At 57.0% G+C, this 57,467-nt stretch carries 51 protein-coding genes and 7 pseudogenes; 20 read left to right on the plus strand and 38 right to left on the minus strand.

Features of this window, described 5'->3' with window-relative positions; genetic code table 11:
- The 10 genes and pseudogenes from JCM25414_RS19695 to JCM25414_RS11635 all read right to left on the minus strand — a co-directional run.
- On the minus strand, window positions 1-438 hold a 438-nt coding region (locus tag JCM25414_RS19695), incomplete at its 3' end, for a hypothetical protein (RefSeq protein WP_035443332.1).
- Between the two features lie 83 nt (window positions 439-521).
- Complete coding sequence (locus JCM25414_RS11600) at window positions 522-1,676, minus strand: hypothetical protein (RefSeq protein WP_369346065.1); 1,155 nt, start codon at window positions 1,674-1,676, stop codon at window positions 522-524.
- The gene (locus tag JCM25414_RS11605; RefSeq protein WP_206777960.1) at window positions 1,583-3,370 is read right to left on the minus strand and encodes a two-partner secretion domain-containing protein; all 1,788 of its coding nucleotides are present in this window, start codon (window positions 3,368-3,370) and stop codon (window positions 1,583-1,585) included. The genes JCM25414_RS11600 and JCM25414_RS11605 overlap by 94 nt, the downstream gene beginning before the upstream one ends.
- A 14-nt stretch (window positions 3,371-3,384) precedes the next feature.
- On the minus strand, window positions 3,385-5,796 hold the full coding sequence (locus tag JCM25414_RS19700; RefSeq protein WP_025841752.1) for a ShlB/FhaC/HecB family hemolysin secretion/activation protein: 2,412 nt from the start codon (window positions 5,794-5,796) through the stop codon (window positions 3,385-3,387).
- Window positions 5,797-6,167: 371 nt separating this feature from the next.
- A complete protein-coding gene (locus JCM25414_RS11615) occupies window positions 6,168-6,488 on the minus strand; it encodes a HigA family addiction module antitoxin (protein WP_025841753.1) in 321 nt (106 codons plus the stop codon).
- Window positions 6,478-6,672: a type II toxin-antitoxin system RelE/ParE family toxin gene (locus JCM25414_RS19705; protein WP_242403538.1), complete on the minus strand. Its 195-nt coding sequence runs from the start codon at window positions 6,670-6,672 to the stop codon at window positions 6,478-6,480. The genes JCM25414_RS11615 and JCM25414_RS19705 overlap by 11 nt, the downstream gene beginning before the upstream one ends.
- A gap of 492 nt (window positions 6,673-7,164) precedes the next feature.
- A complete protein-coding gene (locus JCM25414_RS26095; protein WP_277911323.1) occupies window positions 7,165-7,539 on the minus strand; it encodes an SDR family oxidoreductase in 375 nt (124 codons plus the stop codon).
- 115 nt (window positions 7,540-7,654) lie between these two features.
- Window positions 7,655-7,948 (minus strand): annotated as a pseudogene (locus JCM25414_RS26100) (SDR family NAD(P)-dependent oxidoreductase); the annotation flags it as partial.
- A 46-nt stretch (window positions 7,949-7,994) separates the two neighbouring features.
- Complete coding sequence (locus tag JCM25414_RS19715; protein ID WP_199897631.1) at window positions 7,995-8,471, minus strand: carboxymuconolactone decarboxylase family protein; 477 nt, start codon at window positions 8,469-8,471, stop codon at window positions 7,995-7,997.
- Between the two features lie 823 nt (window positions 8,472-9,294).
- Window positions 9,295-10,170 (minus strand): LysR family transcriptional regulator, encoded by an 876-nt coding sequence (locus JCM25414_RS11635; RefSeq protein ID WP_025841754.1) that lies wholly within the window; start codon window positions 10,168-10,170, stop codon window positions 9,295-9,297.
- Between the two features lie 118 nt (window positions 10,171-10,288).
- Here JCM25414_RS11635 and JCM25414_RS23390 point away from each other — a divergent pair, with 118 nt between their 5' ends.
- The 10 genes and pseudogenes from JCM25414_RS23390 (at window position 10,289) to JCM25414_RS27115 (ending at window position 16,079) form a co-directional block, all read left to right on the plus strand.
- Window positions 10,289-10,450 (plus strand): hypothetical protein, encoded by a 162-nt coding sequence (locus JCM25414_RS23390; RefSeq protein ID WP_159101759.1) that lies wholly within the window; start codon window positions 10,289-10,291, stop codon window positions 10,448-10,450.
- Entirely contained in the window at window positions 10,443-11,078 is a 636-nt protein-coding gene (locus tag JCM25414_RS11645; protein WP_025841755.1) for a glutathione S-transferase family protein, read from the plus strand. The genes JCM25414_RS23390 and JCM25414_RS11645 overlap by 8 nt, the downstream gene beginning before the upstream one ends.
- A 30-nt stretch (window positions 11,079-11,108) precedes the next feature.
- Window positions 11,109-12,210: pseudogene (locus JCM25414_RS19720) on the plus strand (alkene reductase).
- A gap of 112 nt (window positions 12,211-12,322) precedes the next feature.
- Window positions 12,323-12,997, plus strand: coding sequence for a peroxiredoxin-like family protein (locus JCM25414_RS11655; protein ID WP_025841756.1), 675 nt, complete (start codon window positions 12,323-12,325; stop codon window positions 12,995-12,997).
- 171 nt (window positions 12,998-13,168) lie between these two features.
- Window positions 13,169-13,480 carry a carboxymuconolactone decarboxylase family protein gene (locus JCM25414_RS22520; RefSeq protein ID WP_277911327.1) on the plus strand — a complete coding sequence of 104 codons (312 nt, stop codon included), beginning with the start codon at window positions 13,169-13,171 and terminating at the stop codon, window positions 13,478-13,480.
- 150 nt (window positions 13,481-13,630) lie between these two features.
- Window positions 13,631-14,380, plus strand: a complete 750-nt coding sequence (locus tag JCM25414_RS11665) for an SDR family NAD(P)-dependent oxidoreductase (protein WP_025841757.1) — start codon at window positions 13,631-13,633, stop codon at window positions 14,378-14,380.
- 174 nt (window positions 14,381-14,554) lie between these two features.
- Window positions 14,555-14,674, plus strand: a pseudogene (locus JCM25414_RS27100) (glutathione S-transferase N-terminal domain-containing protein); the annotation flags it as partial.
- A 101-nt stretch (window positions 14,675-14,775) separates the two neighbouring features.
- Entirely contained in the window at window positions 14,776-15,201 is a 426-nt protein-coding gene (locus JCM25414_RS27105; RefSeq protein WP_456303456.1) for a glutathione S-transferase family protein, read from the plus strand.
- 177 nt (window positions 15,202-15,378) lie between these two features.
- Entirely contained in the window at window positions 15,379-15,630 is a 252-nt protein-coding gene (locus JCM25414_RS27110) for a hypothetical protein (protein ID WP_456303455.1), read from the plus strand.
- A gap of 92 nt (window positions 15,631-15,722) precedes the next feature.
- Window positions 15,723-16,079, plus strand: coding sequence for a glutathione S-transferase C-terminal domain-containing protein (locus tag JCM25414_RS27115; protein WP_456303457.1), 357 nt, complete (start codon window positions 15,723-15,725; stop codon window positions 16,077-16,079).
- A gap of 59 nt (window positions 16,080-16,138) precedes the next feature.
- Here JCM25414_RS27115 and JCM25414_RS19740 read toward each other — a convergent pair whose 3' ends face one another.
- Genes JCM25414_RS19740 through msrB form a run of 4 tightly spaced genes read right to left on the minus strand, consistent with a single transcriptional unit; the run spans window position 16,139 to window position 18,580 of the window.
- Complete coding sequence (locus tag JCM25414_RS19740) at window positions 16,139-16,768, minus strand: NrsF family protein (RefSeq protein WP_051535857.1); 630 nt, start codon at window positions 16,766-16,768, stop codon at window positions 16,139-16,141.
- A complete protein-coding gene (locus tag JCM25414_RS11685) occupies window positions 16,758-17,288 on the minus strand; it encodes a sigma-70 family RNA polymerase sigma factor (RefSeq protein ID WP_025841758.1) in 531 nt (176 codons plus the stop codon). The genes JCM25414_RS19740 and JCM25414_RS11685 overlap by 11 nt, the downstream gene beginning before the upstream one ends.
- 30 nt (window positions 17,289-17,318) lie before the next feature.
- Window positions 17,319-18,110: a peptide-methionine (S)-S-oxide reductase MsrA gene (gene msrA, locus JCM25414_RS11690; RefSeq protein WP_025841759.1), complete on the minus strand. Its 792-nt coding sequence runs from the start codon at window positions 18,108-18,110 to the stop codon at window positions 17,319-17,321.
- An 8-nt stretch (window positions 18,111-18,118) separates the two neighbouring features.
- Complete coding sequence (gene msrB / locus JCM25414_RS11695; protein WP_025841760.1) at window positions 18,119-18,580, minus strand: peptide-methionine (R)-S-oxide reductase MsrB; 462 nt, start codon at window positions 18,578-18,580, stop codon at window positions 18,119-18,121.
- Window positions 18,581-18,741: 161 nt separating this feature from the next.
- Between msrB and JCM25414_RS11700 the strand changes: the two genes are divergently transcribed.
- From JCM25414_RS11700 to JCM25414_RS11710, 3 genes are all read left to right on the plus strand, one after another.
- The gene (locus JCM25414_RS11700) at window positions 18,742-19,365 is read left to right on the plus strand and encodes a cytochrome b/b6 domain-containing protein (protein WP_025841761.1); all 624 of its coding nucleotides are present in this window, start codon (window positions 18,742-18,744) and stop codon (window positions 19,363-19,365) included.
- The gene (locus JCM25414_RS11705; protein ID WP_025841762.1) at window positions 19,362-20,111 is read left to right on the plus strand and encodes a molybdopterin-dependent oxidoreductase; all 750 of its coding nucleotides are present in this window, start codon (window positions 19,362-19,364) and stop codon (window positions 20,109-20,111) included. Before JCM25414_RS11700 ends, JCM25414_RS11705 begins: the two co-directional genes overlap by 4 nt.
- A gap of 107 nt (window positions 20,112-20,218) precedes the next feature.
- A complete protein-coding gene (locus JCM25414_RS11710; protein WP_025841763.1) occupies window positions 20,219-20,572 on the plus strand; it encodes a pentapeptide MXKDX repeat protein in 354 nt (117 codons plus the stop codon).
- Between the two features lie 168 nt (window positions 20,573-20,740).
- On the opposite strand, the pseudogene JCM25414_RS19745 reads toward JCM25414_RS11710, so the two are convergent.
- Window positions 20,741-21,663 (minus strand): annotated as a pseudogene (locus JCM25414_RS19745) (LysR family transcriptional regulator).
- 53 nt (window positions 21,664-21,716) lie between these two features.
- Here JCM25414_RS19745 and JCM25414_RS11720 point away from each other — a divergent pair.
- Complete coding sequence (locus JCM25414_RS11720) at window positions 21,717-22,586, plus strand: NmrA/HSCARG family protein (protein ID WP_025841764.1); 870 nt, start codon at window positions 21,717-21,719, stop codon at window positions 22,584-22,586.
- An 85-nt stretch (window positions 22,587-22,671) separates the two neighbouring features.
- Here the strand turns inward: JCM25414_RS11720 and JCM25414_RS11725 are convergent, their stop codons facing one another.
- Entirely contained in the window at window positions 22,672-23,493 is an 822-nt protein-coding gene (locus tag JCM25414_RS11725) for a helix-turn-helix transcriptional regulator (RefSeq protein ID WP_025841765.1), read from the minus strand.
- 98 nt (window positions 23,494-23,591) lie between these two features.
- Between JCM25414_RS11725 and JCM25414_RS11730 the strand changes: the two genes are divergently transcribed.
- Entirely contained in the window at window positions 23,592-24,485 is an 894-nt protein-coding gene (locus JCM25414_RS11730; RefSeq protein ID WP_025841766.1) for an SDR family oxidoreductase, read from the plus strand.
- Window positions 24,486-25,563: 1,078 nt separating this feature from the next.
- On the plus strand, window positions 25,564-26,406 hold the full coding sequence (locus JCM25414_RS11735) for an aliphatic sulfonate ABC transporter substrate-binding protein (protein WP_242403547.1): 843 nt from the start codon (window positions 25,564-25,566) through the stop codon (window positions 26,404-26,406).
- 13 nt (window positions 26,407-26,419) lie between these two features.
- Here the strand turns inward: JCM25414_RS11735 and JCM25414_RS11740 are convergent, their stop codons facing one another.
- The 20 genes and pseudogenes from JCM25414_RS11740 to JCM25414_RS11830 form a co-directional block, all read right to left on the minus strand.
- Complete coding sequence (locus JCM25414_RS11740) at window positions 26,420-27,103, minus strand: ABC transporter ATP-binding protein (RefSeq protein ID WP_242403539.1); 684 nt, start codon at window positions 27,101-27,103, stop codon at window positions 26,420-26,422.
- Window positions 27,104-27,153: 50 nt separating this feature from the next.
- Complete coding sequence (locus JCM25414_RS11745) at window positions 27,154-27,981, minus strand: ABC transporter permease (protein ID WP_199897633.1); 828 nt, start codon at window positions 27,979-27,981, stop codon at window positions 27,154-27,156.
- 849 nt (window positions 27,982-28,830) lie between these two features.
- On the minus strand, window positions 28,831-30,321 hold the full coding sequence (locus tag JCM25414_RS21875) for a Hint domain-containing protein (RefSeq protein ID WP_025841770.1): 1,491 nt from the start codon (window positions 30,319-30,321) through the stop codon (window positions 28,831-28,833).
- A gap of 839 nt (window positions 30,322-31,160) precedes the next feature.
- Entirely contained in the window at window positions 31,161-32,123 is a 963-nt protein-coding gene (locus JCM25414_RS11760) for an NAD-dependent epimerase/dehydratase family protein (protein WP_025841771.1), read from the minus strand.
- A gap of 12 nt (window positions 32,124-32,135) precedes the next feature.
- Window positions 32,136-33,089, minus strand: a complete 954-nt coding sequence (locus tag JCM25414_RS25180; protein WP_025841772.1) for an Rrf2 family transcriptional regulator — start codon at window positions 33,087-33,089, stop codon at window positions 32,136-32,138.
- 843 nt (window positions 33,090-33,932) lie between these two features.
- Complete coding sequence (locus tag JCM25414_RS19760) at window positions 33,933-34,874, minus strand: metallophosphoesterase (RefSeq protein WP_369346057.1); 942 nt, start codon at window positions 34,872-34,874, stop codon at window positions 33,933-33,935.
- A gap of 656 nt (window positions 34,875-35,530) precedes the next feature.
- Window positions 35,531-35,965 (minus strand): cellulose biosynthesis protein BcsD, encoded by a 435-nt coding sequence (gene bcsD, locus JCM25414_RS11775; RefSeq protein ID WP_025841773.1) that lies wholly within the window; start codon window positions 35,963-35,965, stop codon window positions 35,531-35,533.
- On the minus strand, window positions 35,962-37,680 hold the full coding sequence (locus JCM25414_RS11780; protein ID WP_159101760.1) for a cellulose synthase subunit BcsC-related outer membrane protein: 1,719 nt from the start codon (window positions 37,678-37,680) through the stop codon (window positions 35,962-35,964). Before JCM25414_RS11780 ends, bcsD begins: the two co-directional genes overlap by 4 nt.
- A gap of 268 nt (window positions 37,681-37,948) precedes the next feature.
- Window positions 37,949-39,682 (minus strand): tetratricopeptide repeat protein, encoded by a 1,734-nt coding sequence (locus JCM25414_RS11790; RefSeq protein WP_159101761.1) that lies wholly within the window; start codon window positions 39,680-39,682, stop codon window positions 37,949-37,951.
- On the minus strand, window positions 39,672-43,673 hold the full coding sequence (locus tag JCM25414_RS19765; RefSeq protein ID WP_051535859.1) for a cellulose biosynthesis cyclic di-GMP-binding regulatory protein BcsB: 4,002 nt from the start codon (window positions 43,671-43,673) through the stop codon (window positions 39,672-39,674). The genes JCM25414_RS11790 and JCM25414_RS19765 overlap by 11 nt, the downstream gene beginning before the upstream one ends.
- Window positions 43,670-44,050 (minus strand): glycosyltransferase, encoded by a 381-nt coding sequence (locus JCM25414_RS26105; protein WP_051535860.1) that lies wholly within the window; start codon window positions 44,048-44,050, stop codon window positions 43,670-43,672. The genes JCM25414_RS19765 and JCM25414_RS26105 overlap by 4 nt, the downstream gene beginning before the upstream one ends.
- A complete protein-coding gene (locus tag JCM25414_RS23395; RefSeq protein ID WP_035443334.1) occupies window positions 44,047-44,340 on the minus strand; it encodes a hypothetical protein in 294 nt (97 codons plus the stop codon). The genes JCM25414_RS26105 and JCM25414_RS23395 overlap by 4 nt, the downstream gene beginning before the upstream one ends.
- 14 nt (window positions 44,341-44,354) lie before the next feature.
- A complete protein-coding gene (locus JCM25414_RS11800; protein ID WP_025841777.1) occupies window positions 44,355-45,125 on the minus strand; it encodes a cellulose synthase operon protein YhjQ/BcsQ in 771 nt (256 codons plus the stop codon).
- A 45-nt stretch (window positions 45,126-45,170) separates the two neighbouring features.
- Entirely contained in the window at window positions 45,171-45,641 is a 471-nt protein-coding gene (locus tag JCM25414_RS11805) for a hypothetical protein (protein ID WP_025841778.1), read from the minus strand.
- Entirely contained in the window at window positions 45,641-46,690 is a 1,050-nt protein-coding gene (locus JCM25414_RS11810) for a glycosyl hydrolase family 8 (protein WP_025841779.1), read from the minus strand. The genes JCM25414_RS11805 and JCM25414_RS11810 overlap by 1 nt, the downstream gene beginning before the upstream one ends.
- A gap of 475 nt (window positions 46,691-47,165) precedes the next feature.
- Entirely contained in the window at window positions 47,166-47,393 is a 228-nt protein-coding gene (locus JCM25414_RS22530) for an ATP-binding protein (RefSeq protein ID WP_081775910.1), read from the minus strand.
- Window positions 47,336-48,868: a sensor histidine kinase gene (locus JCM25414_RS19775; protein ID WP_148301078.1), complete on the minus strand. Its 1,533-nt coding sequence runs from the start codon at window positions 48,866-48,868 to the stop codon at window positions 47,336-47,338. The genes JCM25414_RS22530 and JCM25414_RS19775 overlap by 58 nt, the downstream gene beginning before the upstream one ends.
- A 123-nt stretch (window positions 48,869-48,991) precedes the next feature.
- Window positions 48,992-49,180, minus strand: coding sequence for a NepR family anti-sigma factor (locus JCM25414_RS23890; RefSeq protein ID WP_025841780.1), 189 nt, complete (start codon window positions 49,178-49,180; stop codon window positions 48,992-48,994).
- Window positions 49,181-49,390: 210 nt separating this feature from the next.
- A pseudogene (locus tag JCM25414_RS19780) lies at window positions 49,391-49,968 on the minus strand (sigma-70 family RNA polymerase sigma factor).
- 137 nt (window positions 49,969-50,105) lie between these two features.
- Complete coding sequence (locus tag JCM25414_RS11830; RefSeq protein WP_081775911.1) at window positions 50,106-50,645, minus strand: sigma-70 family RNA polymerase sigma factor; 540 nt, start codon at window positions 50,643-50,645, stop codon at window positions 50,106-50,108.
- Between the two features lie 135 nt (window positions 50,646-50,780).
- On the opposite strand from JCM25414_RS11830, the pseudogene JCM25414_RS19785 reads away from it, so the two are divergent.
- Both JCM25414_RS19785 and JCM25414_RS11840 read left to right on the plus strand, forming a co-directional pair.
- Window positions 50,781-51,520 (plus strand): annotated as a pseudogene (locus tag JCM25414_RS19785) (PhyR family response regulator anti-anti-sigma factor).
- A gap of 34 nt (window positions 51,521-51,554) precedes the next feature.
- Window positions 51,555-53,375 carry an ABC-F family ATP-binding cassette domain-containing protein gene (locus JCM25414_RS11840; protein WP_025841782.1) on the plus strand — a complete coding sequence of 607 codons (1,821 nt, stop codon included), beginning with the start codon at window positions 51,555-51,557 and terminating at the stop codon, window positions 53,373-53,375.
- A gap of 16 nt (window positions 53,376-53,391) precedes the next feature.
- On the opposite strand, the pseudogene JCM25414_RS19790 reads toward JCM25414_RS11840, so the two are convergent.
- Window positions 53,392-54,392, minus strand: a pseudogene (locus JCM25414_RS19790) (Gfo/Idh/MocA family protein).
- 129 nt (window positions 54,393-54,521) lie between these two features.
- On the opposite strand from JCM25414_RS19790, the gene secD reads away from it, so the two are divergent.
- Both secD and secF read left to right on the plus strand, forming a co-directional pair.
- Entirely contained in the window at window positions 54,522-56,072 is a 1,551-nt protein-coding gene (secD, locus tag JCM25414_RS11850; protein WP_025841783.1) for a protein translocase subunit SecD, read from the plus strand.
- A 4-nt stretch (window positions 56,073-56,076) separates the two neighbouring features.
- Window positions 56,077-57,015: a protein translocase subunit SecF gene (gene secF / locus JCM25414_RS11855; RefSeq protein WP_025841784.1), complete on the plus strand. Its 939-nt coding sequence runs from the start codon at window positions 56,077-56,079 to the stop codon at window positions 57,013-57,015.
- A gap of 64 nt (window positions 57,016-57,079) precedes the next feature.
- Here the strand turns inward: secF and JCM25414_RS11860 are convergent, their stop codons facing one another.
- Complete coding sequence (locus tag JCM25414_RS11860; protein ID WP_025841785.1) at window positions 57,080-57,457, minus strand: hypothetical protein; 378 nt, start codon at window positions 57,455-57,457, stop codon at window positions 57,080-57,082.
- Window positions 57,458-57,467 lie beyond the last annotated feature (10 nt).

Raw genomic sequence — 57,467 nt, forward strand, 5'->3', positions numbered from 1 at the left:
AAAGGCGCCGCCCCTGGCTGAAAGCGTGCCGTCACTATTGTCGATATCACCCGATACGGTCAGACCGAGTGCCCCGGACGAGGCGATGATCCTGCCCCGGTTATTGGCAACAGACCCGGCAGAGACCGAAACCGCACCACTCCCCGCACCGATCTGGCCGTCACTGTTGTCGAGCGCGCCACCCGCCCTGATCGTCGCACCCGTCGCGCCATAAAGCGTGCCGCTGTTGCGCAGGGTGTTGCGCGACGACAGTCTGAGCGCACCTGCCTGGGCACCGATCTCTCCGGAAGACGCGAAATCATCGAATGACAAGGTCAGGTCGCCACGCCCAGCTAAAAGCGAGCCTGTCATTGCAACATTGCCGACCGCCGCAATATCCAGCCCATCGGCAGATTGCACCAGACCGGCACCGGTCATCGTTGCTGCACGAACCTGCACAGTGCCTGTGTTGACCGTGCCTATCTTGCCATCATTATTAAGACCTGATCCCTGAGCGGATATGTCGAGATTACCGTCAGACGCTATGATCTGCCTGAAGGCCCGTTATCGAGTCCACCGTCGGCCTTGATTGACATGGCGTTTACAGATTGCACCAAGCCCTGGTTCTGAACATTACCCGAAGCGGTGAGATCCAGCGTGGCATCCGAGGCTAGGGAAGCACCCTGTGCGGCGTTATATCGTGCCAGTGTCGCTGTCAGAGGCCCGGACGCATAAATGACACCCGCCCCGTTATTCGTCAGCGTCTGTGCCGAAACGGACAAGGCGCCGCCCTTTGCCGAAAGCGTGCCGTCACTATTGTCGATATCGCCCGATACCGTCAGACCGAGCGCTCCGGCAGAAGCGATGATCCTGCCTCGGTTATTGGCAACAGAGCCAGCAGAGACAGAGACAGAGACCGCACCACTCCCCGCACCGATCTGGCCATCACTGTTATCGAGCGCGCCACCCGCCCTGATCGTCGTACCCGTCGCGCCATAAAGCGTACCGCTGTTGCGCAGGGCGTCCTGAACAAACACGCCCAGCGAACCGTTTTGCGCTCCGATCTGCCCGGATGAGGACAGGGCACCGGCAGTCAGCGACAGATCGCCCTTGCCTGCCAGCAGTGACCCACCGACCGACGCCAATCCGTCTATACGCAGCGTCAAACTGTCCGCAGACTGCACAAGCCCGGACCCTGCATAGCGCGCGCCATTCAGAGAGACCGCGCCGCTATCCAGCGTACCGAGCTGACCGTTATTGGTCAGACCAGGGCCCTGTGCCGTGATTGACAGACCACCCGTTGTAGCAACCATCTGACCGTGGGAATCATTGACCAGACCACCCTGGGCGGCGAGCGTCATACCCTGCGCCGACAGGAGCTGCCCGTCATTCTGAACGGTACCCGAGGCGGTAAGGTCGAGCGTGGCATCTGATGCCACAGACGCCCCCTGCGTGGCGTTATACTGTGCCAGTGTGGCTGTCAGGGACCCTGATGCATAAACGACACCAGACCCGTTATTCGTCAACGCCTGCCCCGAAACGGACAAGGCGCCGCCCTTGGCTGAAAGCGTGCCGTCACTATTGTCGATATCGCCCGATGCCGTCAGTCCGAGCGCCCCGGCAGAAGCGACGATCGTGCCTCGGTTATTGGCAACAGAGCCAGCAGAGACAGAGACCGCGCCACTCCCCGCGCCGATCTGGCCATCACTATTATCGAGCGCGCCACCTGCCTTATCGCCGCACCCGTCGCGCCATAAAGCGTACCGCTATTGCGCAACGCTGTCTGCACCGAGAGAGACAAGGCACCGGACACGGCCTGAAGCGTGCCGGAATTTCTCAGAGACTGAAGAGCCGCTCCCGACAAACTGTAAGCCTGAATATTGCCCGAATTGGCCAGGGATAGACCAGTTTCGAAAGACAGTTCCTGTCCGGCGATAATGCTCCCAGCATTACCAAATTGCGTCGCCGTAAAGTGCATGGCGTCACGCGAGGCTATACGGCTTGTTTCGTCGTTGGCGATCGCGTTGGCGGTGATCACAAGAGCCCCGCCCTGGGCCGCAAGTTCACCGCCGCTCTGTGCAAATTTGCCGTTTGCCCGGAGTGTAATCGAACTACCCTGTGACGCAATTTGTCCACTATTGGCAATATCTCCTGCGCTCTGCAGGTCGAGTTGCCCCTGCGCCGCCAGAACACCGCCAGTCTCATTACTGATAAGCCGCCCTGATGCAGAAAGAGCCCCGCCGCTCGCTGCGATCGTACCGCTGTTGCGCACGTCGTTATGTGCCGCAATACGAATGCCGGCGCCCCCAGCCGCTTTCAGGGAGCCCGTATTGCGCAGACTTGCAGCCGAAAGCGCGAGCCCCTGCTGTGAGTCGATCAGACCTGACTGGGTGATAGCCCCGGTCGATGTCAGTTGCATTGAGGTCCCCGACTGGATCGATCCTGCCTGCTGCATCTCTCCAGCTGCCATTTCGATCCGGCCGGATGCACTCATCTTCCCGTTCAGGACGAGTTGACCATCCGCTGTAAGGGTCATGTCACCGGCATTGGCAGCCATTGTGCCATTGACACGAACACCTGCGCCAGCCTCATTGACCAGCATGGAGATCTGTCCGGCATAGAGCCCGCCCAACGCGGTACTGTCGATTGCAAAAGCCGGTGCCGGGCTTCCATCCTTGTCGAGCGGATGAACTTGACCTGTTTCGTAATCGATACGGTTCTGTCCGACGACAAGACGCGCGTTCTGGGCGTTGACCTGGGCATTGAACGTCACGCGACGGCTAAGGATGTCGAGAACCGGGACTGCGGTAAAATTACCCCCCTGCCCTTCGAACGCTACATAACCATCCTGCACCTTGAGCGCAGCGAGCTTGCCTGTTGTGTCGATCTCGGAGTGACCGGAGGCAAGCGTCACCCGGCTCGTATTGACGAAGCCGCATCCGTTACACGTGATGCCATTGGGGTTGGCTACAACGACATTGGCTTGCTGCCCGGCAACCTCTGTGGTGCCCAGCATCTGACTGGCATGGGGGCCCGTTACCTCATTGAGGATGACCTTTGCACTGGTCCCGTTCAGGTTGGCATTGCCGTAAACATACCCGCCTAGCTGCGTCTGGGTCGCCTTTGTCGCATTGTTGAGGATAAGGCCCTTCTGCTCGACCCCGTATTCCGTGAACATGTTATGCGACAGACGTGCGCCGTTGGGCGTGGCGATGTTGAGCTGCTGCACGCCATTGGCGGTTCGGTCCAGATTGGGCGCAGGGGCGCTCGGCATCGTGTGATTATCAATCACGATTGACGGCGCGGCTTGTTGAGCGCTCGCTACGGCGGGAAACAGGGCCATATCTGCGGAAAGAAAAACCGCCAGGAGTTTGCGAAGGTTTTTCTTCATGCGCGTGTCATTCATCAGAAGCGCACTCCTGCCTGGAATGCAGCAATCCAGCCCTCGTCAGGGAGAGGGCCATGAGCAATGGCGTGTGTTGCAGACGCCCCCCAGAACACCGGGCCGCTGACCTTGCGCAGCCCGAAGCCGGCACCGGCAATGGATCCCCCTCGCAGTGCTGGCGGCAGATTATCTGCTCGGTATCCGAGCTTCACGAACCCGCCATCAATGATCCCGTAGAATTCTGTGCCGTCGACAAACAGGCGACAGAAGCCCCGGTACACGCCACAGTGTTCATGAAGATCGAGCGGGGCCAGGCGATAGGAGATGTCGTCGCGGACATAGAGCCCCTTGTTCCCCACCAGCATCTGGCTCAGGAAGCCGCGTACCGTGTAGGGGCCGCCGAGCTGCAATTGCTCCGTCGCGAATTGATTGCGTGAACTGAGTTCGCCATGAAAGGAGACGTGCCAGGATAACCCGAACGGAAGAGGCTCGTAGCCATCAATATCCAGTGCTGGCTTGACGTATCTTGTGTGCGGCTCGCTCTCTATCGGATGCGCGAAACTTGACCTTGTGCCTGCGCCGTCTGTGCCGAAACGAACACCGAGCGTAATATACCAAAGCCCGCCAAGGGCTTTGAGCGACTCACTGGCCTGGGTCACGACCGAGGCCTGGCGTGCACTTTGCGTATTCAGCCGGACATGGTTGAGCGTTGAGTTGAATGATTTGAGTTCGTAAAGCGCCTGAAGGGTCGTTACCCCGACACTATTGCGCGCGACAACGCGTGAAACGCCAAAGCGGAAATCACGGCGACGCCCGCCGAGACGATAATCCTCACCCAGTGTCTGCAGGTGATAAACATCATCAGACATCCAGAACCCGCTGAACACCGACCATTTGCCGTAGGGGATCGAACCATCAGCTGAAAAATACTGCGTGCCTCGGTGACCTGCAGATCCCACCAGAGAGTGGTCATATTCGACTGACCACATATCCAGCAGGCCCAACGCATCCTGAGCCGTCAGTAGTGCATGACCCGTTTCATGCCCGGTCTGGTATTGTCCATTATTATCTGCCCAGACTTGCCCGTGCAGGATGCCGGGATTTTGCTCCTGGATGACAACTGAAGAGCTCCCCGGCTTGTTACCGGGGACGATCTGCATTTTCGCCGACCAGTTCGGCATACGGTTCATCTGGTCCAGACCCTGCTCGAGATCGCGCAGGTTCAGCAAATGGTCCCGCAACCCAGGGAACCCCATGAGTTCATGATGCCGCGCTTGGATACCGGCAAACTGGATCGAAGAAAGCGTCCCTTCTATCACCACGATGCGCAGCCTGCCGGACTGCAGGGACTGCTCGGGCAGATAGGCACGGGACGTGACATTACCCTGCTGCACATAGGCGCGGTTGATATCGTCGAGTGCGTGATTGAACTCGCTGACCCCGAGGCAGCGTCCTGCGTAGCGCTGGATCACCCCCCTCCTGGCTGCATCGCTCAAATGCGGCGCATCCTCGATTGAAAGCGACCACACCCGGACGCAGCTTCCCCCGCCTTTTATGGGAGACGGATTACGAAACTGGGTGTTGCTGTCTGGTGGAGGCAGCATATCCAGCTGCTGCTGACGCTGTCTGAAACGCTGGAACTGATCCTGAGAGGATCCGGGACCTGCTGGCATGATTGCTGGCGGATCTGCCGCATTTGCGCCTGGGCAGCCGCAACAGGGAAGCTGATCAGACAAAACACACCCGTCAGGGCAGGACGGAGGGCGCGCGATGCAGACATGACCACAAAACCAAATCAGAAGCTCAAATGCAGAAAAATCAGTGCGCCGAAGCTGCGCCATCAATCGCTCTGTCGCGCTCAGCGCGCCATCCAGTCCGTTCAGAGCAAAGTTGATCGTCAGGACACCATCGAGCAGTTTGCTGATTTGCATATGCCCTTCCTTTCCATGACGAAGGACGCGCACCTGCTGATCGTTCAGTTCCAGAACCGATAGACAACCCGTCGCAATGCAGCTCTGCCAGACAAGGGTCAGAGGGGGATTGCTGTCTGCAATCAGATGGGAGGGTTTGACCAGCGACAGTCCCAACGGCGTCATGAGCGTCAGACGCCAGGGACGGCTTGCTATCGGCATCTTGGCCGCGTCCGGCGTCGCTTTCGCCAGAATCACCCCTCCGATGGGCACGTCTTTCTTATCGGCCTCCTGCTTGAAGAGACGTTGCTCGACCGTGCAAACATTCGGCGCACCATTCAGAGAACCGGCGGGATAGATGCAACGATAGGTCCAGTCGCCGACCGATCCAGAAACAGTCGCAGGAGAAGCCGCCGGCGACGCCGGGCTTGTCTCTTTTTCTACGGCAGCAAGACATGGGGCTGCCGCAAACACCCCTGCAAATACGGAGAGGAGAGAAAGACGCGCAATACTGCGTTTCATTATAGATACACCTGCAACATTTCTGTTGCCATGCGCCTTACGCTTTTTCCATTATAAAAACAGTATTAAAATCTGCCCTAACATCAATCCTAATTGATCTTTAACGATATTGTCGAACATTAATGAGTATTGATAATTTTATTGACGATAACGCTGCATGGTTGAGGTTTTCGAAGGAAGCAGTAGAGCCGTCGATAAGTGCCAGGGCCCGCTCAGTCTCGTCATGACAAAGGATGGACAGGCTTCCCGGCAAGGGGCTTTCTGATGTCCCGGTCCTGTCTGCGCCTGGCGAGACGTTGAAGCCTGACAGTCTGGCTTGAGTAGTCGGTTGCCCTTTGCGCGGGTAACTGCTTTTTCCTGCATCATATCTGCTATATTGAGGTCTCGGACATTTCCAAAAGCCCGAAATGTTGAACGAGCATATCGCTCGCATACGCTCTTGCGTGGGCAAGGTCGAAGGCTCCTTGCATTCTCATCAGCGTTTCGGCACGCACGCTAAAGGCCTTCTCGAAGCGGATCGCCATTTCTGCAGTTAGTCCGCACCTTCCATTTAGAAGGGCGCTGATCGCCTGGCGGGAAACACCCAGATGCTCGGCGACAGTGTTGATCCTGATATTCTGAGGCTCAAGAAGCTCGGTTTTGATCCACTCCCCGACGTGGACTGCGAGCGAGCTATGCATCTTAAGCGCCATGGTAGTCCTCCAAAGCCATATCGCAGAGTTGCCCCTGCTCATTGAGACGAAAAGCAAGCCGCCAGTTTTTAGTGGCGGTCATGGACCAGGTGCCTGCCCGCTCTCCGATCAAAGGATGCAGGCCAAATTTCGGAGGCACCGTGAAATCATCGAGCGACTCCGCAGCGTCGATGAAGGCGAGCACTTTTCGTAATCAGCCTAGGTCGCCGACCAGCCCTTTAGCATTTCCCGTCTCAAAAACGGGTCGGAGGCCTCTGTGGTTGATACTCTCGATCTCCATGCGCGTAAGGCAATACATTATATTGACGATGTAAAGATGATCGTTACGTCGAGCTCATGGTTTATTAGGGTGATAAGATCGAGGACCAAGGAAAATGGCTGTTTGCCGCCATTTACCTATTTCCGTTTTTTCTTATTATCGGAAGTAGGGGCAGGGGACTGAACGGGGGTTATAAGGCCCAAAAGCCTCTCCTCTGAGGCATGTCTCCACCCTGGTGTGTAACCGCCAGAATTTTTGCCGACATAGCATTATCACGCGTCGTGAGGCGAGCCACGCTCAACTACGCGTGCCGACGAGTGACTCTATCAGGGGAAGACGATACGAGACTAAGCTATGCGGATTTTGTTTCACGCTTGCTACGATGCAGTATGTTCGCGGAGCCGCTTCCGATATCGATCATCCTTTTCCCAGACTGCTACCGCCGTCGATGAAAAGCGACTGGCCTGTAATGAAGCTGGCAAGGTCTGAGCAGAAGAAAGAAATCGCTGCTGCGATTTCTTCGGGGCGGCCAAACCGTCCGGCAGGCACACCTGCAAGATATCGCGCCTCGCCGTCGCTACCGGGCTGATTATTTGCACGAAACAGCTCTGTCTCCGTTGGGCCCGGGGCAACAACGTTCGCTGTAATGCCGTATGCAGCGTATTCGATCGCGATCGTCCGCGTGAGGCTCTCGAGTGCAGACTTTGCCGCCGCATACCCGGCACGATAGGGCAATCCGCGCGTGGTGAGACTGCCAATATTTACTACGCGCCCAAACTTGGCATCGCGCATCCCTGGAAGCAAAGCCTGCGTAATCTGTAATGCCGGGCGGAGGTTGGACAAGCAGCGCCATAAAGTCCAGGTCCGTGACGCTCTCAAAGCGCTCGTGTCTCGCAATGCCGAAATTATTGACGACGCCCAGCACGTTCCCACGGCTGACGACATCTCTGGCCAGCTTCCGGATCGCGTCGCTATCAGTCAGATCGCACGAGATGAACTCGCCCGGAAATCCTCCCGCAATTGAACGGGCTACGCCGATAACGTGCCAGCCCGTGTCAGCAAGCGCCTGCGCTGCCGCCCGCCCGATGCCTTTCGACGCGCCTGTGATGAGAATGGACTTATCCAATGGAAGCCTCCCTGATAAACAAATTTGAGGTTCAGCCGATGAGCGCGGGGGCGTATCGAGACACCCCCACGACACCTCGGCCGAAGGACGTCCTTCGGCTGTTTGCCGAAACGTGCTGCGTTCAGTCTGTTACTCGCAGTTTGCCCGGAGCGGTCCATTCGGCACCCGCCATGAAGCTGTCCAAAGGTGTGTGGGCGAGGTGGTTAGTATAATTCGAGATCAGCTTGGTGGCTGCAAGTACCAGTACGTCGAGTACGGACTGATTAGTGTAGCCAGCAGCCTTGAATGCGTCGACATCGGCTTCGCTTAGGACGCCACGATTGCGTGTCACCAGCGCCGCGAATTTGCGCAAGGCTTCAAGCTTGGGGTCAGCAAGGGCCTTCCCCTCACGGATCGCCTCGATTGACGCATCGTCGACTTTTGCCATGCGCGAAAGGTTGGTGTGACCTGCCATGCAATAGATGCACTCGTTTTCATAGATGATCGACAGATAGGCAATATTCCGTTCGACGGGAGAGAAGCTCGTTTTTTCAGCAATCCCCCACAAGGTAGCGTATGCCTCAAGCGCCGCAGGGCTCTCGGCTAGAACGCGATGCAAGTTGGGGATAAAGCCCTAGGCCTGCTGTACCCCGTTGAGAATGTCTGCTGATGCCTTCGGTGCATTTTCGATATCATGCAGCTTGAACGCATTAGTCGTCATTATGAAAACTCCTGTATTCTTGCTTGCCAATATGACAATCAGGAAACGGAGATTTCGTATTTTCCTCTCGCTTGGGGAGCGGGGTAATGGCAATAACGCTTATTCCCGAATGGAATGGCCAAGGCCGACTGTAGCGGATTGAAGAGAGCAACATATCGGGTCAGGCACCACCCATCGTTGACCTGTCGATGTCGAACTCCGCCTCAACGTCCCAGCATAGCTGGCACACTTTCAGGGCTGCGCGCTCATCTCCACACTGATCCGTCCAATTATTTCAGTATAGTTATGGGTCTCACGAGAGTGATTTTGCTTTGCAAATTGTAGGAGTATGGTCCGTAACACCGAAAGCTGCGCGGCCGCCAAAACCAGAGACTTCGACTGGAGGCAAACATCGGTTTGGAATGATTGGGTGAGATTTCAAGGCCGCTTCGACAAATGGGGAATGTCGGGACATCGGTATTCTTCCCGTATGGATGATTGCAATTAGTGCATAAGATACCGTTATCTCTTGTAGTCTCCCTACTTTTCGAAAGGCTGCTTTGCTGAGCGAGTTGCATGGCGCAAACGGCAAACCAAATCGATCCGAGGCTGAGCCGCCCTTGGAGCTTCATCAGAAATCTGCTTTGCTAGCATAGCTGAGCCAACGCGATCGCAACGCCAGCCCTTGTCTTTCTGAATATCGCAAAAGACAGTATGCGCACCAAACGGCGGCATCTTGCTTTCATTCCATCAAGCCCTGAACAAAATCTGCAAATTGCCTTGCCTTTGCGGTCATCATTCTCCCCATGGGGAAGACAGCCCACAGGTCGATATCAGGCAAAGACCACGCCGGAAACAGGCGCGTTACGGCGCCGCTCTCCAGTTCAGGGGCAAACATCCAGTCCGAGGTGATGGTCAGGCCCATATCAGCGAGTATGGCTGCCCGCAGGCCCTCGGCAGCGCTGACCCTAAGACGCCCCGCGACGGACACCGAGACGGCCGAGCCATCCCTGTGAAATGACCAGACATTGGGGAGCTGACTGTAAACGATCGCGTTGTGATCAGCCAGATCGGCAGGAACCAACGGCATGCCCGCACGCGCCAGATAGGCCGGTGTGGCGAGCACCGAACGTTTTCCCGTCGCCAGCTTGCGCGCGACCGCTGAGGAATCGGCCAAAGCCCCCATACGCAACGAGATATCAACCCCCTCGGCCACGAGATCGATCATCCGGTCATCAAGCAGAATATCCACATCGAGCTGCGGATGCGCATCGAGAAACGCTGGTAGCCGCGGTATGATATGCAATCGTGCAAATGTTGTCGCCGCCGATACACGCAAACGCCCGGACAGACCGTTCCCCGCACCACGCGCGGCCAGCTCCGCTTCGTCGGCTTCCTGAAGCGCATTGCGTGCGCGTTCATAATATGCCTGCCCTGCTTCGGTGGGTGTAAGGCCATGAGTGGAGCGTATGAGCAGGCTGACCTGTAGCCTTGCTTCCAGCTGTGCCACGATTTTCGACACAGCGGGCTGACCGACATGAAGCTGCCGTGCTGCTGCTGAGAATGAACCCGTTTCGACCACACGCACGAACGTGGTCATCGCCTGATATCGGTCCATCCTATTCCTCCGGGGAATGATGCTTATCGCATCGAGCCATCTGCCATGCCCAGTGAAACAGAGGCAAACCAGACCTGCAACCCGGTCAGCATCGGGGAAGGATGGAGCAGGCTTCAGGATGATCGTTCATTTCACCAACGCCGTGTCAACACGACCGGTGTCGCATTTCATCTCGGCCTATCAGCTCACGGGTGACCTGCCACAAGCCATGGTCGCTGCCCTTCTCCCGGCGCTCTCCGCTCTCCTTGCAAAACCTGGTGGAGGAACCGCTCATGATTGAGGTCTACGCTTTCGCGACGCCCAACAGCGTCAAGGTCACCATCGCGCTGGAAGAGCTCGATCTCGCCTATGCGCTACACGGCATCAATATCCGGCAAGGCGAACAGGGTACCACGGCCTTTACGACGCTTAATCCCAACCAGAAGGTTCCCGTACTGGTTGATCACGACGCGAGAGATGAGAAGCTCGTCCTCACAGAGTCTGCAGCCATACTCGTGTCCCTGGCTGAAAAAACCGGCTGCCTCCTCCCTGCAACCGGGGCCGAACGGGCGCGCGTTTTCGAGCAGCTTTTCTTTCACGCCTCTGCCCTGAGCCCCGCCTTCGGCCAATCGGGTTTCTTCCAGCGTTTCGCCAGCGAGAAACTGCCTTTCGCGATCGAGCGCTTCGACAAAGAGGCAAAACGCGTCCTGCATGTGCTCGACACCTTGCTGGCGCACCGGGATTTCGTGGCAGGCGATCATTTTACTATCGCTGATATTGCCCATTTCGGTTGGCTCTGGCGGCGCAGTTTTCCCGGCCTCACCCTCGATGACACCCCTCATATCGCCCGCTGGTACGAGCGGATTGCGGCCAGACCTGGCGTTCAGCGCGGTATCGCCCGGGTGGAGACGCTCGCCGCCCAAAACTGATCCTTTTCTGATCGCTCCGAGGTTATTCCCATGAACAAACTTTTTACGCCCTTCAATGCCGGGGCGCTGTCGCTCGGCCACAGAATCGTCATGGCACCCCTTACGCGCATGCGGTCGGACCATACTGGCAAGGCCAATGCCCTCATGGCGCTGTATTACAGCCAGCGCAGCTCACCCGGCGGTCTTATCATCTCAGAGGCAACACCTGTTGCGCTCGAGGGACACGGCTATGCCGGCGCGCCGGGCATCTATGACGACTCCCAGATAGACGGGTGGCGCAAGGTGACCGAAGCCGTTCATGCACGCGGTGGCAAGATTGTCATGCAGTTGTGGCACGTAGGGCGACAGTCGCATCCTGATCTGCAGCCGGGTGGTGCAGCCCCGGTCGCACCCTCTGCAATCAAGGCAGAAGGCGACGCCTATACGCCCAGTGGCCCTGCCCCGTTTTCCATGCCGCGTGCCCTTTCGCTGGAGGAAATTCCCGCGGTGATCGAGCAGTTCAGAAGGTGCCGCAAGGGCAAAGCAGGCAGGTTTTGATGGCGTGGAAATTCATGGCGCCAATGGCTATCTGCCAGACCAGTTCCTGCAGGACGGTACCAACCACCGCACCGATGAGTATGGTGGCCCGATCGAGAACCGCGCCCGCTTTCTGTTGGAAGTGACCCAGGCAGTCATATCCGTCTGGGGGGCAGACCGCGTGGGTGTTCGACTGAGCCCAAGTGGCACCTACGGCTCGATGTCAGACAGCAACCCAAGAGAAACCTTCGGTTATGTGGCGAAGCAGCTGGACAGGCTCGGCATCGCCTATCTGCATGTGGTTGAACCCCGCATCAAGGGCACGGAACTCATCGCCGAGAGCGAACCTGTGGCCGCGCGTGATCTGCGTGAGAGATTTCGGGGCACGCTGATCGCGGCAGGTGGGTTTGACAAAAACAGTGCCGCAGCCGTGCTCGCATCCGGTGATGCCGATGCCGTCGCCTTCGGCCGGCATTTCATCAGCAATCCCGATCTGCCTGCGCGCCTGCGCGGGGACCTTGCTCTGACAGATTACGACCGCTCGACCTTCTACGGCGGCGATGCTCGTGGCTACACCGATTATCCCTTCTTCGACGCCTCGACAGCAGAGCAATAACCACCGTGGTTATTCCACCAAGGAATGACCATTAGTCGCCCCTGCCATCATCCCTCCGGTACGGCGACCTCCTATCGTCAGATCCGTCACCAGATTTCGAGGAAACGAACCCATGACACTTCAGGCAAAGCTCGACGCCTTCAAGACCGATTTCGAAGCCGGAAAGCCCCCCTATAACGTTCCGCATAGCGTCATCGAAACCATGCACCGTGCCACCGCCGAGCTGGTTGCGTCCGGCGCTGCGGAAAAAGCCCTCAAAGCCGGAGACAAGGCACCCGTTTTTACGCTGAACGACCCCGAGGGTAACCCTGTCTCTTCTGCTGATCTTCTGGCCAAGGGGCCTTTGGTCATCAGCTTTTATCGCGGTGTGTGGTGCCCTTACTGCAACATGGAATTGCAGGCTCTCGAAGCGGCACTTCCCTCATTTCGTGAGCTTGGCGCCCATCTGATCGCAATCTCCCCGCAAACTGCGGTGAACAGCCGAAAATCAGTCCGCCAGAATGAACTGCAATTTCCGATCCTGTCTGACACGCATAATGACGTCGCCGCGCAGTTTGGCCTTCGCTTCACCCTGCCTGATTATCTGATTGAGCTTTACAAGAATCTCAAGAATGATCTGCCCGGTTTCAATGGTGACGACAGCTGGACGCTGCCCATGCCTGGCCGCTTCGTCATCGGTCAGGACGGCGTCATTCTCTATGCCGAGGTCAACCCGGATTATACGCGTCGCCCGGAACCTGCCGACATGCTTCCTGCCCTGAGCCACGCTACCCAGTCGGCCGACTGATCGCTCCATCCATACCGCCCCGGCTCGCGCAGGGGCGGAGTTTTTCACTGAGGATACGGAGAGAGATATGCGCTCCAATGACATGGGCAATAGCTTCACTCGCCATTTGATGGGTGACGAACAATCCGCCAAGCTTATCGCGGCATCACAGTCAGGGACTTTCGGCGCAGCATAGCCGGGTATGCAGTCGATCATGTCTTTGAGGACATCTGGACACGTGAAGGGCTCGATCAGGCGCGTCGAAGTCTCATCACCATGACCGTCATGGTTGCGCTGCGCCAGCCCCATGAATTCGGCCTCCATATGGGTTTTGCGCTCGATCACGGTATGAAGCTGAAGGAAATTGAGGAGGCTCTGATACAGATGCTCCCTTATGTCGGCTTCCCCGCCATTTCCGGTGTCATGCCTGTCGCTGCGAAGATCATTGCTGAGCGTGGACTCGACAAAAGCGAAGAGTATGAAGGCCATCGCGGTCTGCTCTGAGCCCTCACCCAAGTACTGTACCCTGCCGGTAGAACGGGCCTCGTCTCGCGCTCCCGATGACATCCAGCCTGCGGCGTTCACGAACCTCTCCGCGCCCCTCTCGCGCTTCGTGAGTACTTCACGGCAATCTGCCTTCGAAAAGGAACAGTTATGACGAAACTGCATCGAAAAACAGCCCTTGTGACCGGAGGAAGCAGCGGGCTCGGACTTGCCATCGCAACGCGTTTCATCGCTGAAGGCGCATTTGTCTATATCACCGGTCGGCGACAGGCCGAGCTTGACCGGGCTGTCGCGGCATTGGGTAGTCAGGCCGCCTCTATACAGGCCGATGTCAGTCTCCCCGGCGATATCGAACGCATGGTGGAAACGATACGGCGTGAACGTGGGGCTATCGATATTCTGGTCGCCAATGCCGGTATCGTTCTGCCTCAAACACTCGAACAGGCAACACAAGCCAATTACGATCGGACGTTCGATATCAACGTGAAAGGCCTGTATTTCACGATCAGCAAGGCACTTGGCCTGTTGCGGTCTGGCAGCTCAGTCATCCTTGTCTCATCCATCGCTGCCAATAAGGGTGTGCCTGGCTATGGCACATACAGCGCAAGCAAGGCTGCAATACGCAGCCTGTCCAGAACCTGGACGGCCGAACTGGTTGAACGCGGCATACGGATCAATACCCTCAGCCCCGGACCGTTCGACACACCGATCATGGACAGCCAGGCCGATACGCCGGAAGGTGCCGAAGCCGTCAAGCGTGAATGGGCTGCAGCCGTGCCCATGAAGCGATTGGGGCAGCCAGAGGAACTTGCTGCGGCCGCGCTCTTTCTGGCTTCTGATGAAAGCAGTTATGTTGCAGGCATTGACCTCATTGTCGACGGTGGTGCGGCCGCGGTCTAGGGCTCCGTGATAACCACAGGATTGCGATCACCAGTACGGTGGAGCGTCAGCAGGACCCGCCCATACTGCCAATCAGACTGACATGGTTTCGCAAGGGTGAGCTATCATGATCCGTTTTTATTTCCATCCCACGCCCAACCCGGCGAAAATCGCCTCATGCTCGAGGAAACCGGTTTGCCCTATGAGGCCATACCGGTCGATACCCGCAAGGGTGATCAGCATGACCCGGCGTTTCTCGCGATCAACCCCAATGGCAAGGTGCCTGCCATTATCGACACCGAAGGTCCTGCGGGCCCGGCAACACGCGTGTTCGATTCCAATGCAATACTGCTCTATCTTGCTGAAAAGACCGGGCAATATCTTGGGACCCCCGCGGACCGGCCTGAATTGCTGTCATGGTTGATGTTTATCGCATCCGGGCTTGGGCCTTTTTCCGGTCAGGCCGTGCATTTTCAGCATGCAGCGCCCGCCGGGCTGGACTACGCGTCAATCGGTACAGGCGCGAGGTCGAACGACATTACACAGTTCTCGACCAGCACCTCACGGACCGCCGTTACATCGTGGGCGATACTTTCACGATTGCCGATATGTCTGCCTGGGGCTGGCTGGAGCGTGCGCCCCGTGTGCTCAAGGAAGATTATCCGCTCGAGCGCTGGCCTGCACTTGATCGCTTCATGCACGACATCAACGCCCGCTCGGCCGTGTCGCGCGTGCAGGCGCTCATGAAGAGGCACGCATTCAAGACAGATATGGACGATCAGGCACAAAGGGCCCTCTTCCCATCCAATTTCCCTATCCACAATCGGGAGCAGCGCTCATGACCGCTTCGGAAAACTATACACCGCCCAGCGTCTGGACATGGGACAAACAGAATGGCGGCAAATTCGCCAGCACCAATCGCCCTGTCGCCGGGCCGACGCATGAAAAGAACCTCCCCGTAGCATCACCCGCTCCAGCTGTACTCACTGGGTACGCCCAATGGGGTAAAGGTGACGATCATGCTGGAGGAACTCCTGGCCCTGGGACATGAGGGGGCGGAATATGATGCCTGGCTGATCAATATAGGGGATGGCGATCAGTTCGGATCGGGCTTTACAGCCATCAACCCGAATTCCAAGATCCCGGCGCTGGTCGACCAAAGCGGGGGCACCCCCCTCCCGTTTTCGAATCAGGATCGATCCTGCTTTATCTTGCCGAGAAATTCGCGGCTTTTCTGCCTCGGGATGTTCCATCGCGTACGGCCTGTCTGAACTGGCTTTTCTGGCAGGTCGGCAGCGCACCCTATCTCGGCGGCGGTTTTGGCCATTTCTATGCCTACGCCCCTGAGAAGATCGAATATGCAATCAACCGGTTTGCCATGGAGACCAAACGCCAGCTGGACGTTCTCGACCGGCAGCTTGCCCGGCATGACTATATAGCGGGCGACACCTATACAATTGCCGATATGGCAATCTTTCCCTGGTATGGCGGCCTTGTTGAAGGCTGGCTCTATAATGATGCTGCACAGTTTCTGAGCGTTCAGGAGTATTCCCATGTGCAGGCGTGGTCAGCCCGGTTGCTCGAACGCCCTGCTGTCCAGCGGGGCCGGATGGTGAACAGGCTCTCAGGCCCGCTCTCTTCCCAGCTTCGCGAACGCCATGACAGCTCGGATTTCGAGCTTAGAACGCAGGACAAGTTCCAGAAAGACAGCGCAATCTGACCGATTATACCCAATCGCATCGGGCGATGCACAATGCATCGCCCGGACCTACCAGCGTATCAACCAGGGCAACACCAGACGCGTGCCGCAGGCACCAACGCACAGGCCAATGAATACCAGACGACGAGATAAAGCGGGTCATCAAAGGGGCAGGCAAGAGCAAAGACGAGCGCACCAAAAGCCGCGCCGGCAATGCCAGTGACCCACGCCGTTCCGCGCACATCAACCGGTGCGCCGCGGCGCACGATAACACCCAGCGCGAGGACAGCCGGCAGAGCAAGCTCTACGATCTCGCGTGCACAAACCATGCCGTGCGCCGGATCCAGCCTGAGCCATAACGCCTCTGGCCCAGCCTGAAGCGCATCCACAAGCCAGCCAAGGGCAAAAAGAACAACAGCCGTCACGCCCAGCCGACGCAGCCCCTGCCGGGGCGAACGCGTCGGGTCGAGCGAGACCAGCGCCGAAGCGCCGCCCAGCCCGACGATCAGCAGCAGCCCGATTGCCTTCCACCAGAAGCTCATCATGTGCATGGCATGGGGCATGTCAGGGCGCATCAGGCCAAACCCGAGCACTGCACCAATCTCGACCCCGGCGAGAACCGCGAGGGTCAAGGCATCGCGCCAGAGCGAGCGCCTCCGGACGGGGCGAAGATCGGTTACAAACTGCTCGATCAGGGGATCATTCACCATCATTGCCTCCCATCACCAGAGTGCTCATACGACTTAACCCACGATGGATATTGACCTTCACCAGCGTCGCGGATTGCCCTGTGCGACGTGCTGCCTCCTCTATGCTCAAACCCTGCAACTTCACCAACCTGATCGCTTCTGCCGGCCCCGGCTTCAACTGCGCCAGAAGCTTTTCCAGTGCATGAGCCGTGGTCACCTGTTCCTCGTGATCGCCCACAGCCACCGTCTCATCAAGCAGGGTCGTCTGTGTACGCCTGGCGGCCCGGAGGCGATCAATCCATTTGTAACGGGCAATCGCCGCAATCCACGGACCAAATTTCTGGGAAGGATCGAAGGTGTGACGCTTCTCGTGCACCGCCATAAGGGTGTCCTGCACGGCATCATCGACCATTGAAAGCGGCAGGCGTTTGAGGAAAAAACGGCGCAGCCATGCCTGTGCCTCGCCCAGCACCAGACGATAAGCCTGTGCATCTCCTGCCTGCGCGGCCTCCATCCAACGGCTCCAATCCGCTTCTGTCAAAAATCTGCTGCCTTCACGCGTGACCGGAAATCATTTCCTACCGCTATCATTTGACATACGTAAAGACCCAGGTGTCGTAGAAAGCGCGAGGACTGGCTCTGTCCGCCAGCTTGCCGGGAAGCTGGCACGCAGAGCGTCCAGCCGCGGGGCATCATAGGTCTCAATATAGATGTTATGCGGATAACGCGCCGCGAAATTCTGATGCTCCCTCTCCGCTCCGGTAAACGCCTTGTCAGGCTGAACACGCGTTGCGATGGGCTGGGCAAAGATGTGGGCGGCATCGAGCTGGGCGATATAGGCCTCTGCCTCACGTGCCTGTTGAGCTGTGCGCGTGAAGATGACCGAACGATATTGCGACCCCGTATCGGGGAATTGCTGGTCGATCTGCGTCGGGTCCAGTGCCACGGTGAAGAATATCCGCATTAGCGTACCAAAGCTGACGAGGGTCGGATCATACTCGACCTCAACGGACTCCGCGTGGCCGGTATTGCCTTCGCTGACGCGTTCATATTGGGCTGTATCACGCGCGCCACCGTCATATCCGGCTCGGGTCGCGGTGACGCCTCGCACATGCTGGAAAATGCTCTGCACCCCCCAGAAACACCCTCCCGCAAAAACGACACTGGATGGGGTCATCCCCGGACGGTAATCATTGGGGGATCCCATAATTTGCCCGATGGGTTCGTCGTTACCGGTCTTTATCACGATAACGGGCTCAGGCAAGGTCGGATAGGCAGACGCCCGCGAGGTGACCTGGTGCAGAATGCCATAAAGGCTGAATGTGGCGAGCGCGACGCCAAGCACGTTTTTTCTGATCATCATACGAACTCTCAGACTGGCCTGAAGGTAAGGGCTGCACCGTTCATGCAGTAGCGCAATCCGGTCGGTTGGGGACCATCATCAAAGACATGGCCAAGATGACCACCGCATGTCGCGCACCGTACCTCCGTGCGCTCCATGCCAAGACTGTCATCCCCAAGCTCCTGAACAGCATGGGGCAGCGCTGCCGTGAAACTTGGCCAGCCCGTCCCGCTCTCGAACTTGCTGCGTGAGTCGAATGCCGGAGTTGCGCAGCCCGCGCAGGCAAAACGCCCCTGTCGGTGCTCGTTCAGGAGCGGGCTGGACCAAGGAGTCTCGGTGCCAGCCTCGCGCAGAATCTCGAATTGCAACGGTGTAAGCAGGTGCCGCCATTCAGCCGCAGTATGCGTCACGGGATAAGGTTCTGCACCCCAGGCGCGGCCCGACAGAGCCAGACAGACTGAAGCTAGGAAGAATTGTCGACGCGATGTCATGAACTTCGCCCTTTTGCTGAATTTCACATCATCCTTCGTGCTGCACCGCGCAGAGGTTACGGGCAGCCGCATCGTTTTTTTCAGCCCGTGCCGTAACCTTTGGAGACCTGCGCACGAAGGAATCCCTACCAGCTTCCAGAAGACTCGGGGAACGAACTGCCATGTCACGATCGCGACGCGCACCTGCACCGATCATACGCCTCACCCACTGGGCAGGCGCGCTCGCCATGCTCGTCATGATCGGCAGTGGCTGGCAGATCTACAATGCCTCCCCTATCCTGCCTTTCGAATTCCCCGCTGCCATCACCCTTGGCGGATGGCTTGGCGGCGGCATTGCCTGGCATTTTGCTGCCATGTGGGTGCTGATGGGGGCGGGGCTGGTTTACGTCGTGTATGGCGCCGTAAGCGGGCATTTCCGCAATGACCTGCGCCCCGCAGGACCGGGATCTGTGGTGAGGGATATAGGGCAGGCCCTGCGCCTGAAGCTCTCCCATAAGGCCGGTCACTACAACGCCGTGCAACGTGTGCTTTATACGGGCGTGCTTGTGGTTGCTGTTCTGACGGTCACAACGGGCCTCTCGATCTGGAAACCCGTGCAACTCGGGTGGCTGACCTGGTTATTCGGCGGCTACGACATTGCCCGCTGCATCCATTTCGCCATGATGAGTCTGATTGTGGGCTTTCTTTTGCTCCATGTCGCGCTTGCTCTGATAGTGCCTGTCACCTTGTGGGGCATGGTGTTCGGGCGACGCATGGCAGATAGCGACAAGGGGAGCGCATCATGAGCCCGCCGAAAATCGACCGCGACGGTGTCGCGCCCGAGTTGCGCAAGCTCGAACGCAGGCTTTTCCTGCGGAGCAGCCTTTCGCTTGGTGGACTTTCCCTGCTGTCAGGCTGCGCACTGGACGATAATGCCTCAGTGGAACAGGCCCTCAGCTTGATGTCACGCTTCACCGACCGGATGCAGGCGCTTCTTTTCAGCCGTCAGCGCCTCGCAAGGGAATTTGCTTCGTCGCGCATCACACATCCCTTTCCATTCAATGCCTATTATGACGAGAGCGACGTAAGGCTCGTCGAGACTTCATCCTGGCGGCTGGAGGTGAGCGGGCTTGTTTCAGACAAGAGCCCTTGGTCGGTCGCCCGGTTTCGCACCCTGCCGCAGAAAAGGCAGATCACGCGACATATCTGCGTGGAGGGCTGGAGCGCTATCGGAGATTGGTCGGGGGTTCCGCTCTCTGTATTCCTGCAACATGTCGGGGCCGATCTACGGGCAAAATATGTGAATTTCCGCTGTTTTGACGATTACAGCACGAGTATCGATATGGCGACGGCACTTCATCCGCAGACAATCATGGCGCTGGATTTCGGTGGGAACCCTCTCCCACCCGCCTATGGCGCCCCGATGAAAATCCGCATCCCTACAAAACTCGGCTATAAAAACCCGAAATATCTCGCCTCTATCGAGGTCACGAATCATTTCCCGGGCGGATATTGGGAAGACCAGGGCTATGACTGGTTCGGCGGTTCATAAAAAATCACGCAGGCATGTAACCTGCGGCAAACCTGATGCGAAAGAATAGATATCGGAAGCTGGCGCGTCCATTGTCCGATCCTTTGAACCGATCCAGGAATGTAATCATGTCTTTTCGTACACTCGCACTTGCCTGTGCCTTTTCTTCGACAGTGCTGCTGGGAGCCCCTACCTTCGCTCAGGACACCATGTCACAAGGGACGATGTCGCAGGGTGCTATGGCACATGACAGCATGTCCCACGGCGACATGTCCTCAGACAGCATGAAGCAGCATGCCATGACGAATGACGAAATGGCGCCCCACGGGATGTCGAAGCGGTCCATGGGCAAGCATGGCAGCATGATGAAGTCAGAGGGTATGGGAAAGAAGAACAAGATGGGCAGTGCGATGAAGCACGACCCGATGGAACATGACGCGATGAGCAATGACTCGAAAGGCGACATGGCAAAGCCGAACTAAGGGCCAGACGCCTGTGGCCAAAAGCCACAGGTCGTCCCTTTGGGGCGTAATCGAGTTCTGGTCCTAGCGAAATGCCAAACAGCGCCGGGGCACGTTAGAAAAAGATGACATCAGAAAGCTTTCGCCTTCGCTGCCGATAAGCTGTATCCCATAGGATAATACGAGTAGCTATAGTGTCAGATGTCCACGCAAGGCATCGATAAAAACTCGAACCTTGGAGGATAGGCTGCGATGTGCCGCATAGACGGCATGTACCTCCACCTTCTCCGCCTCATAGTCTGGGAGCAGTCTCGCAAGTCGCCCTTGCTCGATTAAGGGGCTTGCCAAGAAGGCAGGTAGACGTCCGACCCCTCCCCCGTTTTCGAGGACGACCTGCAGGACGGCAGGCTCCGGTATGACGGATCGAACAGCGACAGGTACGCGATGCTCGCGATCAGAGCGATCCCTAAAACGCCAGATCGACGGTTGATCGGTCCACCCAAGCAACTCGTGATCGGCCAAGTCGTGTGGCGTTTGGGGCCTACCTCTTTCCAAGAGGTAGGCCGGGCTCGCGCAGGGCCATAATTCGATCCTCCCCAGCTTGCTGGCGAGCAGGTCAGAGTCAGCCATTGCCCCTATCCGGATTGCCACGTCGACATCCTCCTCGCCAGATCGACGATCCGGTTCTCAGCTTCAAGATGGACGCGCAGATCAGGGTAGTCTCGCAGAAAATGCGGCAGCATTGGCGCCACCAGTCCGATTGCGAATGTCGTTGCTGCGCTGATTTTTAGAACGCCTCGAGGTTGCCCCGTCACCCCATCGAGGGCCGCGGTAGCCTCATTCAGATCGTCCATGACGCGTCTAGCATGGATCGAGAGTATGCGCCCGGCCTCTGTCAGTCTGAGGGCATGCGCGCCGCGTTCGAACAGCTTCGCCCCTATTTCTATCTCCAGACGGGACAATGCCCGGCTGAGCGATGATTTAGGTGTTCCCGTGACGCGCGAGGCTGCGCTGAGGCTCATGGTCTCCGCGATGCGCAGAAAGCTGCCGAGATCATCTGAGTTCATGGGGTCGTGTTCCAGATATGGAACAATGCGTCTACGATGCCGCATCTGCCTTGTCCAACGGGAACGGCTTATTGTGCCTCTCCAGTAAGGGGGCCGAGATGTCAAAACCAGTTATTCTGATTACGGGCGCAACCGGACAACAAGGCGGCGCCACGATCCGCGAGATGCGACGTCGAGGGCATTGGCACGTTCGTGCGCTTGTTCGGGATCCGCGGTCGCCAAAAGCAGTCGCTCTGGCGAAGCATGGAGTTGAGCTCGCCCATGGTAATCTGGACAACGAACACTCCCTGCGATTGGCGCTTGATGGGGCTGGGGGCGTTCTATCTGTCCAGTCGCCCATAAAGATTGGCCCAGCTGGCGAAGAGCGACAGGGGAAGAGGCTCGCCAGCCTCGCGAAGGAAAGTGGCGTGCGGCATTTCGTGCAATGCTCCGCAGGCGGGGTAGAACGACGAAGTGGCGTGCCCCATTTCCAGAGCAAATGGGCGATCGAGAAGCACATTGCCTCACTGCGCTTGCAGGCTACGATTTTGCGTCCAGCGGCCTTCATGGAAAACTTTTCCAGTCTGATCTTCCGGATCACGATGCTTTCGATGATGAAGACCTATCTAAAGCCGGATCAGGCCATGCAGCTTGTCTCGGTGCAGGATGTTGCCTGGTTCGCTGCGGAGGCGTTCGAGAAACCAAACCAGTTCCTCGGTCGAGCGATAGAACTTGCAGGCGATAGCGTGACGGGCCGCTCCGCAGCGTCAATCTTGAAGGGAGCTAGGATACGTCCCAGTCGCGGCTTTACGATCCCCTCTGTCATGCGAAAACGCCTGCCCGAGGAATTTCGTTTGATGTTCGAGTGGATCGCCCTAGACGGGTTCAAGGCCGACATCGTAGCCTTGAAGCAGGAATACCCACAATTAAGGACTCTCAACAATTGGGCTCGACACGAACAGGATGGCGCAACTCGCAGAAAGAAGTGAGCATAGGCTACTCGCGCCTTTTCAACCTAACCCGCACAAACGCGACTTCGCACACGTTGGAAAGCAAGCCTCAATGCGTCGCGTCTCAATGCGGAACAGCCATCAGTTTCTGAATGCGCATCAGATCCCGAGCGTTTGAGGGATTATAAACGATAAGTCCAAGGTCGGGCCGGCCCTCCACCGAGAACCCGGAGTATTCCAGCTCGATAAGACCAACGACTGGATGCTGCAGGCGCTTCGTCCCCTCACCCTGAGGCAGGACATCGTTATTCTGCCAAAGCATCAGAAATTCGGGGCTGCGCGCCCCTAGCTCCGTCACGAATTGCTGCACATCGGTTGAGGCGCCTGCGCGGATCACGTCTGCACGAAAGGCGGCAACAACAGATCTTGCGAGTTGAGACCAGTCTACCTGCATCTCGCGTATATGAGGCGTGCAGAAAACGATTTTAAGAATGTTGCGCTGGTCGGGAGACAGCTCACCATAATTGGTGAGCACCGCAGCCGCGGCTTTGTTCCAGGCTACGATATCCCAAAGCGGCGTTTTGACAATAGCTGGGCTATATTCAAGAGCGTCGAGTACCCGTTGCAAGCGGGGCGTAATCCCGTCGGATATTCTGTATTTTACCTCTGGGGGATGACCCAGCGCCAGCATGTAAAGATGCCCGCGCTCAGACTCCGTGAGAAGCAGACCTTTGGCTATGCGGTCGAGCGCATCGGCTGACGGCGCTCCACCCCGCCCCTGTTCCAGCCACGTATACCACGTCGCACTAATGTTGGCGCGCTGAGCGACTTCCTCTCGTCGCAGTCCCGGGGTGCGCCTGCGGGTATTGGAGAAACCAAGCGCTACAGGATCAAGACGCGACCGTCGATCCCTGAGATAAGCGCCAAAAGATACTGAATGAGTCACGGCTAGCCTGTTGGTTATTATACCAGGATAATGTCACTACTGTAACAGGATGAATAATGGCGTCATGAGGGAGGTCAGACAATCAGGAGATTGAGATAATGCGGGTTTTTCTCACGGGTGCCAATGGGTTCATAGGTACCAGACTTGTCTCGGAACTTATCGATGCCGGACATCAGGTGCTGGGTCTGACGCGTTCGGACGAGGGCGCGCGACGATTGATCGCCGCCGGTGCAGATGTTCACATGGGTGATTTAAAGGAGCTCCGCACTCTGCGGATCGGCGCTGAAAATTGTGACGGTGTCATTCACACTGCTTTCGACCACAATTTTGCAAACTACGCTGCCAATTGCGAGCAGGATCGACGCGTGATTGACGCTCTCGGCGACGCGCTGAGAGGTTCCAAACGTCCATTTGTCATCACGTCCACAACCCTATTCGGGGAGGCGATCCCCGGTAAGGTAGCGGATGAAGACGTGTTCAACACCCGGCATAGCAATCCTCGCGTCATTTCCGAAATTGCGGCGCAGGACTTGATTGAGCAGGATATGAGCGTATCGCTGGTACGCCTGTCGCAAATCCACGACAGGTCTCGCCAAGGCCTCGTTACGTTTCTTGTGCAACTTGCTGTCCAATCGGGACGATCGGCCTATATCGAGAATGAGGCTTGCCAATGGTCTGCGTCTCATCTGGCAGATACAGTACAATTGTTCCGTCTTGCACTGGAAAACCAGGCTATCGGGATGCGTTATCACGCAACAGCGGAAGAAGGCGTGACTGTTCGTGATATAGCCGAAGCCATCGGAAAGCGGCTAAAGTTGCCGGTGGTCGCATTGTCCAGAGAGGACGCGGCGTCTCATTTTGGATGGCTTTATGCATTTGTCTCCAAAAACATGACCGCTTCCAGTCTGAAAACGCAGGAGCGGCTAGAATGGACCCCCGAAGGACCAGCTCTGCTCAGCGATATCGCCAACCTTGAGCTTGAGAGCGCTTGATACGATTGCGCTGCGCTCAGGATCGTAGGCTTGCTCCTCGTCTTCCCCCTCTCTGCTGAAAATGTGGCGAAGCAGTCTTACGGCATGACGATAACGGAGCGCTGCAGGATATCGCTTAACGGACCCTATCTTTATGTCGAACGGTGCTTCTTCGAAGACCGTAATGGACCGTAAGACCGAAACATCACGTCAGGGTCCGAATTCGCAAGGTCAGGCAGCTTTGGCTAACTATGCGGTCCGCTGACATGCGGACTGATTTAGAGAGAATTGAGAGCACAATGGGGTGGCTTCAGCCTCTGCGCCTGTAATCCGAAAGTTTTCTCGGCGTCTTTTAAACTACCGGCAACACACATTATTGATTCAAAGTCATGATGATCGTTCAGTTGTCGATCGTATGCGCTTGATAACGATATTTCCCTAGATCTCATGAAAACCGAGACTAAATTTTTCGTCTTGGTCATCAACACACACAATGATACAGCCACCTACCGTGCACGGATTCCAACGCTGGCGCGGTATATCTCGGTTCTTGCCCCGGCTATCCAGACGAGATCTCATCCGTAGATTTGTCTCGCAAAATAGGCACACCAACGATGAAAGGGTAGAAAATCGACAAGTGCCTTCCAATGAGAGAATGATGAAGCGGGAGGATACAAGCAATATTTTCAATCTTCCGGGACGCCATAAAAGGCGTAGGCTGACTAGATAACCGTGAAATCCGATGGGTCAGCACGCTTAATCAAACAAACGATCAGTTCTCGTCTATCCTGACTAGGCAGCCCGACTAGACAGATATACTCATTGATCGCAGACGATTGACCAATAAGGCGAACGGATAATCGAAGGCTTATCGCAAGGAGCGAATGGCAAAGCGGCGGTGCAAGGTTGGACAGAATAGCGCGGCATCCTGCAAATAACTGATCATTGTCGAAGTCACAGATGCAGCGCACTATATCGAATATGTTCAATCTCGATTCAGAACAGGCAGGAGAATCCCCATGCACCTCACGCGACGCGCTGCGATGACCCTGCCTGCGCTACGGCCCTACTTCCGAGATCAGGACGAGCCGCTCCTTTGTTGCGGGTCGGGTATCAGCGCTACAGCACGCTGATCCTTACGAGGCATCTAGGTCTGCTTGAGAAAGCCATGGCTTCTTTCGGAATAACCGTGAGTTGGGCGGAGTTTGTTGCCGGCCCTCAATTGCTTCAGGCATTGGCAGCGGGGGCGATCGATCTAGGACAGACAGGCGATGCGCCGCCTGTATTTGCAGAGGCTGCTCAGCCGGGCGGACTGGTCTATCTCGGCTACGAACCTCCTGCGCCTGATGCCGAAGCGATCCTCGTGCCCAAGGACAGCCCCATAAAGCAGATCGCGGATTTGCGAGGTAAACGTATCGCGCTCAATCGCGGGTCCAATGTTCATTGGTTTCTGCTTGAGGCTTTACGGCGCGCCGGGCTGGGTTTTCATGATGTCCGTGTCAGCTATCTGACCCCACCCGCTGCCCGTGCGGCCTTCGAAAATGGTCACATTGATGCCTGGGCAATCTGGGACCCTTATCTCTCCAGTGCGCTCACCGACCAGACACGCATTCTGACCACCGCCGAGGGTATCGTGAATAATCGCGAGTTCTTCCTGATCAGCAAGGCCTTTGCGCAGCAACCTCATCATATCGTGGCTGCCGTCTCAACCGCCATTGCCCAGACAGATGAGTGGGCAATGGCCAACAAAGCTCAGGTAGCAGCCTTATTCGCCAAGGAGACAGGGCTCGCGCGCGACGCAGTGAGCCATGCGCTTTCGACACGAAATTTCGGTTTCCACACCATGGAACAACCGATGATCGACGAACAGACGACGCTTGCCACAGGCCTCAGCAAGGCAGGACTTATCCCGTCTCTTCCTGCGATAAGCCCCTATCGTTGAAGGTATCTCGGGGTCAGGACGTCACTCCGAGTGCATGAAGGAGACGCTCCCGCAACGCCTCGAACGCGGGATCAGCGTGACGTCTTGGCCGTGCAAAAGGAATATCAACCTCAGCGCTGATCTCGCCACGCTCAAGAACAAGAGCACGATCCGCCAGCGCGAGCGCTTCGTCCACATCATGTGTGACCAGAAGGACTGCGCAGTGATGTTTCATCCACAGATCAAGAACAAGCTTTTGCATACGCAGCCTGGTCAGTGCGTCGAGTGCCGCGAACGGCTCGTCGAGCATCAGCAGTTTTGGCTCGCGAATGAGGGCACGGGCCAAAGCGGCTCGTTGGGCTTCACCGCCTGACAGCGTGACTGGCCATGCCTTGAGGCGGTGTCCCAACCCGACTTCAGTGAGGATTGCTTCGGCCTGGGCGTTCCATCCCTTGCCTTCGAGCCCGAGCGTGGCGTTGTCAGCCACGTTTTTCCACGGCAGAAGCCGGTGTTCCTGGAAGACGACAGACACGGCAGAAGGTCGATCGATATCCCCCTCTTCCACCGTATCCAGACCGGCCAGTGCGCGCAGCAGGGTTGTTTTTCCCGAGCCGCTATGACCGAGAAGCGCCACAAACTCCCCCGGTGCAATATCAAGATTGAGGTTCCTCAGGACCGTCGTATCACCGAAGCGCCGTGTGAAATGGCGAATGCTCACCTCATTCCCGACAGGAACGAATTCAGGCTTCAATAAATGGTTCGCGCTCTTCAAATTGCGCCTCCTCGCCCTGCAGCGCGACCGCGCCACGCGAGAAGGCGGCTTTCGGCCAGACGCACGATCTGGTCTGAGAGAAGCCCGAGCACGGCATAGACTGCCAGCCCCACGAGAATGATGTCAGTGCGCAGAAAGTCTTCTGCGTCCATCATCATGTGGCCGATACCGCTATCGGCGTTGACCTGCTCCGCCACAACAAGCATGAGCCACGAAATACCAACGGCAAAGCGGATACCGACCAGCAGGTCAGGCAGAGCACCAGGGAAAATAATGTCGCGGATGATTTTCCAGCGTGACAGACGCAGGGTCTTGGCCAACTCGATCAGCTTGGGATCGATGCTACGTATGCCCTTGTAGAGGTTGAGATAGACCGGGAATTTTACGCCGAGCGCAACAAGCAGGATCTTGGGGAGTTCACCGATGCCAAACCAGAGAATGAACAGCGGTACCAGAGCCAGGGCCGGTAAGGTGCGCGCCATCTGCATGGGGGCATCGACGATGTCTTCGCCGAGCCGCGACAACCCGGCAACGAGCGCCAGCACGATGCCCACGGCGATGCCCAGCGCTAGCCCTGCCCCAGCCCGCCCGAGTGAGACGAGCAGATTTTGGGGGAGCGTCTTGTCGAGCGTAAGCGACCATGCCGTATGCACGATCTGAACCGGCGAAGCGAGCAGGCGTGTCGGGATAATCCCCGCCTGCGCCCCGACCTGCCAAAGCACCAGAAGGATGGCAACAGTCAGGTAGCGCCGGCAGAACCGCAGCAGCCCGCCAGTATTGAGGACCCGCTGATGCGAGGCAGCGCGCGCGGGAAACAGGTTCATGACCAGCTCGACCATTCCACATTCCTTGTATGTGATTCTTGTCAAGCATAGATATTAATATCGTTTTTGTCAGTTTAATTTTTAAAACATCGATCCTGAAGGTAATATGGCTCACTAGAGAGGCCTCGCTACGTCTCACACCTAATCTTTCTTCAACGGTCATGAGCCGTTTGCATAACATGCGCGCCACGCGCTACCGGCTGTTCAAGACGACCGTCGCTGTCAGAAAATAATTCAGCCCGCTTGTCCAGACCGAGATTACCGGGAAACCTATCACCGCGGGGATGGCGTTCGGCTTTGATATCATTGATATGATACTCTTCAGCCCTTCATATACTGGCATCGCCCATTGTGGCTTTGGCCCAGGAAACATAGCCTGGAGATGACTGACGCAGAGCGTCAGATGGTTGAGAATAAGACTGTCGGAGTTCTGTCATAGCGCGACGCGACCAACCGTCAGTCCCCGAGTGGACAAACATAATTTCAGTGCGGTCGCGCTTTTTGCCTTTTCGCTTGTCGTATCTTACTGGTTTACCGCGGGATCAGCTCTCCAGAGTGCGAGGTCTGATCTCTCTTTCCCTTAAGAGATCCTTGACCCAGCCAGCATCCACCGTGCCATGGGCAGGATGTCCAGCAGAGCAGAGATTGCGGTGTAAACACTGATCTGCCGAGCTGGCACAAAGAAGCTCAACAGTCGTCTTGTTCTGGTCGGTGACCGCGTGTCCAGCGAGATCCTGAGTTGATGACGTGTCGCCACCAGAACCAACAAGACTCTTAAAATAAATATCGGCTCCGCTTCACTTGCTTCCTCGCGTACTCAGGTCAGCCGCGTCAACAGAGATCAGCGGCCTATGCGCGCCGGGCGACTAGGGGCGAATTCCGAGGCTCGCGGCATATGGTTTCCAGATAAGGCACGGCCTGAAGCGAGATGACGCAAGACTCATGGTCTCCATCAATTGTGAATTGAGCACTTCCATCTGTCCAATACTCATTACTGGAGTGCTGGCGCTGCCACCCACAATGATGGACGGAGTTATCATCAAGGTCGATAGTATAGGATTTACTCTCCCCCCACACCATAATACTTGAGACCAATAGGCCGAGATAGCGGCGATCATCAATAAACGGGCCAACGATGTCACAGGGCCTGTGTCTGGATGATACGATCGTGTAAACGCCATCGCCATGCTTCAAGGAGAATATATAGGTCGAGCCTTTGGAGCGTATTGGATAAAAATCTACGCCGTTCTGGTCTCTCAGTATGAACGCTGAAGATGAATCCGGTACCGCCGCGCGCGCCGCCTTTGGAGGGACGTGTCCCGCAAACTTCTCCCAAAGCGGTTTGACGATCGCACTGTCGACGCAGAGAGGCGCGCAAGCATCGCTCCATGTTTTATTTCTGCGCTCGATAGGGGCGCCGGCTTCGAGAGAGCGGCCGAGCATCAGCGCCCTGTTCCCCGTGTCAAGGAAGGATTCACTCAGCGCTCCGTTTGCATAAATCAGATCGTGCGCCTGGGTTTCAATGTGGAAGTAACTATATTTCTGTATTGTCCGATCGTAAAATATTGTTGCGTTATTGACGAGCATCCTTGCAGGCACAAACATGCCGTCAAAATACATTGAATGTTCTGGCGTCACATAGAGGTCTTGATACGGAACCCCTGAGCCGAGGGAATCTTTACTGATACAAATAGGATAACCCGCTTCGTCTGGCGCATTTTCGGCGGTGGCTACGTTTTTGACCCCTCGTCCTACCCATATCAGTCGTTCGATCGCGTTGCTTCCGTGACGCAGAACTATGATTTCATCGCCCGGATTGAGGCTTTCGATAGACCTCTCGCCAGCTGGCGTTGCGATAAGCGTGCCGGAGAGATAACAAATGGGGGGCACCTGGGTGCCACTTGGAATTTGAGTATAGCCAGTCAGGCTCGAATAAGCTCCGAAACCCTTGATGTATTTCGAAGCAGTCACGGTCTGCTCCCACAAATCTGTGCTGGCATGAGAGTCACCAACCATAAGCCGTCGTTGACCAACCGGTGTCTTGTTGATCGGCCAGGTTCCGTTGATGAGTGAGGTGGTGCCGAAGAGGATTGGAGTCTTGCTATTCGTATCGAAGAACCCGAAAACGCCAGGCATGGACGTCTTATATTCAAGGAAGGTCTGTATCGTTCCGGAAACTGACCGACCATCAGGATAGTCTATTTGATATTTCTTGTTATCAAAATCGATCCTGAGCGTACAATCCTGATATCCGGTCAGTGTATTGTTCCTTGAGGATGGAAAGGCATCCGGCTTGGATAAAATCCATTGCTTTATGGTCCATTTCTGAATGTTAGACATATGTTTATCCAGCCATGATTTGCCGACAAGCGGTCTTCGTCCAGAGTTGCTGTGTAGTAACGACACTCATTTTCTGACGCGTAAGGTGCAATATAATGACATATAGACCCGAGTAGACCGAAAGTATCTGATGTCTTGGTATTGTGCAGTTTCTTCCGTCTGCCGATATGCGCGGAAATTAGGCGTTACTTGCCCTCAAGAAAAGCTTGTCTTTCTTAGGAGGGCTAAGCCGAACTTACGTCCATCTCAGACATAAGACGTCCAGAGCCCCCGCGACGACGTAGGTGGAGAAGTTTTCGAGCGACGCTCATGCGTTGTGGATGGTCATGAAAACGCCTGCAGGCAGCACCAGCAGCGCGTGAGCGCAGATGAGTCCAAGTGCACACTGCAGACGCTCACCTGAGGAAGGCGTTTTCTTGCAGCATGGCCACGCAGGCCACTTGCAGCTACTGGACGATGCCGTCTCATTTAACGTCGTTTTCCAAGTCACCCGCTGTGACTTCAAGGCCGAATTTTCCGAAGCCTTGTGCGGAAACTGCTTTGTGTGGTGGATGCAGGATGAAGAACTACGCTGACGGCAGCTTGCCTGCGATCCCGACCACCGCGTCAACATTTCAAAAGACTGATTTTTTCGTCCTGATAGCCAGTCTCAAGCGTAGAACCGCTAGCTTTCTGATGTACTGACCTGCCCTACCCGACCTGATCGTCGTGCGGATTCCGTGAGCATGGTCAATGGGAGGTGCCAGAACGGTCGGATCCGCAGGCTGAGCTTAGGAGACGATCTTTTTGCGCGGATAAAATCCGCCCGCATCGAAGCCATCAGCCTGCGGTCGAGTGTTTTACTGGCTATGCGCGGTCGCTGCCTGGGTCTTTACCCTGATCGTCCGTTTCCGGACGCTCAGGATACCAAGGCTGATCCGGGTCTTGAGAGACAACAACTCTTTCGCCTTCCAGTTGGAAGATCCCGAAAGTTCGTTGTGATAGTAAAGAGCTTCTTCTCCATAGCGCTCAAGGGTCTGCGCCGTGTCGACCAACTGCGGGGGCGGTCCGCCAAGCCAGCTTGCGAAAGCGGCGAAAAACATAGCGGCCGCCACAGGCTGGTCGTCGACAATGTTATAGATACCTGCAGGCGCTGAGAGTGCGGCTATTGTCGCATCTGCGGCATCCTCGACATGAATGAACGAGAACGAGCCGCGTCCGGCGCCGAAAATCGGACACTGACCGCCTCTGATGCGCTCACTCAACGGGCCTTCATTCCAATACCATGTGCCGGGGCCGTAAAAGAAACCGTACCGCAGGGCGACAGCCTCGAGTGAGGCCGAACTCAGAGCACGCCGCTCAAGTTCAGCATACATTCTGGCGCTTTGACCGATATGGCCCGGTGCCTGAACGCGCAGAGCGGAGTGCTCTGTCGCCAATTGGCTCTCTCCATCAAGATAGAAGCCCGAGGATTGTTGCACATAGCGTCTGACGCCGTGCGCCTGAGCTGCAGCGAACAGGTTTTCTCCACCCTCCAGCCGCAATTTCCGGTCGAACGGCAAGCGGTCGGGCATTTCGGATGGATCGGACGGTAACGAGGTAAGTTGGTCGATAACGTAGTCAGGCCGCGATTCACTTAGAGCGTCGAAGACGCTCATGCGATCAAGGGCGTTGCCGATAACCGGCGTGGCCCCCAGTTTCGCTATATACTTTGCGCTCTCGGGCTTGCTTGCCAAGCCGTAAGTCTCGTAGCCAGACTCAACGAGACGCCGCACAAGCGGACGGCCCAATGCGCCGCTTGCTCCTGCAACAAAAACTCTCATGACGCAGACCCTTTAACGGTTGGCAGGCAGGACGAAAGGCGTGTCACTGTTCTTGACGAAAAAGGCCAGAAACTTGGCAGGCTCGGTCCGACTTGCATTGCGACCAACAAGATGTACGTCATCTGGACCTTCGAAAAAGACCTGTCCTTTGCCCAGCGTCACCTGTTCCTGGCCACGAACCTGCATGACGATCTTGCCTTCAAGTACGTAAACAAAAACCGACGCATTATGACGATGGATCGGATCGCTGCCACCAGGAGGGTAATCGACAACGAGCATTGCACCTTCCTTGCCCGGAATTCCGGCAAGCTCGTGCGACATGAGGGGCGTCACCTTGGTCTCGGCACGAGCAGAAGCGCCCGCTATAAAAAGCAGGCTCGCTGCAGCGTAGAGAAATTTATTCATGATTGCCTCCAGATATCGTTTTTTTTTTCTAAGCGATTTGTTTTTTCTGACTGCGCCGACGCGCCGCGTTTCGAGGCGTTGTTCGAACCATGATTGCGCATCGTCGATGAATTGCGGCGGTGCCTTATCGCGAACCAGCCCCGCCAGATCGGCGAGTGTGGTCTGCGCCAGTTCATGCCTCATGGCTTGTTCGGCTCGCAGCATGGCAGCATGGATGCCGCAAACACCCTGGGTTGCCCAACGTGGCGGCTCGTCCGAAAAAAGCGCGCAGCGCCCACGGATTTCCTGACAATTGAAGAGATTCTTCCGCCCCTCGATTGCATCCACCACTGAGAGGATAGTGATCTCATGAGCGGGCCTGGCAAGGCTGTACCCACCCCGCAAGCCGTCGGAAGCGATGAGGATGCCCGCCTTTTCCAGCTTCGGCATAAGCTTTGCCATGAATGCTCCTGGGATGTCCTGCAGCTCGGCCAGGTCGAGACTGCTGACAGGTTCGGTTTTCTCGACAAGCCAGATCAGGCTGTGAAGAACATATTCGGTGCTTGCGCCATACAATGCCATAACGCAGATCATATTAGTCTGCGTTTCGATTCGCAAGCTCTTATGTCAGACGCTCCTGACAAAGGCAGCGTTATCGGAGGCTCCGCTGGGTAGCCCTGGAACCGAATAAAGACTGGAAGTCATTTATGCTGACGTGAGAGTTTGGGGTACGGTTATCCGAGCCCGAAGGGGAATTTCGGGACTTACTTCCCCCGAGCAACAGGCGATGCCCACCTGACCGCGCCGCACGATGAGTCCGGCCTGTCGCACACCAGACGGCGATAAACTCCTGATTTGCTCTTTACTGACGCCCACGTCACGAGGCTCTAGCCGAGGACCTGGCCTGACTGAATGGCTGGAGAGCGGTGCTTTCGCACGGGTCACTCTATCCGCTCACGCTTTCTCTGCCTGTTCGGATGTAATTGCAGGATCTAAATCTCGGTATAAGTGACCGCGCTTTCTGCGCGCCTGAGCTTATAGCGGCCCGAGCAACCGACATGACCGAGTGCGTTTCCCTACAAGCCCGGGCATCCGCGCTGTCTAGATGAAAATGGCTCAAAGAAACTATCTGCTCGAAGGGCAGTCCCATTGGACGCTGAGACAAACGAATTTGAGGACATCTCAGTCTATGAGCGTCCGACTTATGTACGTCTTGTACATGCTGAAATATGGGTTTTCAGGCTTGGTTCCGGGAAGGAGTGCGCAGGCAAACCCGCGTGATCTCTGAAGGGCAACCCAGGCGCAGGGCAAAGCCAGGCCATAATCCCGTACCATTGCTCACATGGAGCGTCATGCTACCCAGTCGATAGCGGCCTGACACAAACCCTTGATTGGCACGTGCCACGAGGCGATCCAGCCCCCAGATCATCCCACCATGCGTATGGCCAGAAAGCTGAAGACCGACGCCGCACGTCGCGGCCTCCCGCGCCTTGTCGGTTGGTGGTCCAGCAGCACGACCGGGGCGTTTTGTGGGCATCCTTCAAGCGCAGCTTCGAGATCCGGAACAGGCTCGTTGTGGCGACCAGCAGCTCTGTCGGTGACCCCTGCGACAACCAGCGCCGCGTTACCGCGTCTCACAACGATATGGCGATTAAGAAGCATGTCGAAACCGAGTGCTTCTAGCGCGCGCATCCACTCCTGGTAGTCAAAAACATATTCGTGATTGCCGGGAATGGCATAGACGCCGTCACGGGCGCTCAGATTTGAGAGAGGTGCAATATCGCCACGTCGCATTGATACGGACCCATCGATGAAATCGCCTGTGACGACGATCATATCGGCCCCGGCTGCATTGGCCCGCGCGACGACGGCGGACACCCAGCGTGAAGGGAAGAGCGTTGTGATATGCAGATCGCTCAGCTGGATCAGCATATAGCCGTCGAAAGCCGGGGCGAGGCCCTGCAAGGTAACTTCTATATCGCGTATGGGCGGCACGATGAGCGCATTACGCACACCCCATGCTGACAGTGCGGCGGCCACGCCACCAATTGCGATCCTCGTCACCGTACCGATGCGTATGGGGTGCCAGGAGATCAGCGCCATGAGCAAGGCTGCCAGATCGACGGCCAGTTGCAGCACCGTGAGAAAAAGCAGTGCGCCGAACGCCCAGTTGAAAAGGATCACGAGAGATCTGGGCATTTCCGGCACGAGAACGGAGCCGGAGGAGAGACGACACCATTGATGATAGAGTGCCGCTCCGATGATGAGCAGCGCCGCGACGCCACGGGTTGGTAGTGACAGTGGCAAAGGCCAGAGCCAGTTAGCAATGGTAACGAGGAACAGCGTACTGAAAATGATGAGGCGCAATGCTTTGATCCCTTGAATCCAGAGCCGTTACCAGCTTGGGCGGTCATTTTGGTAAACGGCCAGGTCTGCCTCGCCTGTTTACGAAGTTGCGGCCCTTGCGCTTCATGACTGTGTTAGAAACCAACGTGTCAACGCGATGATCGAAAGCGTACACGCTAACTACAATCGTATCGCTTACGCCTTTTCAGCCAGGGCTGGTCCGCGGCGCGTCTGTGATGTCGCCTTATTCTAAAGCACGTGGTCTATCACTGGAATGAGGCGGAAAAAGACAAGCTGGCGACATATCTGCCTATCATGTTGATGGTGCGACCATGCGGACCAGGCTTACGCGCTTTCCCAGGTTTCTTTGCGGCGTTCACTGTCCTACCCATGGCATATCGACCGGCCTTCAGTCAGCGAGGAAAGTGGCATCATCTTATCCAACGGGAGCACGCGCATTGCTTGAAGGGTTAAAGCCCCCCTTCTCTGCCCCCAGTTAACGGACCATCAATGCCGGGCAGCCGTACGAAACGGGGGCAATATCAACCGGGCGCACGCTCGATCATCGAGCTGCTTTCCGGCAATGGCAGGCCTTTCCGTGCTCACGCCTCGCGACGCCGCATCGGAGAGACCTTCCTTCTCAAGGTGAGAACAGGTTAAGAGTGAGTGGCTCGACTTCAGGCGCCTGCACCATCCTGCGCGGCCAGAAAGACGAGTTTGTCGAGTGAGGAAAGATCACGGTCGAGACGCAGGGTGATGACCTCGCCGGTTTGCAGGAACCAGCCCGTGAATAGACCGGCGTAGAACGCCGCGAACCACTGGCCGGAAGGGCTGCCAAGCGAGCCAATCCGCGGGGCATCGCTGATCTCGAGAAACAGGTTGCGCTTTTCTTGTGAGAGCCGCAGCGCAGCCTGCCCCCAGCCCATCATGGACAAAAGGGCATTGCACTCGAGTTCGAAATCCTCGGTCGTTTCGCAAGCCGGAAGCGGCAGGCGTGTCGAGAGACGATGGCCGACGCTGTGAAGAAGCGCGTCGCGCTCCTCCGGTCCTGCCTGGACATCGAGTTCAGTCGCGAGAGCGTGTAAAAAGAGAGAATAATCAGGCGCGGTCATTTCGTCCCCAGAAAGCTGTATTTGGCAGCGACAAATGCTCTGACTTCGTTCCAAGGCCCAGCGCGCTGATAATCCGCATTCAGGCTGAGCTTGAGGTTGGGTGTCATGCGATAATCCACGGCACCGTAGACGCCACCGGTCAGGCCATTGGCTGAATTGCCTGACTGGTAAGCATAGAGCGGCGCGATATTGGCAAGCAGGGCCTGGTCCTGACTGTTGTTCGGAAAGGTTTCGGCGCGGTTGGAGTGGTAGGTCTGATAGCCTGCGCGACCAATCACGCGCCAGTCGACCTGCTTGTAAGACCCGGCATAGGTGACCGGAAAGGTGAAGGCAAGAAAGTTCTGAGGCGAGAAATAGCCACCATTGCCGAAGCTGAAAGCATACTCGTTTCGGTCATATCCGAACCAGGTCAGATCCATGCCGACATGCACGTTTTGCTTGCCGTAATCCCATACCTTGACCTGTCCACCCGCACCCGCTTCGTAGCCGGTGTTGCTCTTAGTATTGCGCCCGGTGAGATACGAGCCGCCGCCACGAACGTAGAAGGAGGCGTTTGAATTTCCATAGGCCAGCTGGGCATAGACGCGATTGCGCGTTACGCCGCCCCAGGTTGCCCCATTTGCATCCTTGAGCCCGCTATAGGAAAGAATGCTGTCTTCCACGCTTCGGCGTTCAACCCCGACGCTCAGGATCGTATTATGCGCGATCTGTGGCGCCACCTTGACACCGCCAAGGAAATTGCTGACGGCGAAACCGAGTGGTGAAGATCCGACGTCCAGATTGAGCCAGTGCCAGTCATAGGCCGCGCTGAGCGCAACACCTGTAGCGTTGAACGAGCTGCTCTGGTTGATTGCTCCCCCCTGAATTTCGCTGAGCGGATTATAGCCGATATAGCGCGGCCCGTTGACATCGCCCGAGTTATAGGAACGACTGCTCAGGAATGTCGGGGTGGCCCCCAGGGTAATATGCCCCCCGCCGACAGGCAGCTTGCCTGACATCTCCGCGGTTACATTACTCAACCCGTTAAGGCCGGAGCCCGATCGCGTATCGATGCCCGGAGAAATGTTTACCGATGCCGCCATGGCATCGGTAATCTGATTGAGGTCGGCATCCATACGTTGAATCATCGGATCTGCGACATCCGACGCAAGCGTCACGTCTTCGGCGGCAAAAGGATTGGCGCGCTGATACTGCCCGTTACGGTTCGGGCTGATCTGTTCCATGCGCAGCAGACGTGCCTGGGCCAGTTCACGAACGGCGGCGCGCGTATTGCCCCGCGCCCGGTCAAGTTCAGCGGCCGCATACCAGCTGCGGGGGTCCGTTGGGGCGATTGCGTTCATCTGTTGCAGGTAGCCACTCGCCTCTGAGTAGCGATGCATGGAGATGGTCGTCTCGATAAGCGCCAGACGCGCATCGAGATCGGTAGGATCATGCTGAACAGCCTTGAGATTGATTTGATAGGCCTGGGCATACTGACCGCCGGAGCTGTAGAGCCGTGCCAGTGCAAGATTGGCTGCCGCGGGTGGGTTGCTGCTGTTGAGGGCTGGTGCCAGTGCCTCATAGGCACGAGCACGATTACCGCGCTCATTCAGATGATCCGAGGTAGCAACGGCAAGTCCTGTGTCGAGCCGGGCGAGAACAGCTTCCTGCTCCGGGCTAAGCGTCGTGGCTCTGGCTGATGCTGCCAGTCGTCGTGCGCGCTCGAGGTCACGCATATGCAGAAAAGCAGATGCATAAGCCAGTTTCTGCGACGGGGTCAGACGCCCCCTTAGCCGAGCAAGCTGCATGTCCAGAAGCTGTGAAGCACCAGAAGTATCACCCTTGTCGTAGAGCGCAGTAGCCGCCTGCGCGCCAGGGTGCCGTCTTCATCATCAGCATCGAGAAGATGAGCAAAATAAAAACGCGCCGAATCCCGATCAGACGGCGCGTTCGCGACATCATCCCGAAAAGCCGCGGAACGAAGCGCTGTACGAAGCTCGGGCGTCATGGCCGCAGGCGGCAAAAGCGGCTGAAGTCGCCGTATCGAAGCGTCGTCTCCCGTCTGTGCGGCAAAGAAAAGGGCCGCCTGAATCGCGCCAGGATCATGAGGTGATGCAGCTGCATAAGTGGCGCCATGACCTGCTCGGCATCAGAGCGACGATTTTCCGTTAGCAGTGCCTGAGCATAGTGCAGACGGGACCATGTCGAGAGCGCGTTCTCCTGATCGGCGCGCTGTAGAATGGTCAGCCGTTCAGCTTGAGAGGGGGCCTGCGCTGCCTCGGCTTCAAAAAGCAATGCTGTGAGTTGTGCATTTGAGACAGGACTTTGCTCAAGTACCGTTCGCGCTTCGGCAAATTCGTGCTCATCCATCAGCGCATGCACGAGGCGCTCACGATAAGAGACGCTACGGGGCTGCTCGGTCAAAAGGGTTCTGTAAGCGTCTATCGCCTCCTGACGGCGACCCGTCCGCGCCAGAATGTCGGCCCGCATGGCTCTCAGCCAGCTCTGCTTGGGTGACTGGGCGATCAGTGGATTGATGAGCGCAAGCGTCTCGGCGTAACGTTCCTTACCAAAGAGATAGTTCGCCTTTGCGTAAGTGTCGCTCAGCACAGCGCCGGACGACGCGGCACGCCAGCGCTCAGCAGAGGCAGGATCTGCCGCAATGGCACGACTCAGGAAGGTTTTGGCCTCATTATCACGTTTAAGACGCAGCAATGTCACACCCAGGCCACCGAGCGTGTCGGCATCATTAGGCGAAAGCGTGAGCGCCTGCCTGAACGACATTTCTGCGCTCGAGAGGTTATTTGCGCGCAAAGCGTCCCAGCCCTTTTGTCGAGCGAGTTCTTCCGGCCGCAGAGTGCCGGAGATCTCACGCCCGTGCAGCGCCTGCACATCCTTGTCTTCAGGATGCGCGGCCAGATAGCCGCTGATGATCGGATCGGACGCGGTAGTAGGCGGTAGCCAAAGCACCGATTGACGTGTCGTCCGGCCGATTTCCTGCTTCTGTTCTTCGTTAAGCCCGGGTATTTTGCTCAAGGCTTCAAAACGCTTGATACCCGCGACGCGGGTCTTCTCATCCCACACCAGCGACTGCGCGTAAGCGATCTGATATTCAATATTGTCCGGCGAGCCCATGACAAGCTTGGCAAGACCCTGCTGTGCTTTGGCGCGCTGGTCAGGCACGCCGGCGAGCGTACGGTAATATTCCAGCGCATAAAGAGCCGGCGGGCGGTCAGGAAACGCCCGCATGTAAACTGCAGCAGCCTGGGAGGTGGCCCCTTTGCGGGCCAGCTCTCGCGCATTTTGAATGTCGGAGCCGGGCGCGGCACGAGACTGCAGATCCATATCCAGCAGCCTGCCGGCATCAGGGTCACCTCCCTGATCCCGGATCTGCTTCATGAACTTGCGCGCGCCGGAAATGTCGCCGTCGCGCAGGCTCATTTGCCCCTGTAGCGCAAGGACATCCGGGTTGTTGGGAGCAAGCTGAAGCGCCTGGTTGAGCGCGATGCGCGCATCGTCCGTTCGGCCATGGTCGAACCAGTATCGTGCCCGCTTGATGACCGCGGGCAGGATACGATTGGCATCCAGAGCCTGCAGGAGTGGCGGTGACGTCTGAACGCCCTGCCCCGTCGCTGCGCCGCTCTGAACCGTTTGCGCCGCTGCATAACCCGGTATGGACATCGCGCATACTATAACCGGAAGCGCGACTCTGGACTGTCTGCTTCTCTTATTTGTCACGGCGCAGCTCCTTGGCACGACGTCTGGCATGAGCAGTCAGGATGCGGAAGAGAATCAGAACGCCGAGGCCGACGCCCACCACAGCGAGCAGGATGACCCTGAAGGGATGATTACCCAGATAAAGGTCTGGCCAGAACCAGAAAGGCAGTGATCCCACGGCATAGGTCGGCAGATTCCGCGTTGCGAGAACATGGTTTGCGTTGAGCAGGGAAAGATCGCCCTGGATCATAGGCTGCATTTTCGGATCACGCATTGTCTGGATCAGACGTTCGAGCCCTTGCGGATTTTCGCTGAGCATCAGGAGCATGGTTGCGTCGCTTGAAAAGGGCGAACGCCGCTCGATCAGAACGCCACCATCGCCAAGTGAGGTAGTAGCACGGAGACTGTGCAGTGCCGCCTCGGTGCCCCCCGTCGAATTCTCGCTCAGGCTACGGGAAATAAGGCGGAACGGCTCCAGAAAGGCAGAGCTGGCATAATTCAGGGTGGAGCCGTTGAAGCTGTATGGCGTACCACGCAGGAAACGCTCGACAGCAGACGACGAAGCCCCTGTGTCCATCACGATGAGGTTACGCATCTCGGTCTCGCTCACGGCATCGCTATGCAGCACGCTCACCCCTGAGACCGGGTATTGCGTAATGGCCCCTATCATGCCCATCAGGTCGAGAAAGGCACTTTCCGTCCCTTCGAGCTGTGTGGCGGGCAGAACAACCGCCGTGTCAGAAAGGTCAGCCATGCGGGTGAACGGAAAGCCGGAATTCGCGAAATAGGCCAGGTTTGGCAGCTGCGTGTAGTGATAGGCTCGCGTCAGATCGATCGTCGAATCAGGATCGATGCTCATGCGCAGATCCTGCGTCATGCCACTGCAATCACGACGACCGATCGGGCGTCCCTCAAGGTAGAAGCCAAGCGTATTGGCACCGTACAGTGCCCAGGGAGGAATGGAGACACTGGCAGATTGCGATCGTGAGGAATCTGGCCAGAAGCGTCTCAGCAAGTCGGGCAAATCGGATGGCGGCGCGAGAGAGACGCTTTTCAGATAGATCCCGTTCACGCTCACATCGACATGGGAGCGTTTTCTGTCAACTTCGGTTCCCAGTGGGCCACGCACCTTGAAATGAAGGCTCAGAGGGTGGTCGCGCCAGGTATAGATATCCGGCGTCGTACGGAACGGGACCGAAATTGTGCCCGGCACATAACCATAGCCCTGCAGAACCGAGAGCGAGACCAGATCCCCAATACGTACGGGCTGACTGCGTGTGAGAAAGCCCGGCGCGTCGTATGCCTTGCGTGATGCCAGCGTCACGGGGGGGGCGAGGATGCGTGAGCCATGAGGAAAGCCGTTGCTGCCGAAGACGACCGAGCGTGCAGCAGCCGAAACTTCGTCGTCGGTTCGTCCCGTAACGATCAGCACGGCACCGAACGGGTCGTTGGGATTGACCGTCTCCATAACCGTCGGACCGGAAATCGACGCCTGCCCGGCAAGGTAGTCTCCAAGCACAGTGGAAGGTCCAACGAGAATTGCGTTTCCCGAGGGTGGCATCTGCCTCATGACCGGAAAGCTAGCGCCACGATAGCTGCTGAGTGACCCAAACCAGGACGAGAGCACGGCGGCTGCTTCCAATGTATGGGTGTTGCTCTGCTGCGCGAGAACGAATGGCACACGCGCAGGCGTGAGCACAGCCTCGTTGAAGAAAGGCGCCGGGAGGCTGGCCAGGTCACGCGAGGGAGGCAGAGGAGCCGAGGTGATGGAGAGGCTCGACTGTCCGAGGATCTTGGCCCAGAGGACGGCACTCGTCTGATCGCCGCAGCTGAGGGTGTACTGCCCGGCGAAATGGAAGGTCAGAACGTTATGTTCTCTGAAGAACAGCGGGTTGACCTGAAATGTCATCGGTCCGAATTGCGGCTTGTCCCTGTCGGGATGCACAACACCGATGAACTGGTCGTTCAGGAAGATCGTTACACCGCTACCAGCAGGCAACATGTCGGGTGACAAGGCGCCGTAGAGAGACAGGGTCGCTCCTGTCACGACCTCAGAGGGCGCCACACCGAAATTGAGGCCCTGAATCGGAATCCACGGTGTCATGATCAGCGTATCGGCACTGCCGAGCTGGGTGAAGCTCCAGGACGTCGTGTGAGCGCTCTCCAGCTCTTCATGCGCTGGAAGTGCGGGTGCGGAAGCTGCGTCCGACGTAGTCGCGGGAACCGCTGTGTTTGCCGAAGGCATTGCACCCGTCGAAGTGGCGGCAACCGCAGGTGCAGCACCTTGTGTCTGTGCTGGTGCGGTAGGCAAGCGCGTTTCAGGCGATGCTACCGAAACTGATGATTTGGGCGCAGGAACAGGGGCAAGCGCGCCGGGTAACGGCATCTCAGCGGGGTTCGTCTGTGCAAATGCAGACGTAGACCAGAGAGACAGGGAGGCGACCAGAAATAGCGGTGCAGCGCGCATGATACCGATATTGGGCTTGACCACGACGGCGGTCTTTTGTGGGACCGGCTGGATGACCCGAGGCTTGAGCGCGATGTTGGGCCTCTTCTGCTTGAATGTTTTTGGATTGAGAAGCCCCACGATGCTGTGCAGAATGAGACCAATCGAGCGTGGCAGACTGTCCGGCTTATAATCGGCCCAGCTGGCCCACGCGTCACGTCGCCCGAAGATGACACGCACGATCTGCGCTTCCTGCAAAATCGACGTCGCGGCCCAGCTCAAGGCGAGAATGCCAGTGTCGGTGCACCGGATAATCTGAGCAGGGAGGCTGTACGTTTCGCTTCTGTCACGAACAAATACGGAGACAGGGGCTCCTTTCGTGAAGCCGGTATCAGACGCGTTTCCGTGCAGAAGGCAGCCACCAAAAGACATGTTTTCACTCGTATATTCGAAGAGGCGCCCATCGGCCGATCGGACGGTTACAGGAATTATCATATCGACGCGTGGCGTATTGCGGATCTGCATCGACTCTCGTCCGATAGAAATTGCGGCGAGTACGATAACGATACTGATCGAGATCCAGACGATGTTCATCAACAGGGCGTTCGTAACGATATAATCGTTATGATTGTGCAGTAAACGGAATGCGCCGATGCCGAGTGTCCCCAGGAGAATGATCGCGAGATAGAAATTGGGATAGATCGCCCCCCAGTCGAGATAGGATCTGTCCAGAATTCCACCTTTTTCGGTGACGTTGAATTTTCCGCGGCGCGGAAAAATGAGCGTCATGACGGTCACGCGCGCGAGGAACGGTGCGAGTGTCGTCTCGTAAACTTCGCTCCAGAGAGAATATCGCCAGTTACGATTCGTTCTTGCGGAGGTAAGAACGCTATGGATCAGATGAGGCATTGCATAAATGGCAATTGCGAAAGGCGACGCGTCTATCAGGGTCTGATTGAAGATCAGATAGGCGATGGGCGATGTAAGAAAGATAAGCCGCGGAATTGCGAACAGGAAGCTTGCAATGGCAGAAAAATAGCAAAGACGCTGAGCGAAGTTGAGGCCCGGCCCGAACAGGGGATTATCCAGTCGGAAGATCTGCAACATGCCGCGCGCCCAGCGCATACGCTGGCCGACGTGGAGAATGAGACGCTCAGTCGCCAGCCCGGCTGCAAGCGGTTTGGCAAGATAGGCGGTCGACCACCCCTTGCGCTGAAGTTTCAGCGCCGTATGCATGTCTTCGGTAACGGTTTCAACAGCGACGCCACCGACTTCCTGAAGCGCCGTGCGTCGGATGACTGCGCACGAACCGCAAAAAAACGTAGCGTTCCAGAAATCATTCCCATCCTGAATCAAGCCGTAGAAAAGATTACCCTCCGGCGGCACGAAGGCGCCGTGAGAGAAATTCCGCTGAAATGGATCTGGGGAATAGAAATGATGTGGCGTCTGAATGAGAGCGAGGCGGGACTCAGTCAGGAACGGGCCGACAGTCTCCTGGAGGAAAGTGCGCTTGGCAATATGATCGCAATCGAAGATGGCAATGAGTTCACCCTTCGTCAGGGTCATGGCATGGTTGAGATTACCAGCTTGGCATGATTATGCTCGGACCTGGCGATGTAACCCGCGCCGCAGGACTCTGCAAATTCTCGAAACTTTTCGCGATGTCCGTCGTCCAGTAGATAGACGTTGATCTTGTCGCTCGGCCAATCCAGCCCCAATGCTGCCAACACGGTCTGTCTTACAATCCTGAGCTCTTCATTATAAGTCGGGATGTAGATGTCGACACTCGGCCAAAGCGACGTATCCGGCGGAAGCGGGACGACCTGACGTCGCAGCGGATGGAGAGACTGGAAATAGCTCAAAATGAGCATCATGAAAGCATAGATCTCTGCCGTCACGAGAACCGTGCCCAGAACCGATTGCGTCCAGGAACTGAAGTTCAATGTTTCGGTGAGACGCAGCTTAGATAACGCAGCGAAACAATGACTGACAGACCTTTCAGAACAAGCGTCGCCCTCGGCCCAGGATAGCGATTTACAAAGATAAACAGGCCAATACCGACGAAACAGACAATGGTCTGCCCTGCCAGATTGAGATGAACGAACGCCGCCAGAATGACGCATAGCAGCGCAAAAGCGACCAGCAACGACCGCATGAGAGCCTGGCTCGGCGATAGATGGGCGCTGTCGACCCAGGTTTCGAGGGCCGCGATACCGTTTCTGACGTGCTTCATTCCCGCCCCCGTTCTTAGTGGAGATTTTCGACGGTCTGGATCAATCCTGTTCCCACGGCCTCGATATCGACTGCAGCGCGTGAATACGGGGCGTATTGCTGGACAAGTTTCTGGCTGGCAAAAGCCTCACCGATATGCTCGTCCCTGCAGATCGTGCCGAGTAACATCCCGCCAAAACGCCGAATGATCTTGGGCATTGCCATCGCGCTTACCCGATTGAGCGGATCGAACCGATTGACGACGACGCGATGCACAAAAGAAGCCGGCTGGCCCGGCTCGATCCCATAGCAACTTGCGGAGTGAATCTCGGGAATGAGCGAAATGCACGATGCTTCAGGTGTCATGACCGTCAGCACGATATCCGCAAGTGGCAGAATGGTTGAAAAGGCAACCGAGTAACCGGGGGACGTATCAACTATGACGATCGTGTCCGGCAGCGCCGCCAGCGCCGCAATTTCGTGCGACAATAGCTGAGGGTGACGCCGGACAGCGTGCTCGAACTCGGCCTGCAGGTGAATGGACTGAGACCCAAACGGGTACACCAGTACATTGCTTGCACTGCGTACGGCAGCATCATCCCAGCTCTGGCCCGCCTCGATGCTGTTAACCAGGCCATAACGCAGCGCCATCGGAATTCCGAAATGCAGCCGCAATGCGTTCTGCGGATCGAGATCGATAGCAATGACACTGGACTGGCCAGTGCGTCGCAACTCATCAGCAAGATGCGCTGCGACCATTGTTTTCCCTACACCGCCTTTGGGGGAGGCTACGCAAATGAGAGTCATTTTATCTTATTCTTGTCCCCGATAGGATCAGAACCGATTTTTGTTCTAGCGCCGGAACATTCCGCGAAGGCGTGGTTGAGCTTCACTCTTTTCTGGTGTCGCCGAACGCAGAAGCATAAATACCTCGCGAAGTGACATTTTTCGCCAAGGCAGAGGTGCTTCTTCGACATCCACATGAGGCACGGGTCGTTCCAAAGGCGCCTGGACTGCCGCTTCAGAGCGCGTGAAACCGCGCATTGTTCGGGGCGCCTCTGCAGCTGGCGGATGATCCGCCGACCTGGAAGACGCTCGCGCAGCCTGCTGGGGCGCGATCGCTTCCTGAACGCGCGGCGGCACAGATTCCATCGAGGTCATTTTGGTTTCGACACTTTTAGCCGGCTCTTCAGCTGTCGTATCAACGACCGGCGGCAAGGTATTCATACGCGCAAACGCGTTGAAATCCTGGAAACCGTCGTCGTCTGGCGCGGGATGGTCGCCCGAAAAGGAGTCTTCTAAGATTTTGAATCTGTCCGGCATTACACCATCTCCATAGCTGCGATTCGTGCTTGCAGGGTCAGAGAAGCAGAATAATAATCACTGCTTTCCTTGATGCTTGGCAGGTTTTGCAACGCATCTGGTCCGTTCAAGGCGAACATGAAGACCGCCTTGAAGCCTGGGGGTGCGTTGTAATTAGACCGTTCACCCGTCTTGAGGTCTATCCACCCCGGTAGTCCGTTCATGGTGTAGTTCTGACTCACCGCATACAGCGCCTGTGTCAGGCTGACTGGCATATAGTTCGCCCATTTCAGATACAACGGGATACGGATCGCATCATATGAGAAGCGCGCTGGGAAACCCGTCGCGGGGAAGATGCGCTCCGACTTCCGGTCAATCGACAGCCAATCGGGTGGAAGTCCCCAAAGGCCAAATCGACTGGACTGGACCAGTTGCTGCCCGGAATCGATAAGCCCAGCCCAGGGACCGGACGGATCAAGACGTGCCGCTCTCTGCAAGGCGGGAATGTTGTAATAGGACAGGTTGATCACGACGCTCTTGGGTCGGTCAAATCCTTTCGCACCAGGGAGGAGGACAATACGACTACCTACCTTCCGTACGCATTTCTGGCCAAGATCTTTGATGATTGCCTGAGCCTGCTGCGCATAATCCTCACGGCCCCACAAGATTGCCGCGCGACGAAGCGCCCATGCAATCATGAGATCGCCGTCAGATGCATTGTTTGTATCCGTAATGTGCGGAGCTGACGGGGTCCAGCGCCAGCTGTGCAGATAGCCGTCCTTGTGTTTGAGGGTTCCCTGCGTCCAGGCCCACATCGTCTCGAATGCGGAACGGTCATTGAAAGTCGACGCGAAGAACAGACCGTACCCCTGCCCCTCCGAGTGTGAAATCCCGTTATTGCCCGTGTCGACAATGCGTCCGTCCGGCTGTAGAAAGCGAGACTTATAAAGCTCCCAGTCCGGGTCAGAAGACGACGACGCCCTCGCCCTTGTTGCGCCGACACCTGTGAACAGAGCACTCAGCGCGAGCGAGTCACGACAGAAGTGACGTCTGGCCTGTAAACGGCGCATTAACGATCTTTCGAATAGAGCAGCATTGTTGCCGCGGTTTGTGTCACGATCTTTTCCCTAGGATCAATGTGACGTCAACACTTTGTGTGTTTCGTTAAGATTTTTCGCGAGCTTGTCACTAAAATGCCATTTAATCTATATTTCCGTTAATATACGCCTTGGCGATCGTCCCAGAGGTTGACGAAATCACCCGACATTTTCCGCGACGAATCGTCACGCATCTGGAGAAGTTTCGAACACAGAACGCATGATAAGCAGGCTGACTTAACGGAAAGTATCTAGCCGAGCGATTTATATGGATAATTACGAAGCTAGCAGAAACCTGTACCCGAGCCTCAAGGTAGCAATGTAACGCCAGCATAATCCTGACTCGTCATCCACATGTGTAGATGGTGGCACCTTGCTGGCGGCAGGGCATATTTCCAGCCGGAAGCGACAATAGCGCCTGTCACTCTCACTGCATTTTTCTTTGTTTTCAGGCGAGCGGTCGGCGCAGCGTCTGCACAGGGAAGGTCAGGCGATATTCTGTCCCGTCGTCTGACGATATGTCCAGGGTTGCGCCCAGCTGACGGGCAAATCCGCGCACCAATTGCAGCCCTATGCCTTCGCGCTTCTCCTTATCCTCCTGCGTCGTATTGGAGAGGCCTATACCGTCATCTCTGACAACGAGGGTTGCGGTCTCGCTGTGTCTGTGAAGTGAGATATAGACAGACCCCGAACGTCGCTTGGAAAGGCGTAACGAAGAGCATTTGTGACGACTTCTGTTACGATCAGCGAAAGCGGCACCGCCTGATCAGGCGTAATTGGAACGTCCTGAACATCGAGGGAGAGGCTGATTCTCCCCCGGTTTACTCTATTATTCGCTGTAAAGATCTGGCTCGCCAGTTCTTCAAGAAACGCCCGAACGTCAAGCGTAGATAATCCACCCTCGGGATAGAGGTGTCGATGTAGTGTCGCCAATGACCTTACGCGATCACGCACAAGATGAAACTCTTCACGCGCCTCGGGAAGTTTGATGCGGTTGGCTTGCAAATTGAGTAACGAGGCAACGATCTGCAGGTTATTCTTCACCCGATGATGGATCTCCTTGATCAGGAGATCCTGTTGTTTGGCTGCTCTCTGCAAACGTGCCTCATGGCGGTCAAGACGACGCGTAGCGCGACTGAAAGCGCGCTCCATCTGGCGAATTTCAAGGGGAAGAGATCTCGGCAAGTCAGGCTGGAAGGTGCCGTGCCGCCGCCAGTCGGCAACACTGAAGGCAAGTTTCTCCAAGGGTTCGACCAGATAGCGCTGCGCGGCCAGCGCGACGAGCAGTAACTCGACGACGAGGATCAGAACGATAAGCGTGACCCGCGCTAGAAAAAGCTGCAAGGCTCTCGCTTCCGCCAGACTTCGCACTGACACGGAAACAATACTCGCGGGCCCGTAACCCGGTGCAAGCGTGTAGTAAGTGCCCCCGACCTCGAAGTGATCAACGCGCTTGTTGGACTGGAGGTCCCGATCAAGTCGTGCAGTAGCTTCCGGCAACCACGGGTTGGCGATTTTCTGGTTTGGCGTGAGTGCAACCGGTACTGCCCCAGGTGTATACACCCAAAGATCTGTCGCTCCGCTATCGGGGTCCGAAGGCGGATGGGCGTATTGAGCCAGCGTTACAAGCTGCGGATTTACGAGAGAACGAAACGCGACGAGGCGTCCAGACACCGTTCCTCCCGAGCGATCGATATAATTCAGCGGAACATTGATACGAATGATCGGACGAGGCCCCTTGAGAATGACCTCGACACCGCTCTCGTTGCCCACGTCTTCTCCCGAGTTGGCTGGTCGCACCAAAGACAGACGAGTTTCGTCACACACGATCTCACCCGACGCGACTTCCTTCGACGCTGCGACGACTTTACCCGATTGATCTACCAAAGCGAGCGAGCAGTAGTGCTGCTGGTTGATAGACTCAACGAGTAAAAGGGCGCGCGAGGCAATCTCCTCGTGAAGACCGATCCGTGCCAGAATTTCGAGCGCCCCATGCGCACGGCCAAGGTCGGCAGCAATCTCGTGACGCGCGCTGATCGCGTCCGCCTGAATTCGCTCAAAGCTGTTATTGGAGGTGGCTACGTAGGTGTGCCAGGCAAGCACCCCGGCTACGCAGGCGAGAGGCAGCGAAGTGCAGACGATTAAAGCCATCACACGAGAGCCGACAGTGTCGAACAAACCAGGTCGCAAGCGTGAGCCCTTGAACGAAGAGAGAAAGGAGACGGTCACCCGCCCTTCTTTCGGTTAGTCATCGCGCCAAGCTGCGGCTGGCCATCATGACGACCTGTCGTCGCGGTCTTCCTCAATGAGACGAAGCAGTTCCTCAGGGATTGGTTCGCTGGCAACATCGTCAAAGAGCTGATGCAAACCGCGCTTGAGCCATATGTCGAACGGGCTGTCACTCTCGTGAGAGTGGGTCTCCTGGCGGGACTTCTCCGGCGCGCCGTCCTTTCCCCCAGTCATATCATCACCCCAACAAAAGAAATCGACCCATGCGTTTCTAACAAAGGTTCGGCTCACGAGTTGCACGCTGGAAATTTAATCAGGGCAATTTGAACAAAAAGAAAGCCCCAATTGCACTTGAGGGGAATGATCCACGATCATTCCCCTCAGGATTTTGCATAGATGTCGCACTATTGAGTCTCTGCTCAAAAGAAACGTCTACTTTACCATTCAGAACGTGAAAAGATCGTCAGACTTCAGACCCTTACGCCGGCGATCATCGAGCGTAGCGCGAAGCGCTGCAACCTTGACGCGGAGCTTATCATTGGCGGGCAAATCTCCGGTCATCCAGGCTTCGAGCTGACGGCGAGCGCGGAACACGCGGCTTTTGGCAGTTCCGACAGCGCAACCCGTTGCTTCTGCGAGAGCCTCGTAGCTCATGCCTGAACAACGACCATCACAAGAGCCTCGCGCTGGTCTGAAGGGAGGCGCGACAGTGCCATGGACAGATCTTTGAGTGCCAAGCTGTCTTCATGCGTTGCATTACTGGCGAAGGAAGATGCAGGCACATCGTCAATGTCAGTTGTCTCGCGACGCTTACGCAGATCAGAAATGAAGCGATTGCGAAGGATACGATGCATCCATGCAGAGAAATTCGTACCCGGAATGAAGCTGTCCTGAGCAGCCAAGGCGTTGCAGACTGCGTCCTGCACCAGATCCTCGGCAGCAGAGCGGTTCCGCGTCAGGGAAAGCGCCTGAATACGCAGTTTGGGGAGAATCTGGATAACTTGGTCGTGGAAGCTGGTCATGCGAAAATCCTTCTTCGCTCAGTGCTTTTCATCCCACCAATGAATGGCGCGAAAGATCGGTTGCATCAGATTGCAATTTTTCGAACTTATTTTTTCACAACCCTGCAATCCGTTGTCGCAAGCGAACCGGTTCGCGATCAGACGGGGGGAGCATCGGAGGCGTGCATACCTGGAAGCGCTGCGAGTTCCGCCAGCTTCGCCCTCGCGCGCGAAACACGTGCTTTCATTGTACCAACCGGACAAAGGCAGATCTCGGCGGCCTCCTCATAGCTCATCTCCTGCGCGCCCACGAGAATGAGTGCCTCACGCAGGGTCTCGGGTAGTCGCCAGAGAAGCACGGAGAGGTCGTGCACATGATCGTGATATCCTTGAGCGCCTTCTCCACCCTCTTCGCTACCCTGCGAAATTTCCGAAAGGATTTCACTCTCCTTCACCTTGCGGCGCTTCTGCTCGTAGAAAATATTGCGCAAAATGGTGAAGAGCCAGGCTTTGATATTTGTCCCCTCGACAAATTGAGCGCGCGCGCCCAAGGCGCGGAGAACTGTATCCTGCACGAGGTCATCCGCTGATGTGACATCTCTTGTCAGGTAGCGAGCAAAGCCGCGCAGGTCGGAGAGATGCACAGCGATGCCGCGTCTCACAGGGTCCAGACTGCCCGACTTGTCGCCCCTGTTCATGGGGTGGTCCACACTCAGAGCGCGGTCTCCTCGATATGGGTCACAGCATTCCTCTTTGCTGAAGCGTGGAAAAGTGCCATCCTGACGCGACAGGCCGCGTCTTGTTCGCGAATTTTTTCGGAGCTTCGTTACTCAATGGTCGATGCAGAGCGCCAAGACCTTATACAAGCCTTGCCCTTTGCGCGACGTTTTGCAAGGGCTCTTGAAGGCAATCAGAAACAGGGTGATCAGCTGGTCGCCCTCGCGTTGAGAGATATGGTCACCCGCAAGGGCGGGCACGATATCAACAAACGCTTTCGTCTCTACCGGTCTATTATTGAGTGTCACAGACAGGACAATGAGGTGCTGAATAAGCCTTCCTCTCTATCTTTGACCCAGAAACTGGTGCTGTTGCTCACCTCGCTGGAAGAGGTGCCGCTCAGTGCTGTCGCGTTGATCCTGGATCGGAGCGAGAGTGAAATTCTCGCTGAGATCGCTCAGGCGAATGATGGTTTGCGTTCTGTCGCTGAAACAAGTGTGCTCATTATCGAGGATGAGCATTATTGCCATGGATATTCAGGATGTCGTCCAGCAATGTGGGCATCGCATCGCTGGCGTGGCGTACACGGAAGCAGATGCGGTGCGTATCGCCAAGGAAACGAAGCCAGCTCATTCTCGCCGATATCAATCTCGGCGGTGGCGGCGATGGTATGCATGCGGTTGGTCGCATCATGAAAGATCACCAGGCACCCGTCATTTTCGTGACCGCCTATCCCGAGCGCCTTCTCACGGGTGAGCAGGAAGAGCCCTCTTTCATCATCACCAAGCCTTTTGAGCCAACCACGCTCGCCATCACGACCTACCAGGCCGTGACCGGAGGACTGAAATCGATCTGACTTGCATCGTGCGGATCGGTGCGACACATAGCTTATGGCTGCACCGATCCTTCACCTTCGCAATATCGTTTATTCTCTTGGGGGGCGTCCGCTTCTGGACGGCGCCGAAATCGGGGTTGCCCCCGGCGAGAAGCTCTGCCTCGTTGGGCGTAATGGTTCAGGAAAATCAACGCTCCTCCGCATTGCCGCAGGGGAGATCCTGCCTGATTCAGGCCAGTGCTTCGTTCAGCCCGGCATCAAGATCGTCTATCTGCCGCAAGAGCCTGATCTTGCGGCTTTTCCTACCAGCTATGACTACGTCGCTCAGGATCTTCCACCCGAAGAAGACTATCTCGCCCGCAGCATGCTCGCCGAGCTTGGCCTGACCGGAGAAGAGAGTACGTCCACGTTGTCGGGCGGTGAAGCGAGGCGCTGCGCCCTCGCCCGCGCGTTGGCCGCTCGACCTGATCTGCTGCTCCTGGACGAGCCCACAAACCATCTCGACCTGCCCACCATTACGTGGCTGGAGCGAGAGCTTGCCTCGATGCGCTCGGCCATGATCGTGATCAGCCACGACCGACGTCTTCTTGAGACGCTCTCGCGCGCCGTGGTCTGGCTGGAGCAAGGCATCACCCGCCGACTCGATCAGGGCTTCGCGCGTTTCGAAGACTGGCGCGAGGAAGTACTCGCTCTGGAAGAGCTGGCCGCTCACAAGCTCGACCGCGAGATAGCGCGGGAAGAGGACTGGATGCGCTACGGCGTCACTGCGCGACGCAAGCGCAACGTGCGTCGCGTGGCAGAGCTGGCCGGTCTGCGTTCCAGACGCAAGGAAATCGCCAGCCAGTTCCGGGGCGCGCTCAAACTGACCGTCTCCGAGGCCGAGAGCACCGGCAAGCTCACAACTGTCGCCGAGAATGTCACCAAGGGCTTCGGCGATCGCATCGTGGTGAGAGACCTCGATCTTCGTGTGCTCAGAGGCGACAGGCTGGGGATCGTCGGCGCAAACGGCATGGGCAAGACGACGCTTCTCCGGCTCCTGACCGGTGAAGATCAGCCCGACAGCGGACGTGTGCAGATCGGGCCGTCAACATCGCTCGTGACACTGGACCAGCGTCGCGCAAGCCTCGATCCCAACCTCACCCTTGCCGACACCATGACAGGCGGCAGCGGCGACATGGTTCAGGTCGGCACCGAGAAGCGTCATGTCATCGGATATATGAAAGACTTTCTGTTCCGGCCCGAGCAGGCACGCACGCCAGTCGGCGTACTGTCTGGCGGTGAGCGCGGGCGCCTCGCGCTAGCCTGCGCCCTCGCCCAGCCGTCCAATCTTCTGGTGCTTGATGAGCCGACGAATGATCTCGATCTGGAGACGCTCGACCTGCTTCAGGAAATGCTCGACGATTATCCGGGCACTGTCTTGCTCGTCAGCCATGACCGCGACTTTCTCGATCGCGTAGCGACCTCCGTCCTTGTGGCGCAGGGTGAAGGTCAATGGATCGAATATGCGGGCGGCTATAGTGATATGCTGGCGCAGACAGGCGGCGCAGCCCCTGCGGAGCGGGGAACGGCGGCAGGGAACCTCAAGGAAAGAACTGATTCGGATAAAAATGCCGCAAAATCAGGAAAGTCGAGCAAGAAGCTAAGCTATAAGGACAAGCTGGCCTTGGAAAAGCTTCCGCAGGAAATCGCCAGGCTCGAAAAGCTGATCCAGTCTCAGCGTGATATTCTGTCGGATCCGAGTCTTTATACTCGCGACCCCAAAAAATTCGCCAAGGTCAGCGACGATCTCACCCAGGCCGAAATCGCTCTGACCGAAGCAGAAGAATCCTGGCTTCTGCTCGAAATAAAGAAGGAAGAGGTCGAGACCGGCGCCTGAGAGGCTCCAGCGCCTTTCAGGTATTGATCAACCCGGAAAGCTCCATGGTTGTCCGGGAAGCATCCATGCTGGCTTTGACCCTGATGGCAGCATCCAGCGCCTGATGCCGGCTTCAGCGTTGACGAGGATCGGCGCCCCGTCGAGACATGATGCCGCGAAGGCATCGTGCTCCGCGGCAAGGCAGTCGCAATCTTTCCACTTTAACGCCTCGCGCCTGAAACCGCCCGTTCCCGGCAAAGGTAATCCACGCTTGCGGCCTATCATGGTCAGTTCCTGCTGCACGAAGTCAGCAGAAAGATACCCCTCCTCGGAAAACACGCGCATACGACGCTCTGTCTTGAGCGAGATGCGGCTGGCTGAAATCGATGCCACGCAGCCATTGGCGAACCGGACGCGGGCATTGGAGATATCTTCATGCTCGCTCGACACGGCCACCCCTACCGCATCGATTGATTCGATAGGCGAGTCCACGAGTGAGAGCACAAGATCCAGATCGTGGATCATCAGATCGAGAATGACAGAAACGTCGGTCCCGCGCGGCTTGAAGGGCGCGATACGAGTAGCTTCAATATAGAGTGGCTTGCCGATCCTCTCGGAGATGGCCCGATGCTCCGAAGAATAGCGAAGCAGATGACCCACCTGCAGCACACATCCCGTTTCTCTCGCAAGTGCGGCCAGAGCATTGGCTTCCTCAAGAGTTGCGGCAATCGGCTTCTCGACCAGAACATGCCGTCCTGCTTTCAGACAGGCCGCAGCGACAGGAAAGTGATGCTCTGCAGGCGCCGCCACGATGACGGCATCGACCTGCGCAATCAATGCCTCGAGAGTCTCCGCGACCGCGCAGCCCACTTCCCTGGCTACACTCCCCGCTCGCGTCGGATCAGGGTCGAAAAGCGCGATAAGGGTCTCTCGGGGGCAGTCACGCACCTTGAGAGCATGAAACCGGCCGAAATGTCCGGCGCCGACAATTCCGACCTTCAGCATCTGTTTTCCTGGCTCTTGAGCAACTGAATTCATGTTTTTGGTGTAGCAGGGCGCAGAGGGAGGTTGCAACGCGCTGCGCCACCCGGCATCTTCCCGCAGCCTGACCGCCCTGCGGTAGTTTTTGATCTCCGGTCGTTACAAAGAAGGACGCCGCTCAGTTCGATGATGTACTATAGTCGGCCTACCATGCTGGGAGTTCTCGGGGTCTGTTTCCTCGGGCTTCTGCTCTGCCTGCCCAATTTCATGCGCGCGCCCTCGCCCAAACTCCCCTGGCATCAGATCCATCTGGGTCTTGATCTGCGGGGCGGCTCCTATCTTCTGCTTCGACTCGATCAGCAGAGCCTCGTCGATGATCGCCTGCAGAGCCTTGAAGATCAGGCCAAACAGGCGCTCATCGAGAAAAATCTCGGTTATCGCGATTTTCGCAAGGATGATACGGCCCGTACGCTCAGCTTTCTGCCACGCGATGCGAGCGAGGCACAGGCCAGCCTCGCTGCCCTGTCCAGCCTGACCGGGACCGGAAACGAAGTCGCGGCTGCGCTGGATCACGACCGGCTCGTTTTGACTTTGAACGAAACGGCTCTGAAAGCGCGCGCCCGCGAGGCCGTCAGTCAGTCGATTGAAATCGTGCGGCGTCGCATCGACGCGACGGGCGCGGTTGACCCGGAGATAACCCGCCAGGGCGACGACCGTATTGTGGTGGAGTTGCCCGGTATCAGTGACCCCGAGCACATCAAGCGCCTGCTGGGCACGACTGCCAAGATGACGTTCCGCCTGCTTGCCGGCAGCGCAGGCGGCAATATCGCGCCACCGGGCGCCACGATGCTGCCCGATCTGAGCGCTGGCAATACACTCCTTCCGGTCATGGACCATGTTGAGGTCGACGGTGCTGCGCTCACCAATGCAGGCGCGACGATCGACCAGCAGACGGGAGAATGGGCAGTGAGCTTCTCGTTCAACCGAGCGGGGGCGAGCGCCTTCGCTCGCACGACCACCCAGAATGTCGGGCGCCGTTTTGCGATTGTGCTCGATAACAAGGTGATAGAAGCCCCGGTGATCCGCACACCGATCACGCAGGGTAACGGTCAGATCACCGGAAACTTCAACGCGCAGGCAGCGACTGATCTCGCTGTGATGCTGCGTGCCGGTGCGCTGCCCGCGCCTCTCGCCGTGATCGAGCAACGGTCTATCGGTCCGTCTCTCGGTGCTGATTCCATCCGTGCCGGCGCGATCAGCCTGGGCATCGGTTTTGTGCTCGTCATTCTGTTCATGGCGTTCTTCTATGGACGCTTCGGTCTCTATGCGAATGTCGCGCTGCTCGCGAACCTTGTTCTGATGACGGCCATTCTCTCGCTGTTCGAAGCCACGCTGACCCTGCCGGGTATGGCGGGTATGCTGTTGACTTTGGGTATGGCCGTCGATGCCAATATCCTGATCAATGAGCGCATCCGCGAAGAGGTGAAGCGCGGTCGCACGCCGCTTGCCGCCATGCAAGCCGGTTTCGAGCGCGCATCCTCGACCATCATTGACAGTAACGCCACGGCCTTTCTGGCCCATGTGATGCTGTTCGTTTTCGGCACAGGCCCTGTGCGTGGCTTCGCACTGACGATCACGATCGGTATCGTGACGACGCTCTTCACCACCATGCTGCTGTCACGCTTGCTGATGGTGCGCTGGTACGCCCTCACCCGTCCAACAGAATTGCCGGTCTGAAGCGATGCTCTCACGTCCCCTTTTCCGCTTCGTCCGCGAAGACAAGCATATCCCGTTCATGCGTGGCCGCTTTGCCGGCCTCGCAACATCGGCCATTCTCTCGGCGCTCTCCGTCGTGCTGTTCTTCGTGCCGGGCCTCAAGCTCGGCCTCGATTTTCATGGCGGCATCGTGGTGGAAGCCCAGACCCAGGGCCCGGCTGACTTCGACAAGCTCCGCCATGCGCTTGCCGCCCATCAGGTCACCGCTGCCGGTCTGCAGAAATTCGGTGCTGATAACGACGTGCTCATCCAGCTCGATACGCCTCCGCCCGGCCCGAAGCAGGAGGCCGCCACACAGGCACTGGTCGATGAGGTGCGTCATGCCGTGGTTGAAGCGCAGCCGGGCACGCAGGTGCTGCGCGCAGATGCTGTAGGCGCCTCGGTCTCGAGCGAATTGTTCCGCAACGGCCTACTGGCGCTCGGGTTGAGCCTTGTGATGATCCTGATCTATATCTGGGTGCGTTTCGAGTGGGAGTTCGCCGTGAGCGCCGTGATCACACTCGTACTCGATCTGACCAAGACCGTCGGGTTTCTGGCGATCACGCGCTTTCAGTTCGATCTGGTTATGGTGGCCGCGATCCTGACGATCCTTGGCTATTCGACCAATGACAAGGTGGTGGTCTATGACCGCGTGCGTGAAAACCTGCGTAAGTACCGAACCATGCCCTTGCGTGAGCTGCTCGACCTGTCGATCAACGAGACGCTGAACCGCACGCTGGGCACCTCGATGACCGTCTTTCTCGCAGCTCTGCCGCTTGCGGTTTTTGGCGGGCACAGCCTGTCGGGTTTCGCGACAGTCATGCTGTTCGGTATCGTCGTAGGCACGTCTTCATCAATCTTCATCGCCGCGCCACTTCTGCTGCTCATGGGTGAAAAACGCCTTCGTCGCAGCAAGGCGCCTTAAGACAGGCATCAGTGAGACACAAAAAAGGGGCCACACAGGCCCTTTTTTTATACCGCCTGTCCACTCAGGGGCCGGCGGGTGTCGATGCGACCTGCTTCAGCCCCTCGGCAGGCTGTGGCACGGGGGTCGCAAAATCCAGTATCTGGACAATACCGGCATCGGCGAGACGAAAGTTTTGGTCCGTGGGCGAATACGCTGCCTGCCTGATAAGCTGCCACGTATTGTGATCGATGGCGATCAGGTGCGCGATCTCCGGCTTGGTGGCCTTATGCTGCAAAATTCGCGTGATCATGCCATGTTCGGCCATCCCATTTGCAATGGCGTAGCTTGTCAGCAGAACGCTTGGAGAGCGGTTTTGCAGAATGGCATCTTCGCCCTTCCCGGCACAGGCGGAGAGCAGAGCGAAACCACAGAGCAGGGTCGGAGCGAGAAAACGGCGCATCACATGATCA

The organism is Asaia platycodi JCM 25414 (genome assembly GCF_000614545.1).
In the GTDB taxonomy this organism is placed as follows: domain Bacteria; phylum Pseudomonadota; class Alphaproteobacteria; order Acetobacterales; family Acetobacteraceae; genus Asaia; species Asaia platycodi.

Excerpts from the sequence above, each read along its gene's own strand:
- JCM25414_RS11605 (WP_206777960.1), bottom strand. The coding sequence starts at position 3,370 with ATGAAGAAAAACCTTCGCAAACTCCTGGCGGTTTTTCTTTCCGCAGAT.
- JCM25414_RS19700 (WP_025841752.1), bottom strand. The coding sequence starts at position 5,796 with ATGAAACGCAGTATTGCGCGTCTTTCTCTCCTCTCCGTATTTGCAGGG.
- JCM25414_RS11615 (WP_025841753.1), bottom strand. The coding sequence starts at position 6,488 with ATGGCGCTTAAGATGCATAGCTCGCTCGCAGTCCACGTCGGGGAGTGG.
- JCM25414_RS26095 (WP_277911323.1), bottom strand. The coding sequence starts at position 7,539 with ATGCGCGATGCCAAGTTTGGGCGCGTAGTAAATATTGGCAGTCTCACC.
- JCM25414_RS11635 (WP_025841754.1), bottom strand. The coding sequence starts at position 10,170 with ATGGACCGATATCAGGCGATGACCACGTTCGTGCGTGTGGTCGAAACG.
- JCM25414_RS23390 (WP_159101759.1), top strand. The coding sequence starts at position 10,289 with ATGATCGTTCATTTCACCAACGCCGTGTCAACACGACCGGTGTCGCAT.
- JCM25414_RS11645 (WP_025841755.1), top strand. The coding sequence starts at position 10,443 with ATGATTGAGGTCTACGCTTTCGCGACGCCCAACAGCGTCAAGGTCACC.
- JCM25414_RS11655 (WP_025841756.1), top strand. The coding sequence starts at position 12,323 with ATGACACTTCAGGCAAAGCTCGACGCCTTCAAGACCGATTTCGAAGCC.
- JCM25414_RS11665 (WP_025841757.1), top strand. The coding sequence starts at position 13,631 with ATGACGAAACTGCATCGAAAAACAGCCCTTGTGACCGGAGGAAGCAGC.
- JCM25414_RS27105 (WP_456303456.1), top strand. The coding sequence starts at position 14,776 with ATGGTTGATGTTTATCGCATCCGGGCTTGGGCCTTTTTCCGGTCAGGC.
- JCM25414_RS27110 (WP_456303455.1), top strand. The coding sequence starts at position 15,379 with ATGCTGGAGGAACTCCTGGCCCTGGGACATGAGGGGGCGGAATATGAT.
- JCM25414_RS19740 (WP_051535857.1), bottom strand. The coding sequence starts at position 16,768 with ATGGTGAATGATCCCCTGATCGAGCAGTTTGTAACCGATCTTCGCCCC.
- msrA (WP_025841759.1), bottom strand. The coding sequence starts at position 18,110 with ATGATGATCAGAAAAAACGTGCTTGGCGTCGCGCTCGCCACATTCAGC.
- msrB (WP_025841760.1), bottom strand. The coding sequence starts at position 18,580 with ATGACATCGCGTCGACAATTCTTCCTAGCTTCAGTCTGTCTGGCTCTG.
- JCM25414_RS11700 (WP_025841761.1), top strand. The coding sequence starts at position 18,742 with ATGTCACGATCGCGACGCGCACCTGCACCGATCATACGCCTCACCCAC.
- JCM25414_RS11705 (WP_025841762.1), top strand. The coding sequence starts at position 19,362 with ATGAGCCCGCCGAAAATCGACCGCGACGGTGTCGCGCCCGAGTTGCGC.
- JCM25414_RS11710 (WP_025841763.1), top strand. The coding sequence starts at position 20,219 with ATGTCTTTTCGTACACTCGCACTTGCCTGTGCCTTTTCTTCGACAGTG.
- JCM25414_RS11720 (WP_025841764.1), top strand. The coding sequence starts at position 21,717 with ATGTCAAAACCAGTTATTCTGATTACGGGCGCAACCGGACAACAAGGC.
- JCM25414_RS11730 (WP_025841766.1), top strand. The coding sequence starts at position 23,592 with ATGCGGGTTTTTCTCACGGGTGCCAATGGGTTCATAGGTACCAGACTT.
- JCM25414_RS11745 (WP_199897633.1), bottom strand. The coding sequence starts at position 27,981 with ATGAACCTGTTTCCCGCGCGCGCTGCCTCGCATCAGCGGGTCCTCAAT.
- JCM25414_RS21875 (WP_025841770.1), bottom strand. The coding sequence starts at position 30,321 with ATGTCTAACATTCAGAAATGGACCATAAAGCAATGGATTTTATCCAAG.
- JCM25414_RS11760 (WP_025841771.1), bottom strand. The coding sequence starts at position 32,123 with ATGAGAGTTTTTGTTGCAGGAGCAAGCGGCGCATTGGGCCGTCCGCTT.
- JCM25414_RS25180 (WP_025841772.1), bottom strand. The coding sequence starts at position 33,089 with ATGGCATTGTATGGCGCAAGCACCGAATATGTTCTTCACAGCCTGATC.
- bcsD (WP_025841773.1), bottom strand. The coding sequence starts at position 35,965 with ATGACCGCGCCTGATTATTCTCTCTTTTTACACGCTCTCGCGACTGAA.
- JCM25414_RS11780 (WP_159101760.1), bottom strand. The coding sequence starts at position 37,680 with ATGCGTGACCTCGAGCGCGCACGACGACTGGCAGCATCAGCCAGAGCC.
- JCM25414_RS19765 (WP_051535859.1), bottom strand. The coding sequence starts at position 43,673 with ATGACCCTGACGAAGGGTGAACTCATTGCCATCTTCGATTGCGATCAT.
- JCM25414_RS23395 (WP_035443334.1), bottom strand. The coding sequence starts at position 44,340 with ATGAAGCACGTCAGAAACGGTATCGCGGCCCTCGAAACCTGGGTCGAC.
- JCM25414_RS11800 (WP_025841777.1), bottom strand. The coding sequence starts at position 45,125 with ATGACTCTCATTTGCGTAGCCTCCCCCAAAGGCGGTGTAGGGAAAACA.
- JCM25414_RS11805 (WP_025841778.1), bottom strand. The coding sequence starts at position 45,641 with ATGCCGGACAGATTCAAAATCTTAGAAGACTCCTTTTCGGGCGACCAT.
- JCM25414_RS11810 (WP_025841779.1), bottom strand. The coding sequence starts at position 46,690 with ATGCGCCGTTTACAGGCCAGACGTCACTTCTGTCGTGACTCGCTCGCG.
- JCM25414_RS19775 (WP_148301078.1), bottom strand. The coding sequence starts at position 48,868 with ATGGCTTTAATCGTCTGCACTTCGCTGCCTCTCGCCTGCGTAGCCGGG.
- JCM25414_RS23890 (WP_025841780.1), bottom strand. The coding sequence starts at position 49,180 with ATGACTGGGGGAAAGGACGGCGCGCCGGAGAAGTCCCGCCAGGAGACC.
- JCM25414_RS11830 (WP_081775911.1), bottom strand. The coding sequence starts at position 50,645 with ATGAACAGGGGCGACAAGTCGGGCAGTCTGGACCCTGTGAGACGCGGC.
- JCM25414_RS11840 (WP_025841782.1), top strand. The coding sequence starts at position 51,555 with ATGGCTGCACCGATCCTTCACCTTCGCAATATCGTTTATTCTCTTGGG.
- secD (WP_025841783.1), top strand. The coding sequence starts at position 54,522 with ATGATGTACTATAGTCGGCCTACCATGCTGGGAGTTCTCGGGGTCTGT.
- secF (WP_025841784.1), top strand. The coding sequence starts at position 56,077 with ATGCTCTCACGTCCCCTTTTCCGCTTCGTCCGCGAAGACAAGCATATC.
- JCM25414_RS11860 (WP_025841785.1), bottom strand. The coding sequence starts at position 57,457 with ATGCGCCGTTTTCTCGCTCCGACCCTGCTCTGTGGTTTCGCTCTGCTC.